Source organism: Candidatus Pseudomonas phytovorans, assembly GCA_029202525.1.
Taxonomy (GTDB): domain Bacteria; phylum Pseudomonadota; class Gammaproteobacteria; order Pseudomonadales; family Pseudomonadaceae; genus Aquipseudomonas; species Aquipseudomonas phytovorans.
In genome coordinates this window covers 2,548,000-2,605,670 of the sequence record CP119325.1, presented here as the reverse complement: position 1 = coordinate 2,605,670, position 57,671 = coordinate 2,548,000, and the positions used below count along the sequence as shown (strand labels likewise).

Annotated in this window: 50 protein-coding genes, 1 tRNA gene and 1 pseudogene; 22 read left to right on the top strand and 30 right to left on the bottom strand. The window is 56.8% G+C overall.

Annotated elements, in window-relative coordinates; translation table 11 throughout:
- Positions 1-26: 26 nt before the first annotated feature.
- Positions 27-134 (top strand): annotated as a pseudogene (locus P0Y58_11460) (LysR family transcriptional regulator).
- 61 nt (positions 135-195) lie between these two features.
- Here the strand turns inward: P0Y58_11460 and P0Y58_11455 are convergent.
- The 3 genes from P0Y58_11455 to iolD all read right to left on the bottom strand — a co-directional run bounded on the left by P0Y58_11455 (position 196) and on the right by iolD (position 4,596).
- Positions 196-1,557, bottom strand: a complete 1,362-nt coding sequence (locus P0Y58_11455; GenBank protein ID WEK32775.1) for a carbohydrate porin — start codon at positions 1,555-1,557, stop codon at positions 196-198.
- A gap of 271 nt (positions 1,558-1,828) precedes the next feature.
- On the bottom strand, positions 1,829-2,722 hold the full coding sequence (gene iolE, locus P0Y58_11450; GenBank protein ID WEK32774.1) for a myo-inosose-2 dehydratase: 894 nt from the start codon (positions 2,720-2,722) through the stop codon (positions 1,829-1,831).
- Positions 2,723-2,724: 2 nt separating this feature from the next.
- Positions 2,725-4,596, bottom strand: coding sequence for a 3D-(3,5/4)-trihydroxycyclohexane-1,2-dione acylhydrolase (decyclizing) (gene iolD, locus P0Y58_11445; GenBank protein ID WEK32773.1), 1,872 nt, complete (start codon positions 4,594-4,596; stop codon positions 2,725-2,727).
- Between the two features lie 259 nt (positions 4,597-4,855).
- Here iolD and P0Y58_11440 point away from each other — a divergent pair, with 259 nt between their 5' ends.
- The 4 genes from P0Y58_11440 to P0Y58_11425 all read left to right on the top strand — a co-directional run bounded on the left by P0Y58_11440 (position 4,856) and on the right by P0Y58_11425 (position 9,291).
- A complete protein-coding gene (locus P0Y58_11440) occupies positions 4,856-6,286 on the top strand; it encodes an NAD-dependent succinate-semialdehyde dehydrogenase (protein WEK32772.1) in 1,431 nt (476 codons plus the stop codon).
- A gap of 12 nt (positions 6,287-6,298) precedes the next feature.
- Positions 6,299-7,111 carry an aldolase/citrate lyase family protein gene (locus P0Y58_11435; protein ID WEK32771.1) on the top strand — a complete coding sequence of 271 codons (813 nt, stop codon included), beginning with the start codon at positions 6,299-6,301 and terminating at the stop codon, positions 7,109-7,111.
- The gene (locus tag P0Y58_11430; protein WEK32770.1) at positions 7,111-8,100 is read left to right on the top strand and encodes a hydroxyacid dehydrogenase; all 990 of its coding nucleotides are present in this window, start codon (positions 7,111-7,113) and stop codon (positions 8,098-8,100) included. The genes P0Y58_11435 and P0Y58_11430 overlap by 1 nt, the downstream gene beginning before the upstream one ends.
- Before the next feature lie 321 nt (positions 8,101-8,421).
- Entirely contained in the window at positions 8,422-9,291 is an 870-nt protein-coding gene (locus tag P0Y58_11425; GenBank protein ID WEK32769.1) for a MurR/RpiR family transcriptional regulator, read from the top strand.
- 244 nt (positions 9,292-9,535) lie between these two features.
- Here P0Y58_11425 and P0Y58_11420 read toward each other — a convergent pair whose 3' ends face one another.
- From P0Y58_11420 to iolG, 5 genes are all read right to left on the bottom strand, one after another.
- Complete coding sequence (locus P0Y58_11420) at positions 9,536-10,480, bottom strand: ABC transporter permease (protein ID WEK32768.1); 945 nt, start codon at positions 10,478-10,480, stop codon at positions 9,536-9,538.
- Positions 10,481-10,578: 98 nt separating this feature from the next.
- Positions 10,579-12,078, bottom strand: a complete 1,500-nt coding sequence (locus P0Y58_11415) for a sugar ABC transporter ATP-binding protein (GenBank protein WEK32767.1) — start codon at positions 12,076-12,078, stop codon at positions 10,579-10,581.
- A 22-nt stretch (positions 12,079-12,100) separates the two neighbouring features.
- Positions 12,101-13,153 carry a sugar ABC transporter substrate-binding protein gene (locus P0Y58_11410; protein WEK32766.1) on the bottom strand — a complete coding sequence of 351 codons (1,053 nt, stop codon included), beginning with the start codon at positions 13,151-13,153 and terminating at the stop codon, positions 12,101-12,103.
- A gap of 160 nt (positions 13,154-13,313) precedes the next feature.
- Positions 13,314-13,496, bottom strand: coding sequence for a hypothetical protein (locus tag P0Y58_11405; protein WEK32765.1), 183 nt, complete (start codon positions 13,494-13,496; stop codon positions 13,314-13,316).
- Positions 13,497-13,663: 167 nt separating this feature from the next.
- The gene (gene iolG, locus P0Y58_11400) at positions 13,664-14,794 is read right to left on the bottom strand and encodes an inositol 2-dehydrogenase (protein WEK32764.1); all 1,131 of its coding nucleotides are present in this window, start codon (positions 14,792-14,794) and stop codon (positions 13,664-13,666) included.
- A 20-nt stretch (positions 14,795-14,814) separates the two neighbouring features.
- On the opposite strand from iolG, the gene P0Y58_11395 reads away from it, so the two are divergent.
- Complete coding sequence (locus tag P0Y58_11395; protein WEK32763.1) at positions 14,815-15,633, top strand: SDR family oxidoreductase; 819 nt, start codon at positions 14,815-14,817, stop codon at positions 15,631-15,633.
- Positions 15,634-15,867: 234 nt separating this feature from the next.
- On the opposite strand, the gene P0Y58_11390 is transcribed toward P0Y58_11395, so the two are convergent.
- Together P0Y58_11390 and P0Y58_11385 are read right to left on the bottom strand one after the other, a co-directional pair.
- Positions 15,868-17,139 carry a D-arabinono-1,4-lactone oxidase gene (locus P0Y58_11390; GenBank protein ID WEK32762.1) on the bottom strand — a complete coding sequence of 424 codons (1,272 nt, stop codon included), beginning with the start codon at positions 17,137-17,139 and terminating at the stop codon, positions 15,868-15,870.
- 30 nt (positions 17,140-17,169) lie between these two features.
- Positions 17,170-17,937, bottom strand: coding sequence for an SDR family NAD(P)-dependent oxidoreductase (locus tag P0Y58_11385; GenBank protein WEK32761.1), 768 nt, complete (start codon positions 17,935-17,937; stop codon positions 17,170-17,172).
- Positions 17,938-18,435: 498 nt separating this feature from the next.
- Here P0Y58_11385 and P0Y58_11380 point away from each other — a divergent pair, with 498 nt between their 5' ends.
- Positions 18,436-19,467: a helix-turn-helix domain-containing protein gene (locus P0Y58_11380; protein ID WEK32760.1), complete on the top strand. Its 1,032-nt coding sequence runs from the start codon at positions 18,436-18,438 to the stop codon at positions 19,465-19,467.
- Positions 19,468-19,528: 61 nt separating this feature from the next.
- Here P0Y58_11380 and P0Y58_11375 read toward each other — a convergent pair whose 3' ends face one another.
- From P0Y58_11375 to eutH, 4 genes are all read right to left on the bottom strand, one after another.
- Positions 19,529-20,305, bottom strand: coding sequence for a PAS domain-containing protein (locus P0Y58_11375; GenBank protein WEK33313.1), 777 nt, complete (start codon positions 20,303-20,305; stop codon positions 19,529-19,531).
- 5 nt (positions 20,306-20,310) lie between these two features.
- On the bottom strand, positions 20,311-20,943 hold the full coding sequence (locus P0Y58_11370; protein WEK33312.1) for a response regulator: 633 nt from the start codon (positions 20,941-20,943) through the stop codon (positions 20,311-20,313).
- Between the two features lie 14 nt (positions 20,944-20,957).
- Entirely contained in the window at positions 20,958-22,046 is a 1,089-nt protein-coding gene (locus P0Y58_11365; GenBank protein ID WEK32759.1) for a histidine kinase, read from the bottom strand.
- 96 nt (positions 22,047-22,142) lie between these two features.
- Positions 22,143-23,387 carry an ethanolamine utilization protein EutH gene (eutH, locus tag P0Y58_11360; protein ID WEK32758.1) on the bottom strand — a complete coding sequence of 415 codons (1,245 nt, stop codon included), beginning with the start codon at positions 23,385-23,387 and terminating at the stop codon, positions 22,143-22,145.
- Positions 23,388-23,957: 570 nt separating this feature from the next.
- On the opposite strand from eutH, the gene P0Y58_11355 reads away from it, so the two are divergent.
- Both P0Y58_11355 and P0Y58_11350 read left to right on the top strand, forming a co-directional pair.
- Positions 23,958-26,342 (top strand): FAD-dependent oxidoreductase, encoded by a 2,385-nt coding sequence (locus P0Y58_11355; protein WEK32757.1) that lies wholly within the window; start codon positions 23,958-23,960, stop codon positions 26,340-26,342.
- 4 nt (positions 26,343-26,346) lie between these two features.
- Positions 26,347-27,276 (top strand): choline kinase family protein, encoded by a 930-nt coding sequence (locus tag P0Y58_11350; GenBank protein ID WEK32756.1) that lies wholly within the window; start codon positions 26,347-26,349, stop codon positions 27,274-27,276.
- Between the two features lie 452 nt (positions 27,277-27,728).
- On the opposite strand, the gene folK is transcribed toward P0Y58_11350, so the two are convergent.
- From folK to P0Y58_11325, 5 genes are all read right to left on the bottom strand, one after another.
- The gene (gene folK, locus P0Y58_11345; GenBank protein WEK32755.1) at positions 27,729-28,274 is read right to left on the bottom strand and encodes a 2-amino-4-hydroxy-6-hydroxymethyldihydropteridine diphosphokinase; all 546 of its coding nucleotides are present in this window, start codon (positions 28,272-28,274) and stop codon (positions 27,729-27,731) included.
- Positions 28,271-28,927, bottom strand: coding sequence for an HAD-IB family hydrolase (locus tag P0Y58_11340; protein ID WEK32754.1), 657 nt, complete (start codon positions 28,925-28,927; stop codon positions 28,271-28,273). The genes folK and P0Y58_11340 overlap by 4 nt, the downstream gene beginning before the upstream one ends.
- Before the next feature lie 24 nt (positions 28,928-28,951).
- On the bottom strand, positions 28,952-30,604 hold the full coding sequence (locus P0Y58_11335; GenBank protein WEK32753.1) for an electron transfer flavoprotein-ubiquinone oxidoreductase: 1,653 nt from the start codon (positions 30,602-30,604) through the stop codon (positions 28,952-28,954).
- 41 nt (positions 30,605-30,645) lie between these two features.
- Positions 30,646-31,434 carry a histidinol-phosphatase gene (hisN, locus tag P0Y58_11330; GenBank protein ID WEK32752.1) on the bottom strand — a complete coding sequence of 263 codons (789 nt, stop codon included), beginning with the start codon at positions 31,432-31,434 and terminating at the stop codon, positions 30,646-30,648.
- Positions 31,435-31,797: 363 nt separating this feature from the next.
- On the bottom strand, positions 31,798-32,667 hold the full coding sequence (locus P0Y58_11325) for a DeoR/GlpR family DNA-binding transcription regulator (GenBank protein ID WEK32751.1): 870 nt from the start codon (positions 32,665-32,667) through the stop codon (positions 31,798-31,800).
- A 527-nt stretch (positions 32,668-33,194) separates the two neighbouring features.
- Here P0Y58_11325 and purU point away from each other — a divergent pair.
- The 4 genes from purU to P0Y58_11305 are packed head-to-tail and all read left to right on the top strand — an operon-like array spanning position 33,195 to position 36,678.
- Positions 33,195-34,061, top strand: a complete 867-nt coding sequence (gene purU / locus P0Y58_11320) for a formyltetrahydrofolate deformylase (protein WEK32750.1) — start codon at positions 33,195-33,197, stop codon at positions 34,059-34,061.
- Complete coding sequence (gene folD / locus P0Y58_11315) at positions 34,058-34,987, top strand: bifunctional methylenetetrahydrofolate dehydrogenase/methenyltetrahydrofolate cyclohydrolase FolD (GenBank protein WEK32749.1); 930 nt, start codon at positions 34,058-34,060, stop codon at positions 34,985-34,987. Before purU ends, folD begins: the two co-directional genes overlap by 4 nt.
- Before the next feature lie 9 nt (positions 34,988-34,996).
- Positions 34,997-35,746 (top strand): electron transfer flavoprotein subunit beta/FixA family protein, encoded by a 750-nt coding sequence (locus P0Y58_11310; GenBank protein WEK32748.1) that lies wholly within the window; start codon positions 34,997-34,999, stop codon positions 35,744-35,746.
- On the top strand, positions 35,746-36,678 hold the full coding sequence (locus P0Y58_11305; GenBank protein ID WEK32747.1) for an FAD-binding protein: 933 nt from the start codon (positions 35,746-35,748) through the stop codon (positions 36,676-36,678). Before P0Y58_11310 ends, P0Y58_11305 begins: the two co-directional genes overlap by 1 nt.
- 290 nt (positions 36,679-36,968) lie before the next feature.
- Here P0Y58_11305 and P0Y58_11300 read toward each other — a convergent pair.
- The 6 genes from P0Y58_11300 to P0Y58_11275 form a co-directional block, all read right to left on the bottom strand.
- Positions 36,969-37,044, bottom strand: a tRNA-Gly gene (locus P0Y58_11300).
- 64 nt (positions 37,045-37,108) lie between these two features.
- Positions 37,109-37,669 carry a CDP-diacylglycerol--glycerol-3-phosphate 3-phosphatidyltransferase gene (pgsA, locus tag P0Y58_11295; GenBank protein ID WEK32746.1) on the bottom strand — a complete coding sequence of 187 codons (561 nt, stop codon included), beginning with the start codon at positions 37,667-37,669 and terminating at the stop codon, positions 37,109-37,111.
- A gap of 33 nt (positions 37,670-37,702) precedes the next feature.
- On the bottom strand, positions 37,703-39,526 hold the full coding sequence (gene uvrC, locus P0Y58_11290) for an excinuclease ABC subunit UvrC (protein ID WEK32745.1): 1,824 nt from the start codon (positions 39,524-39,526) through the stop codon (positions 37,703-37,705).
- Positions 39,527-39,532: 6 nt separating this feature from the next.
- On the bottom strand, positions 39,533-40,171 hold the full coding sequence (uvrY, locus tag P0Y58_11285; protein ID WEK32744.1) for a UvrY/SirA/GacA family response regulator transcription factor: 639 nt from the start codon (positions 40,169-40,171) through the stop codon (positions 39,533-39,535).
- 63 nt (positions 40,172-40,234) lie between these two features.
- Positions 40,235-40,624 (bottom strand): helix-turn-helix transcriptional regulator, encoded by a 390-nt coding sequence (locus P0Y58_11280; GenBank protein WEK32743.1) that lies wholly within the window; start codon positions 40,622-40,624, stop codon positions 40,235-40,237.
- A 120-nt stretch (positions 40,625-40,744) separates the two neighbouring features.
- Positions 40,745-41,176 (bottom strand): GNAT family N-acetyltransferase, encoded by a 432-nt coding sequence (locus tag P0Y58_11275; GenBank protein WEK32742.1) that lies wholly within the window; start codon positions 41,174-41,176, stop codon positions 40,745-40,747.
- A gap of 192 nt (positions 41,177-41,368) precedes the next feature.
- Between P0Y58_11275 and P0Y58_11270 the strand changes: the two genes are divergently transcribed.
- The gene (locus P0Y58_11270) at positions 41,369-42,985 is read left to right on the top strand and encodes an inorganic phosphate transporter (GenBank protein WEK32741.1); all 1,617 of its coding nucleotides are present in this window, start codon (positions 41,369-41,371) and stop codon (positions 42,983-42,985) included.
- A gap of 37 nt (positions 42,986-43,022) precedes the next feature.
- Here P0Y58_11270 and P0Y58_11265 read toward each other — a convergent pair whose 3' ends face one another.
- The 3 genes from P0Y58_11265 to P0Y58_11255 all read right to left on the bottom strand — a co-directional run bounded on the left by P0Y58_11265 (position 43,023) and on the right by P0Y58_11255 (position 45,730).
- Entirely contained in the window at positions 43,023-43,718 is a 696-nt protein-coding gene (locus P0Y58_11265) for a glutathione S-transferase N-terminal domain-containing protein (GenBank protein WEK32740.1), read from the bottom strand.
- Positions 43,719-43,791: 73 nt separating this feature from the next.
- Positions 43,792-44,289 carry a PaaI family thioesterase gene (locus tag P0Y58_11260; protein ID WEK32739.1) on the bottom strand — a complete coding sequence of 166 codons (498 nt, stop codon included), beginning with the start codon at positions 44,287-44,289 and terminating at the stop codon, positions 43,792-43,794.
- Positions 44,290-44,347: 58 nt separating this feature from the next.
- Positions 44,348-45,730, bottom strand: coding sequence for an amino acid permease (locus tag P0Y58_11255; protein WEK32738.1), 1,383 nt, complete (start codon positions 45,728-45,730; stop codon positions 44,348-44,350).
- Between the two features lie 255 nt (positions 45,731-45,985).
- Between P0Y58_11255 and P0Y58_11250 the strand changes: the two genes are divergently transcribed.
- Together P0Y58_11250 and P0Y58_11245 are read left to right on the top strand one after the other, a co-directional pair.
- Complete coding sequence (locus tag P0Y58_11250) at positions 45,986-46,882, top strand: LysR substrate-binding domain-containing protein (protein WEK32737.1); 897 nt, start codon at positions 45,986-45,988, stop codon at positions 46,880-46,882.
- 236 nt (positions 46,883-47,118) lie between these two features.
- Entirely contained in the window at positions 47,119-48,372 is a 1,254-nt protein-coding gene (locus tag P0Y58_11245; protein WEK32736.1) for an aspartate aminotransferase family protein, read from the top strand.
- 12 nt (positions 48,373-48,384) lie between these two features.
- Here the strand turns inward: P0Y58_11245 and P0Y58_11240 are convergent, their stop codons facing one another.
- Positions 48,385-48,687 (bottom strand): hypothetical protein, encoded by a 303-nt coding sequence (locus P0Y58_11240; protein WEK32735.1) that lies wholly within the window; start codon positions 48,685-48,687, stop codon positions 48,385-48,387.
- Between the two features lie 246 nt (positions 48,688-48,933).
- Between P0Y58_11240 and P0Y58_11235 the strand changes: the two genes are divergently transcribed.
- Positions 48,934-49,359: a hypothetical protein gene (locus P0Y58_11235; GenBank protein WEK32734.1), complete on the top strand. Its 426-nt coding sequence runs from the start codon at positions 48,934-48,936 to the stop codon at positions 49,357-49,359.
- 73 nt (positions 49,360-49,432) lie between these two features.
- A complete protein-coding gene (fusA, locus tag P0Y58_11230; protein WEK32733.1) occupies positions 49,433-51,544 on the top strand; it encodes an elongation factor G in 2,112 nt (703 codons plus the stop codon).
- A 68-nt stretch (positions 51,545-51,612) separates the two neighbouring features.
- Here fusA and P0Y58_11225 read toward each other — a convergent pair whose 3' ends face one another.
- Positions 51,613-53,055, bottom strand: a complete 1,443-nt coding sequence (locus P0Y58_11225; GenBank protein WEK32732.1) for a SulP family inorganic anion transporter — start codon at positions 53,053-53,055, stop codon at positions 51,613-51,615.
- Between the two features lie 268 nt (positions 53,056-53,323).
- On the opposite strand from P0Y58_11225, the gene P0Y58_11220 reads away from it, so the two are divergent.
- From P0Y58_11220 to P0Y58_11205, 4 genes are all read left to right on the top strand, one after another.
- A complete protein-coding gene (locus P0Y58_11220) occupies positions 53,324-54,088 on the top strand; it encodes a secretin N-terminal domain-containing protein (protein ID WEK32731.1) in 765 nt (254 codons plus the stop codon).
- A 492-nt stretch (positions 54,089-54,580) separates the two neighbouring features.
- Positions 54,581-55,906 carry an isocitrate lyase gene (gene aceA, locus P0Y58_11215; protein WEK32730.1) on the top strand — a complete coding sequence of 442 codons (1,326 nt, stop codon included), beginning with the start codon at positions 54,581-54,583 and terminating at the stop codon, positions 55,904-55,906.
- A gap of 601 nt (positions 55,907-56,507) precedes the next feature.
- Entirely contained in the window at positions 56,508-56,921 is a 414-nt protein-coding gene (locus tag P0Y58_11210; GenBank protein WEK32729.1) for an NADH-quinone oxidoreductase subunit A, read from the top strand.
- A gap of 10 nt (positions 56,922-56,931) precedes the next feature.
- Complete coding sequence (locus P0Y58_11205; GenBank protein WEK32728.1) at positions 56,932-57,609, top strand: NADH-quinone oxidoreductase subunit B; 678 nt, start codon at positions 56,932-56,934, stop codon at positions 57,607-57,609.
- Positions 57,610-57,671: the final 62 nt, after the last annotated feature.

Here is a 57,671-nt window from a genome sequence, read left to right as displayed (position 1 = left end):
CATCATGGAAAAATCCGAGATCGATTTTCGCGGACGAGATCCACCTCATACGCCCCTACTCTCCTCATGTTCCTCGCTCCGTTACAACGCTTGTCAGTTTCTTGAGGGAATCCTTAGCGACTGGATTCCGATAGAACTTCAGCGCTGTCTAATGCCCACTCAAGCGTGGGCATCTACCCCTGAGTCAAATTCACCCTAAAACTTGGTAATGAATTTAACACCGGCCACAAATGCATCATCCACTTCACTGACGCCGCCTGGATGCGCGATATACTGCAGGTTCGGCCTTACAGTCAGCCAGTTGGTAACAGCGAAGCCATAGTGAATCTCGGCGTCGTACTCTGTGTCACGAACAGGCAAGAACGCAGGATTATCGTAATCATCGATCCCGGACACCTGGTTCACCAGTTTGGCATGACGTGCAACGTCGTCATTGACATGGATCCTCGCGACACCCATACCAAAATCATCATTTGGCCGAGAATCAAATATTCCCTTATAGGTAAACCCCAGCTGAACGAAGTTATCCACGAGGCTTGTAGCACCATCCATAACGGTGGCGTTGAAGAAAACACTCAGTCCCCGATCAAGACTCCCCGGGCGCGTTGTCAGTTGTTGTTGAGCAACAAACCATGACCCGTGTTTGGAACCATGCGACTTGAAGTCGCCACCCGTCACCGCTTGAGGCTGGCCAGTATCGCCTTCGTACACGTCCTGAGATTTCGCGGAGCTGTAGAAGTAGCCAATTCGATACTCACCAGGCAGACCTGCAACCTTTGGAGACCATACCAGCTCAGCGGGCAGCAACATTCCTTTCCCACCACTACCGCTGAGTTTGAACCCATTACCTGTTTCCAGGTAACTAGGATTTACCTCAAACGCACCAACTTGTGCAAAGAACGATGGCGTCAGGTTATATTTAACGCGCATACCCCACTGGCTCACAGGCCAGTTAAACCAAACATCTCCGGCCCAGTTCGCCATTTGCGGGCCGCAGAAAGCGTTATTCTGGAACTGGCAGGGGAAGGAGTTAAAGTCCTCACCTTCGCCGAAGCGTCCAAACTTAACGTTAAGGGTGTCGTCAAAGAAACCCTTGCTAAGCCACATCTGGGTCAAACGCCAGGTTTGCCCCCTACCGTAGACTTCTTGAGGAGTGCTTAGCATTCCTGCCCTAGGATCGCTAATTCGATCATTAGACAGATTTCGCCCGCTTCGCTCGGTGACGGTGAGCTGAAAAATAGCGTCATCCCAACCTGCTATTTTGCTCAGGTCTAGCCTAGTGCCCAATGCAAGCTGATCAGCGTAGCGTGCAGTGGTATCAGTATTATATCCACCACTGAGATTCGAGGCCGCTTCACCCACGTATTCAATGGTGAAATCGTAACCCTTGTCATACAAATCCTTGCGAAGACCACCCCAATCTCCCAGCGCGTAGTGAGAAGCGTCGAAGGTGTCTACAGCGCAAGCATGCTGCGAGACTACAGCAGCCAGGCCAAGAACGGCAACGCTAAAGCCCGGGCGTGCAACAGCCACCCGCTTAAAAGCAGAATACAACATAGATAGCACTCCTATTTTTTTTATTTTTACACTTTACGAGATCGTATCAATTGAATGAAACGCCCCTTGGCATCACCCCGCTAACGCAGGACAGCCAAAACAAGTCAGGTGCAGTTAAAACTATGTCACGCTTCTAACTGAGAAGAATCAAAACTCAGAACAGCCCAAACTCACCACTGACGAATATCCAAGCCAATCCCTTGCCAGTCGCAACAGGGTCAAACTGATGCGACTGCCTCGACGCTTGCCAGGTTGAAGTATTACCTGATAATTATTTAGCTACTTCATAACCAGCAGCAGCCATCACGCGCAGCAGTTCCGCGTGACCTTTGATCGCCATCTCAAGGGGCGGATTGGTACGAGGATCTTGTTCAGCCTCTACGACAAACCAACCCTGGTACCCTTTGGCGGCCAGGGCTTTTACTATAGTTTCGAAATTCAGGCTACCGTCGCCTGGAACGGTGAAAGCCCCTTTCATTACTGCATCCAAGAAGCTTTCTCGCGAGCGGTTCAAACCGTCGACTACCGAGCTGCGAATATCCTTGGTATGGACGTGCAAGATCCGAGCGTGGTGATTTTCAATTACCCGCATCAGATCACCGCCGGCGAAGAACATATGACCAGCGTCGAAGAGTAGCGGAATCGAGGAATGCTTCATGAAACGGTCGAGCTCAGGTTCAGTCTCGACCACAGCACCCATATGGTGGTGGTAAGCCAACGGCATGCCTTGCTGCGCGCACCAATCGGAGAAATCGGACACCTTACGCCCATAAACCTCCATCTCAGCCTCGGTAATCGTAGGCTTGGAAGCAAGGGGTGCAAACCTTACGCCCTGGATTGACCGCGCTGTCTCACCATAAACCAAACATGGCGCCCCGGCGGCTACGAAAAACTCGAGCTGCTGGGATATTCGATCCTTCTCCGCCTCAAGGTCACCCTCCAGGAGTAAACCAGAGAACCACCCGCCACAAACGGAGATCCCGTGCCGCGAGAGCACAGGCCCCAGCTCGGCCATATTCATAGGGAAACGCCGTCCCGTCTCCATGCCTGTAAATCCAGCTACGGATGCTTGACGCAAGCATTCATCGAGGCTGACATCATCCGAGAGCTCTTCAAGATCGTCGTTCCACCAAGCGATCGGAGCAATTCCAAGTCTGGCTTTCATTTTCAAACACCCAGTCGTTGAGCTGTGCGGATTTTTTCCTGAGCAGCACGTGCTGCCCGGACACTTTGAAACGACGAAATCTCTGGGACACCTACATCCCAATCCGCATCACCAGGCACCCACTTCCACGCATCGGATACGATAGAGATCAGGGTCACACCATTGTTCTGCTGCGCCCACTTCATCGCCTCTTCCAGGCCAGCCAGGTCATCGACATGACGAGCCTTAGCTCCCATGGACTCTGCATGCTTAACGAAATCGACATGCAGCGGGTTTTCGCGGTTTTGAATACGGCAATCCGCTAGGAGGTTGTTGAAGCCCGGAACCCCCTTCGCCTGCTGCAGTCGGTTGATCACGGCGTAACCGCCGTTGTCACAGACGATCACGATCATCTTGTGGCCGGTCAATGCGGCCGAATAGATGTCGGAGTTCATCATCATGTAGGTACCGTCACCGATCATCACAATTGGTGTACCGCCCACGCCACCCGGGCCCTCTTGCGCCATAGCGCAGCCCCAGCCAGCTGCGATTTCATAACCCATGCAAGAGAAGCCAAACTCACAGTCAAACGTGTGAGGGTTTTTCACTCTCCAGCCTTTAGTGACTTCGCCCGGTGTACCGCCAGCGGCTGAGATCAACGTATCTCCCGGGCCAGCTACTTTGTTCAGCACACCCACTACCTGAGCGTAGGAGGGTACTGGAGCATCTGAAATTCGCTGATATTGGTCGAGAAGCGCATTCCACTCGACGAAGAGTGTCTTGGCCTCATCCAGGAGCGCGCTGTCTGCTCGGTACCCACCCAATGCCTCATCGAGATCACCGATACCTTCCAAGGCGTCACCGACTACTGCGTGCGAGCGGTGTTTAATCGCATCGTAGCGAGCTGCGTTGATGGAGATGAATTGCGCATCCTCAGAGAAAGCCGTCCACGATCCGGTAGTGAAATCCTGTAGACGGGTACCGATGGCCAAAATCACATCGGCATCTTTAGCCAAAGCATTTGCTGAAGTAGAACCGACAATACCGATCGGGCCGGCATGCACAGGATGCTCATGAGTAAGCCCACCTTTACCGGCGATCGTTTCCACCACTGGAATCCCACGCTTGAGCGCGAACTCTGCCAGCGCTTCCTCTGCCAGCGAATAGCGCACACCGCCGCCAGATATGATGAGAGGCCGCTTAGCTTTCTTCAGAATTTCTGCTGCAACTGCGATCGACTCACGATCAGCACGGGGCCGAGGGATCTTCCAGACTGTTGGCTCAAAGAATACTTCTGGGTAGTCGTAGGCAATTTCCTGAGTGTCCTGCGCAAGCCCGATAAATGCAGGGCCGCAATTTCCTGGATCAAGCATTGCTGAAACAGCTTGTGGAAGGGACTGCAGGATTTGCTCAGGCAGCACGATCCGGTCCCAATAGCGAACGACCGATTTGAACGCGTCATTTGCAGTTAGCGACGGATCACCGAAATGCTCAACTTGCTGAAGCACTGGATCCGGCAAACGGTTAGCAAAGGTATCCCCCGCCAGAAGAAGAACCGGCAGGCGGTTCGCCATGGCAACACCTGCCGCGGTCACCATGTTCAACGCGCCGGGGCCGATGGAAGTAGCAGCCACCATGATCTGGCGACGTCGCTTGGCTTTCGCAAACCCGATAGCTGCGAGAGCCATCGACTGCTCATTCTGACCGCGCCAAGTGGGCAGCTGATCCTGAACCGTTTCTAGCGCTTCCGACAGGCAGGTCACGTTCCCGTGACCAAAGATGCCAAACAAGCCCGCGAACAGCGGAACCCTCTGCCCTTCGATCTCGGTGTACTGGTTGCAGAGGTAGCGCACCAAGGCCTGGGCAGTGGTCAAGCGCACAGTTTTGCGGGTCATTTGAATTCCTCCATTGGGCCCTGCGTTTGTTGTTATTGGAACACATATTGACAATATGAGCATTTCGCAACGAATATTGCAATCGTATCTTCAAGCGAAAAACGCGAATGCTCGGTTGCTGCCTATGACGAGCCTCAAGACGCATGGAGAGCGTGGTCAGCCACCGGCCCCACGGGTAGGCGACTGATCACTATCCGGTAGCAAGAGGGGTTCCTCGACGAGGAACACACCATCGAAACCAGCGAAGTCGAATAAGAATATGTACGAACAATACGGTCTTTTCATCAGCGGGCGCTGGGTCTCCGGCACCCACTCAGCCGAGGTCATTTCACCTGTTACTGAGCAGCCGCTCGGCAGGGTGCCAATGGCGACCATCAACGAAACCAATTCAGCCCTGGACGCTGCTTACGCTGCACTATTGCCAATGCGAGAAATGGGAGGCTTCGCGCGAGCCGAGGCACTACATAAAGTCGCCAGCGAGATGGCGAGCCGCAGTGAAGAAGCTGCACGAGTTATCACCCTTGAGACTGGCAAACCACTGGCTCAGGCAGCACGTGAATGGGTATTGGCTACTGAGCAATTCCGCTGGTATGCCGAGGAGGCACGCCGCATCTACGGACGCATCGTGGAAAGCCGCGTACCAGGTGGCCGTTTTGAAATTACGCGTGAGCCTGTGGGCATCGTAGGTGCGTTCACGGCATGGAATTTTCCTGCCGCATTGCCTGCTCGAAAGCTCGCCCCTGCACTTGCTGCAGGATGTTCCGTAGTACTTCGGCCCTCCTCCCAAACACCGGGTGTAGCAATGGTAATGGTCGACTGCCTGCGAGCGGCTGGCCTTCCCTCAGGCGCGGTCAACCTACTGGTCGGATCAACTTCAAATACCTACGTACCGATCATGGCTGACACCCGGGTGCGCAAGGTGTCGTTGACAGGATCGACCCGCATTGGGCAGCAGATGATCCGTGACTCCGCCGAAACCGTTAAGAAGGTATCGATGGAACTGGGTGGTAATGCGCCGTTGATCATCTATGACGATGCTGACCTTGAAAGCGCCCTGGATATGACTGTCGCCGCCAAATTCGCCAACTGTGGCCAGGTCTGCGTAACTGCTGACCGAATCTTCGTTCACGATAGCCTCTACGAGGCATTTGTAGACGGTTTTGTGGCTCGTACAGCAAAGATCAAGCTCGGGGACGGCCTGAACTCGGCGTCGACCATGGGCCCTCTTATCAACCGAAACCGCCTGGATGAGATCGAGTCGATCGTCGCTGCCGCCATTGCAGATGGAGCCACTGTCGCTCTGGGCGGTAAACGCCCAGCCAATCTGGATCGCGGCTTCTTTTTCGAACCCACTGTGCTCGTGGACGTGCGCGATGACATGAGAGTTTTCGCGGATGAGAACTTCGGGCCGGTTGCTGCCATTACCCGCTTTACCACCGAGCAAGAAGTGTTGGCCCGGGCCAATGCCTCAAATATGGGCCTGGCGGCATACGCCTTTACCAAATCCCCTGATCGAGCCCGTCGCACAGTGGCTGCACTGAAGGCCGGGATGGTTGGCATCAATAGTTTTGCTTTGGCTGCCGCAGAAGCGCCATTTGGCGGCACCAACTGGTCTGGCATGGGGCGGGAGGGAGGTACAGAGGGGATTGATGACTTCCTGGACACCAAGCTCGCCCAAATCGTCTTCTAAGAGAGGCCTCACATGAAAAAGAATAAATTGCGCCAAATCTGGGCTGATGGTCGGCCAGTACTCCACGGGTGGCTCTCCATGCCATGCAGCTTCAGTGCTGAAATCATGGCTGCGCAGGGTTATGACGCCATTTCAATTGATATCCAGCATGGCGCGGTGGACTACAAAGATGTGCTAGGAATGTTCCAAGCAATGAGGGCATCGGATGCCGTGATAATGGCCCGTGTCCCGTGGCTAGACCCAAGCTGGATCATGAAAGTCCTCGATGCCGGCGCTTACGGGATCATCTGCCCGATGATCAATACCCGTGAGCAGGCAGAACAGTTCGTGCGCTTCATGCGATATCCCCCATTGGGCGAGCGGAGCTTTGGCCCCACTCGAGCCGCCTATCCAGCAGGTGCCAATTATGCGGCAGAAGCGAACGACGAGATCCTCGCTTTCGCGATGATTGAAACCGCAGAAGCCATGGCGAATCTGGAAGAAATCGCATCCACGCCAGGGTTGGACGGTATCTATGTCGGCCCTGCTGACCTCGCCTTCTCACTCTCGAAAGGGGGGCTGACCCCTGCGTTTGATCGTGAGGAGCCGGAAGTCATCGCCGCCATCAAGACGATCCTCGAGGCATGCAAACGCAATGGCAAGAAAGCTGCGCTGCATTGCGGAACTGCTGAATACGCCGCCCGAGCAATTGAATGGGGTTTCGACATGACCACAGTCTCTGGTGACACCCGTCTGCTAGCGGCAGCATCGGCGCAATCCGTATCAACCTGGCGAAATCTGACCGCCGGTGCCACCGAGCAAAAAGCTACGAAGGAGGGATACTGATGCCTCGTCTATTAGTCGCAGGAAAACTCCATCCGTCTGGTGTAGCGCTTCTCAAGGACTATGAAAGCCGTGGAGTTGAAGTTGACTACGTTGAGGAGGTTTCTGAGGCCTCCTACGAGCACTTGATTGCCGAAGCTGACGCTTTGGTCATTAGAACCCAGCCGCTGTCTGCGGCAACCATTGCGAAAGCAAAAAAGCTGAAAGTGGTGTCTCGACACGGCGTAGGCTACGACTCCGTTGATCTTCAGGCGCTCAACGCCAGAGGCATTGGGTTGACGATCGTTGGCGATGTCAACTCTGTTTCTGTTGCAGAACACGCCATTACTCAAATGCTTGCTGCAGCAAAACGTACCATGCTGGCTGACCGCTCTGTTCGACAAATCGGTGAATGGGGTTGGCGGAACGGGTTGGAACAACAGGAAATCTCTCGCAAGAATCTGTTGATCCTCGGCTTCGGCAGGATTGGGCGCCACTTGGCCCGAATGGCATCAGGCTTTGAGATGCAAGTTAAAGCATTTGACCCATACCTTGAGAAGGCCGGGTGGCCAGACGGAGCAGTCACGCCGATTTCGCTGGAAGAGGGTCTTGCCTGGGCTGACTTCATCTCTGTCCATACGCCACGCGGCGATCGCCCAATCCTGGGCGCCAAAGAATTCGCGATCATGAAGCCCGGTGTGATCATTTCGAATACAGCCCGTGGCGGAGTGGTGTGTGAGCGAGCGCTGGCCGAGGCCCTCACCTCTGGCCATGTAGGGGCTGCTGGTGTGGACGTTTTTGATGAGGAGCCACCTGTCAAACGGATACCGTTGTTCAGCCATCAAAACGTAGTCCTGTCGCCGCACATCGCCGGTTTAACTGCGGAATGCGGTGAGCGTATGGCGATTGCCTCCATCAACAACGCAATGGCTTTCCTCTCAGGCACAGTCGATCCCACCCTGGTGGTAAATCGGGAATGCCTAGAGCCGACAAACCAACAGGTGTTAGGCTAAACAGATCTGAACGAGGCTCCCCCCAGGAGCCTCATTCACTTAATCTGATGGAAGAAATTGCAGCGAGCTGAGGAAATACCCTAGCGGCGAAATGGTTTTTCGAGCCCCAGCAGTCGCTGCTGAGCGCCTTTCGGATCGAACCGGATTTGGTGATTTCTATCTGGCGTGGAAGCACCGTAACCGCAAAAATGATAAAAATTTTTAATGGAGATCGACGGACCAGGTTGCATGAATAGCGAAGCGGGCATCGCTCTAGCGCTACTCAGTGAACTGAGCTTGATTCTCCCAGACTAGATACCGCGACCTCGTGAGTAAGCCAATATGCAAAATTTGGATCCACCCAGAGATTACGAAGAGCTGATTCGAGTAATCCATGAGCGCCATGATCAGATGAGCAAAACGTATCAGCTCATCTCCGTCTACCTCACACAGAACCCAAATGAGGTTGCTGTTCAGTCGGTTAACACGATTGCTGAACGCTGCAAGATTCACGCTTCCAACTTCGTACGTTTCGCCCAAGCACTTGGTTATAAAGGTTTCAAAGATCTGCAGACGCTATTCCAACGACGCTTGGAGACAGCTGCACCAGGCTTTGAAGCGAGGCTTAGAGTTCTAAGCAGTGAGCTACAAAACCGCCAAGACACCTCTGAATTTGGTTTCTTGCACGAGCTGGTTCTGAGGGACATGGCCTCGCTCCAGGATATGCTTGAGCGCACTAACCCTGATGACCTATCGAAAGCCGTCGACCTTATTGAGAAGGCGGATACCATCTATTTGATAGGCCAGCTTCGCTCCTCACCAGTTGTTGATTTGCTCAGGTACGTGCTAACCATGCTAGGCAAGCGCTGCTCGTTACTGGATGCAGGGGGTGGGCTTGCGACGCACATTGCCAGGACGATGCGAAAAGAGGACTTGCTCATCGCCGTCTCGTTCCGTTTTTACGCAACAGAGGTCGTGAATGTCGCAGAAGAGGCAAAGGCTGCCGGGGTACCGATCGTGGCAATCTCTGATAGTACGCTATCGCCAATAGCTAAGACAGCTACCGTATTGTTCTCTGTTCCTGAACATGATTATACGTTCTCACGCTCGCTTGCTGCGCCTATGTGCCTGGTGCAGGCCCTCACGATTGCTGTAGCGTCCCGCCTTCAGAAAGCTCCAGAACCAAGAATTCCAACCGTGACGAATGCTTGATTGTGCGTGCCAGGCCTTGCTCGGCCTGGCGCAGTCTCCGCTCCCCTCCTTCGCTATCATCAGCCTCTTTCCCTGTTCCCTCATCGGAAACGATGAAGTCCGCTTTCTGAACTGCCCCTTGTAGTAGGCAAACTCCGTTATCTTGGTCGGTGGTCGGTGGACGAACTTTCTAAACAACCAAAATAAAAAACCCCTACCAGAAAATGAGGCAGGGGTGCGCAATATATGCAAGGCATTCGAAAACTCAAGTTCTGGTTTTGACCCCGGAGGAGCGGCGGCTAGCCAACGTTGTCAGAATCGCTGCAATTATGATTACAGCGCCAGTCGATGCCTGAACATAGAATGAGGGAACCTGGGCAAGAGTAAGGAGGTTATTAATCACCCCGATAAGCAACACTCCGCTGACCACACCCACGATGGTTCCACGCCCTCCGCCGAGGCTCACGCCACCAATCACCGCCGCAGCAAACGCGGAGAAGATAATCCCTTGCCCCTGTGTCGTGACTGCTGAATCCAAGCGACCCGTCATGATGACACCAGCAAGACCGCCGAGCAGCGCCGCAAACACGAAGGCAGACCAGATCATCCTATCAACATTAATCCCCGCAGCCCGAGCGGCCTCTTCATTACCACCTATCGCATACAATGCGCGGCCATAGCGATGGTATTTGAAAATCAGACCAACAACCGTAGCTATGACAATGAATACGACCACTGAAAAGGGCACACCTGCGATTTTTTCTGACCCCAGGAAAGTAAACTCTTTACCGGGAGAGTATATCGATCGGCCGTTGGAAATGATTAATATCCCTCCTCGCAGCAACACCAGCAGCCCCAAGGTTGAGATGAAAGGATTCAATCCTACTTTCACCACCATAAAGCCGTTGAACCAGCCGATCAGCCCTGCAATGCCAAGGGCAACGAACAGCCCAGTCCAACCCGGCAGCTCAAGGCCTAAACCGCCCATCGCTGCGGGTACTAGCGCGACAGCTGCAACCATGGGAGCGAAGCCGACTACACCTTCAAGAGATAGATCAAGACGCCCGATCAGTACCACAAAGGTCAAACCGATCGTAGTGAGACCCAGAACGCTAATCTGCTCCAGAATGTTTACCAAATTCGTTGCGGTCGCAAACCGAGGCGCGACAATGGCACCCACGATTACGAGCAACAGGATCACTGGATACATCGTATATCCATCAGAAACAAATGAGCTCCCGAAAGACGCCCACTTAGAACGATGCGAAGTTGTTTTCGTAGCATCCGATTGGCCAACCATGTCTGTGCTCATATCACACCTTCCATCCGCAAAACCAAATCTTTAATAGTGTAATCGCCGCTTAACTCATCCATCACCTGCCCTTCAAAAACAATCACGACACGGTTGGCAAGCTGCGCGACCTCGTCTTCTTCATCCGATACAATAATTACGCCTAAGCCTTCTTTAGCTAGATTGCGTAGCAATGCATATAGCTGCTCTTTCGCACCTACATCCACGCCCCGCGTCGGGCTCATAGCGATAATGACTTCTGGGTTTCTGCACAAAGCTCTGGCGAAAACCACCTTCTGCTGATTGCCGCCACTCAACTGGCTTACTGGCTGCTCGAGCGAAGCAGCAACAACGTGTGTTTGCTGAGCCAGTTGTTCAACATGGGCAGCCTCTTTGCTCCGATCGATGAATCCAAATCGGTTCGATAGGATGTCCAGGCCCCCTATCACCACGTTCTCGCGGACACCAAGCAACCCGACGTAGCCGCTGACATGTCTGTCCGTCGGAACGAGACCGATTGTTGGCATTCCACCTCGAGGGGACAAAACCTGGCCGCTCGCCGGAATCTGTTGGCCCGCCAGGATCATAGCCAGAGCTTCTTTACCACCACCGACAGGGCCAGCAAGGGCTACAATCTCACCAGCCTTGACTTCAAAGTTAATATCATGAGCGGCACGCTGATCTATTCTAATCTGTTTGGCTTCCAGTAAAGATGGCATATGCGATTTCACATGATCTTCACGGATACTACGTACCGTCTTCTTGCCCATCATAAGATCAGCAATACTTTCAACATCCAGACCCGCAACCGGCTCTCTCGCCTTGACGACCTGCCCATCACGAAGGATAGTTACGGTATCGGCAATTTCGAATATCTCATCCAAATGGTGCGAGATGTAAATAAACGAGACACCTTGCGACTTCAGCGCCTTCACGTGCTCAAAAAGGATCCGTTTTTCAGCATGACTGAGGGCAGCTGTAGGCTCATCGAGAATCATCACAGGCACGCCACGACTGAGAGCCTTAATGATCTCCAAGAGCTGGCGAGTTCCGGCATCGAGTTCAGCCACGAGCGCATCTGCGCGAATATCAATATTCCAACTACTGAGCAATTCCTTCGCGCGTTTGACAGTCCGCTCCTGGCTGACCAAGCCAAACCTTCCACGAACCACCGGATTTTCTAAAAACAAATTCTCAGCCACTGAAAGCAAGTTAAATAGCTGAGGCGTTTGCTGCACATGACCAATCGCCTTACGAATGCTAGCTGAGTAGCACTGGCCATTGGCAGTTACTTTAGTTTCAGCAACTTGGATCGTACCTGTGTCTGCCGGCGTAAAGCCGCTCATGGTCGAGACAAGCGTACTTTTCCCAGCGCCATTTCGCCCCAGTAGCGCATGCACCTCACCGCGCATTACGGTAAAGTCGACACCTCGCAAAGCACGCGTTGAGCCAAAGGTCTTTGTAATGTTCCGCATTTCAACTATCGGACGCGAGGAATTATGAGTGCTCAGTTCCACGATATTAAGCCTCCGTTACGGTTTACTTAGCGAGCATGTTGGCCCACAACGTCGGAGAGTCGACGTTATCAGAAGTAACCAGGGTAGCCTTTAGTTGATACTGAGGCCCTACAGGCGTTTCAACAACCTGACCATCCTCGCGGGGGCCTATTTCGATTTTCCCACCTTTGGAAACCAATTCAATCAGGTCAGCGGTCTTCGTCGCATAAGCATTCAAAGGCTGAGAAATGGTTGCATCCAGAGCTTTGTTTCTAATCAACTGAAGCCCTTGGGGCGTTCCATCAACGGCAATGCGTATAATCGATTCCGGATCACCGACTGGAGCGCCTCTCCCGGAAGCACTTACTTGGGCATTAACAGCCGTGGCCATCAATTCAGAGGCCATAAAAATCCCATTGAGTGCTGGGACTTGAGTAATAACATTCTGTGCAGCATCAGCTGCCATGTCGGCAGTCCAGTCCGTGGGGCGCTGAATCAACTTCACATCAGGCCCAAGTTCCTGTAATTTTTCCGAGAAACCCTTTGACCGATCAAGACCGTTCGGAGTGGTCAGCCCACCTTGCAGCTCCAGGACGGTACAACTCTTCTTCTGCCAGCAGGCGTTTTTCTGCAAGCGACTGATCATTTCTGTGGCCGCCTGCGAACCGGCGTCTACATTATCTGCACGAATTGAGGATGTTACTTTCCCGCCCGAGGGGACATCATCGATAGAAAAGACCATTACATTTTGATTATTCGCCTGCCTTACAACTGGTACAATACCCGCTGCATCGATCGGAGCAAATACAATGGCATTCGCGCCATTCGCCATAAGGTTTTGGAGAGCATCTACCTGGGCCGCTACATCACCATTCGGATCAGGAGCACCCAACAGTGTGAAGCCCTTGGCTTTAAACGCTTTTTTGGAGAGATCCAGCATTAGCGTTTGAAAGTCATCTTTCAGAAATTTTGGTGTGAACCCGACCCGCACCTCCTGGGCTTCGTCTGCAGCGGCTGAGCCGGCGGCCACAGCGAAAAGCAAGGTACTCGCGAGAGCAAAACAATTAACCTTTTTCTTATAAATGGCGATTTTCATATATCCCACTCTTTATTTTTATTAACGGAACAGCTATGAATTGGCATACGCCGATCTTTAGAACAACAGCGCTTTGCTTTAGATGAACATAGTTACCGACGGTTGCAGAGGGCGTGATACCCCGCAGACTTGCGGCTCATTGACGCCAGGCCTTGGACTGTCAATTGCCGGGGCCGTGTACGTAAGTACCCGGCTTCATTCCCTGACCGGTAAGCAAGATAAGTGCCAACCAATCAAACTTCCGAGCGAGTTTTATACCAGGCTTTCTAATTTGTTGACCGCCAAGGGAGAGAGCACGAGTCGATTCACCGGATGATGGCTTCGCAAGCTTAATATTGCCCATTTGCCTACTCCTTATTTTTATTTGAAGCTAGCTTAATTGAGTGGTGCCAAAGCTGTACTCAATTCACTGCTATCGTTTCGGACAAGTCGTAACTGGGAAGAGGTCGTTGCACTGCGCAGACGATTGATCAATGCAACGCCCCCTTAGACTCTATTATGGCGCTTTAATCAGTCAACCTCATGCACGCGAACTAAGCGGCGCTCACGCATAGAGATGTAGGCTGCTTCGGCGAGACGCAGTGCTTGACGACCGTCTTCAAAACTCGCAAGAGGCTTAGCGCCCTTCTCAACACAATCGACGAAGCCATCGATCTCAGCCATGAACGCCTCGTTGTAGCGCTCCAGGAAGAAGAACTGATACGGCTGGCCAGTCTCAACGGTCGTGCTGGTGTAACGACGCAGCTCATGCGGCTTACGGTTGTCAGAGATGAGCATGCCTTTGTTACCCATCAACTCAACACGCTGGTCATAACCATAAACGGCTGCCCGCGAGTTGTTGATGATGCACTGCTTACCTGAGTCGGTACGCAGGATAAACATAGCGGTATCGACTTCATTCAACTCGGCACCGAGTGCTGGGTCGATCAGAGCGTCCGCCAACGCAAAGACTTCTGTCGGCTCCTCACCCAGCATGAAACGCGCCAGGTCAAAGTCGTGAATTGTCATATCACGGAAGAGACCGCCGGCAGCCTCCAGGTAGGCTCGTGGTGGCAGCGCTGGGTCACGTGAAGTGATGATGACCTGATGCAGTTCACCGATCTCACCGTTGAGCATCGCGTCACGAGCTGCGCTGTGGCCCGGGTCGTATCGACGGTTGAAGCCAATTTGAATAGGAAGCTTGGTGTCACCAATCTTAGCGGCGCAAGCGTTGACACGCTCCAAACTCAGATCGATAGGCTTCTCGCAGAGGACTGCCTTACCTGCAGCAATCGCCTGCTCGATGTAGTCCGCGTGAGTGGGGGTCGCCGTCGCGATCAAAACAGCATCAACTTGATCAGAAGAGAAGATCTCCTCTGCCGTGGCAGCCGCTGGTACCCCTTGAGCAAGGGCAACCTTTTCGGCCGACGGGCGATGGACATCGTACACAGCAACAAGCTGAGCACGTGGGTGTTTAGCGACGTTGTCGGCATGCATCTGGCCGATGCGGCCACAGCCCAAAACAGCAATGCGAAGCATAGGTACTCTCCTGCTGTGATGCATCTCTGCATCGTTTTTTTGTTCTTGGTTGCAGCGAAATATGTTGCATCCTTGGGCGGTTGTCAATATAAATTCCATGTCGACAAAAATCGCAATTTCCATTGCAAAAAGAGGACTTTTTGATGAAACGCTTCGAAGGCAAAATCGCGGTAGTGACCGGTGGTACTCAGGGGCTAGGCGCCGCTGTATCCATGCATCTGGCTAAGGAAGGCGCAGCAGGCATCGTGATCTGCGGCCGGGGCACTGAGAAAGGTGAAGCGGTTTCGCGCAAAATCCATGAAGCGACCGGTTGCCAGGTTCGCTTTGTACAGGCTGACCTCGGGAAGGTCGCTGACTGCCGCGCTGTCGTAGAAGCCGCAGACAATGAATTTGGCCGAGTCGACATCCTGGTCAACGCCGCAGGACTGACTGATCGGGGCGACATCCTCACCACAGATGAGGAGTTATTCGATCGTATGTTTGCGATCAACACACGTGCACCCTTCTTCCTGATGCAGGAGTCGATCCGCCGGATGATTCGCGATGGTGTGGAAGGCTCGATCATCAACATCGGTTCGACCTCCGCACTGGCCGGACAGCCCTTCATCTCCCCGTACTGCGCCTCCAAGGGCGCACTGGCGACGCTCACCCGCAACACTGCTTTTGCGGCAATGCGCAACAAAATCCGTGTCAATCAGCTGAACATTGGGTGGATGGCATCCGACGGTGAAGATCGCATACAACGTGAGTACCACGGTGCTGAAGAAAACTGGCTGGAAAAGGCCGCAGCAGCTCAACCGTTTGGCCGCCTCCTTGCTCCGGAAGAGGTAGCCAAAGCAGTAGCATTTTTGGCCTCAGACGAATCGGGCATGATGACCGGCTCTGTAATCAATTTTGATCAATCTGTTTGGGGTGCTTATCAATTCTCCCCACCAACCCCTGAGACAAAGCTCGAGCTGTAATTCTGGGCACTGAACGAACGCTTGGATTGATGCCGATCAGGAATAGGAGCAACGATGATTCGTTGTTCCTAATTCAGTAGCATGACTGCATACAGATATAGATCTCTCTCTGGGTATCGGAATGAGTGCAATCCATGAGCGGCTTGAAATTTAGCCCAGACGCAGAAAAGCCTGGAACCATTCAATGCCATACATGATAGGCACCCAATGGCTCCAGGCTTTTATCTACCGCGGTTACTTAAAGTATGGACTCAAGTGTTCGCTCAGGAAGATACCTTCTGGATCAAGTTCGCGACGAATTTTGCGGAAGTCGTTCACGCGCGGGTAAATGGCAGTGACGTCATCACCCGTCAGGAAGTGCATCTTGCCCCAGTGTGGACGACCGCCGTAGCTACGCAGGATCGCATCTACCCCGCGCAAGAAGTCCCAGTAGTCAGTGCCTGGCTCACCAGACACCGAGACGGTTACGCTGTCCTGCTCGAAGAACGGGCTGATCCATGCGCCATCACCTGCGGTAAAGCGGTACTCAATCGGGTAGATCGCTTCCGGGAACTCCTCAAGCATGAGCTTACGCACAGCCCGAACCGCTTCCTTGCCGAATCGAACGGGGATGGCATATTCCAGTTCATGGAAGTTTGGCAGGTACTCGATCGGGTAAACGTCCGAGCTGTAGGCGATCTTCTCGAACTCACTCTCGAAGTGAGGCTGGTCGGTGATGTCCATCACCTTGACCTCGCAGACGTCCGTCTTCTGCCCAGAAGGCAGAGTCGCTGCGGTGTCAGGAAGGCAATAGCAATGACGGCTCTTCTCGTAAGGGCAATAGAAGAAGCTGAAGTGGCGATGCTTCTGCGCCAGCTCATCGTGCCGCTCCATCAAGCTTTCGAAATCCTCCCGCCAGATGCGCTCGTGCAAGTTGAAGCTATCGGTCACTTGCAGAGTGATTTCCGAGGCGATGCCCAAGACGCCCATCGACACTCGCGATGCCTGGAGCATATCCGGCGTGCTTTCGTCGACCACAATGACCGAGCCGTCTGGTTGAACCAGCTTCAAGCCAACAATCGAGGACGCCAGGTTGCCCAGGTTGATGCCTGTGCCATGGGTACCGGTAGTCAGTGCCCCAGCGATCGACTGGCTGTCAATGTCGCCCTGGTTGATCATGGAAAGCCCAGCGGCCTTGAGGGCCTTACCGAACTCGTTCATGGTAGTGCCGGCGTAGGCGGTCACACGCTTCTTTTCATGATCGATGTGACGAACGCCAGTCATGTTGGCGAGGGTCAGATGAAGCCCGTTGGTAAGTGCAACAGCCGTGAACGAGTGGCCTGAGCCAGCCACACGGACATTCATGCCCTTATTAGCCGCCTCGCGCACCATGGCGCTCAGCTCATCTTCGCTGGCAGGAGCGCCACGTGCTGATCGGATACAGGACTGATTCCCTGCCCAGTTGCGCCAGTGCGCATGATCCATACCGAACTCGTTGATGTGCATGTTGTGCGATGAAGTGCTCATGACGGTCGTCTCCCGCTATTATTTTATAGATCAGATTGCTGTGTAGCCGTTGTCTGCAAACAGGTGAGCCCCGTTTACAAAACTGGCATCGTCACTGGCCAGGAACAAAGCAGCCGTGGCGACCTCCGATGGCTTGCACAGGCGCCCCTGCGCAGCAGCAATTGCGCTTTCGGTCACGTCCACGCCGTATTTATTGAGGGTGTCGATTTCGCGCAGCCCATGAGCGGTTGCAATAAATCCTGGGCAAATGGCGTTGGAACGGATACCTCTGTCTCGGAACTCGACAGCCAAGGCACGTGCGAACATGTGTGTCGCGCCCTTGCTGGTACAGTAGAGAACCTCCATTGGCGTACCGACCACTGCCGAAATGGAGGACGTGCAGACGATGCTGCCGCCACCCGCCGCAAGCATGCCAGGCAAGACAGCCCGGGTTACCAGGAACATGCTCTTCACGTTCACGGCCATGATGCGGTCCCATTCCTCCTCAGTGGTTTCAAGGAAGGGTCCAGCGGCGAGGATCCCCGCATGGTTCATCAGCACCGTGATTGAGCCGAAGGCCTTCTCTACAGCTTGAACAGCTGATTTGACCTGCTGTGCATCCGATACATCTGCTGGAGCGAAAATGGCGTCATACCCTTCGTCCCGCAGCTTCTGGGCAACCTGGGCGCCGTTGCTGCCTGGGAGGTCAACGATACCTACCTGAGCCCCTTCAGCCGCAAACAACTCAGAAGCGGCAAGGCCACAACCACCTGCCCCACCAGTAATCAGGGCGACTTTACCTTTCAAACGTCCACTCATAATTCACTCCGGTTCGCGATAAAAAATCGCAACAAGTAGGATTGTTTTTGTTGGACGGCTGCAGACCCGTGAGCTCAAGGGTGCAATACTTTTGGCGGGGTGACCATATATCAGAAGATATACATGCCTCTCTCATGTCGTCATTGGGCTTTTCGTAGCTGAATGCGACCATTACGGCAGCTGCCACTATGCCTTTAGACATATGTCACGGCGACGAGGTCGTGTTGTAGTGTACCTAAACACGACCTTCTCCTAGCGATACATCTCGAACCTGTGAAAATAATGGGTGGCGATCATCGACACATCATTCGAGGTCGATTAATAGCGAGGCGTGAAGGTTGACCCCGCAAACCACCAAACCACAATTATTTAAGGCATGCACCAAGTCTTTTTTCCGGAGCATTCCCCAAAATTTGTGATACACAATAACAATTAAAAGCTTTGGCAAGCGCTATACCCCGATTAAGTCCTTGCCATAGATAGCGAAGCGAGCCAGTCATGAGCCATTTCGAGAGCATTCTAAAAAACCTAAATCTGGCGCACTCAAACTTAAACTATAAGCCAGGGCTTAGCTTCAAATCCCAGCGAGTCACGTTTATTGTTCGGGAGCACTTCTCGATGATGGCTTTCACAGCGGCGATGGACGTTTTAGTTACCGCAAATCTGATGAGCCATGCACCGAATTTCATCATCCAGGTTGTAGGCGAGACAAACTTTGTGATGAGCGATTTGGGTATTCCTATCCCCGTCCACGAGACCCTCGCCCAGCTTGATGCGGCATCCCAAGACATCGTGCTCGTGTGTGGAGGTTTTCGGGTTCGCTTGAGTGGCGAGCCGTTGCTCCGAGCCAAGCTTCGCGAGGGTGATCAGCATGGCGCAATCCTGGGCGGGCTCTGGAATGGTGCTTACTTTCTTGCTGAAGCTGGGCTGCTGAACGGGTACAACTGCGCCTTCCACCCTGATGGTCGCGCCCTGATCAGTGAAATGTACCCAAAGGTTCGACTTAGCCAGCTGGCTCACGTTGTCGAAGGCCGTCGTATGACCTGCGCTGGCGCCAATAGCGCATTGGACATGATGCTCGATCTGCTTGAGCAGCGGGGAGATAACGCATTGCGCCGTGGGGTTGAGCAAACGCTCGCATGCGACAGATTACTATCTGGTGCCCCTGCCCTGGCATTTGATATCGACCCTAAGCTGCCACGAGGCCTACGCTCTGCAATGGAACTCATGCACTCCAATATCGAGGAGCCACTGAGCATCGAGTATATGGCACGACAAGCAGGTGTTTCGAGACGCCACCTGGAGAGGCTGTTCCGCCGCTATCTGGAAGCAACCCCACCGCGCTATTACCTGGAACTGAGGTTGACCTATGCACGCCAGCTGATCCAGCACACCAGCAAGTCTTTCATGGATGTGGCAGTTGCCAGCGGTTTCATTAGCTACCCGCACTTTTACCGCCGATTCAAGGAGATGTTCTCCGTAACACCGAAGCAGTTTCAAGACCACAGCCGAGGCTGGATCACATCGTGATGAAAGTCTGGCTCCAGGCGGTACTTGATGGCTAAGCCCGAGACTCTACCTGGTGACCGGCTCAATCCACATCCAGCATCACAACGCCTTCCATCCCCAAAACCCCACCCGAGTCGGAGTAGAAACCCTGGCCGCGCTCGACAACGCGACGGGTGAGGCCATCCACACCCACCAAGCGAAAGCGAAGCTCAAAGACTGCCCTAGACTGCAGCGCCTCCTGCACCTTCATCCAAACATTCTCTCGATCATCTGGGTGGATGAGCTCAGCGTAGTCACTGTTGTTCAGCAGCTCCTGGGCAGTCTTACCCGTCAAACCAAGGCACCCGGCACTCACATATTCCATAGTGAAGCGTCTGTCGTTCCGGCAGCGATAGACCATCGCCGGCAACCCGTTGAGCAGGTTCTCCAGGCTGCGATTGCTGGTTCTAAGCGTCAGATCATCCCGAACTGTCTGGCTTACATCAACAAGCGACATGCAGATGTACTCGTCAGACATGCTCGCCGTGATCTGCAGCCAGCGAACATCTCCCGCACTATTGATGAAGCGGAAGATTTCAGGGTCAGCCAGCTTTTGCGACCTTGGCGTTCGCTGCACGAAATATCGCCAAGCGTCGCTATCCTGGGGGTGCACCAGTGCCCCTAGATCTTTCCCGCGCAGCGCCGTTTCCAGCAGCTCCTCCGACCTGAGGTTGCAGACTTTAACGACGCCATTTCGAGTGACCTTCACCAATCCAGCCGGAAAGAGATTGATGCCAGACTCATCGCCATCCGGCGCTTGCGAGAGCGACGTATCACCCATCCGGATTGGAAGCCAGGGCGGGAGAATGCGATCGAGCATGCGCTTCACTTGTGCCCCTCCAGGTTGGAATGGCCATGCACCAGGGCTGCTATTTCTAGACGAGAGCTGACTTCAAGCTTACGCAGCAGATTACCAACATAGATCTTGACCGTTCCCTCGCTGAGTCCCATTTCTCGGGCGATCAACTTGTTGCTCATGCCCCTTGCTATGAGCTCGAGGGTCTGACGCTCTCGCTCTGTCAACGCCTTGAGACCATCCAACGTCAACGTTGCCGTGCTTTCGCTTTGGAAAACCCGTTGGAGATCATCATCAAGCATCAAATCCTTCTGATCTTCATTGCGGAGCAAAGCCAGCATTTTTTCTGCAGAGGTGTCCTTGAGGATGTAGCCGTCTGCCCCTCCTTTCAGGGCAGACAGAAACTCTTGGCGACTCACTGATGCTGTAAGGATTACGACGCTCTCAGCCAGGCCTTCTGCCTTGAGCACACCAAGCGTCTTCAGCCCGTCCATCATGGCCATGTGGAGATCTAGCAAAACGAGGTCAGGCTTGAGCCTACTGGCCATTGCCACACCTTCCACACCGTTCGCCGCCTCGCCTACCACAGTGAAATCGTCCTCATCCATCAGCAGGTTCATGAGCCCCCTGCGGAACAATGGATGATCATCTATCAATAACACTCGTTTCGGCTTGTTCACTTCTGAATTCCCATTGGCAAATTGACAGTCAATGTCGTGCCCTTTCCTGGCGTGGATGCAATGTCCAGTGTCGCACCAATCGTGCGGGCTCGCTCTTGCATGATCATCAGTCCGTAATGGTCATCCTCACCGGGCTGCTCACCGATACCCTTGCCATTGTCCTTGATGGTCACTTCAACACGGTCGTCCAGGCGCAGCAGCGAGACGCTCGCGAACTGGGCATGCGAATGCCTGACGATATTTGCCATGGCCTCGCGGGCGATCTGCAAAATCTGCATGGCAACCTCCTGCGACAGAATCGAGTCGGCAACCCGGTTGTCAAGCTCAAACAGGATCGAGCTACGACGACCATATTCACGCATGGAAGCTTCAAGTGCTTGGCTGAGTGAAGGAGCGTCGAGAGACAATCGCACCCCTGCGATGATTTCACGAACCTGGCGCTGCACCTGCTCAAGGCCTGAGCGAATCTCACGGATGCGTTGAGACTGGTTCAGGGGGTTACCGGCGATGTGCCGCTTCTCAAGGGTTGCAGCCGTAAGGCTCAGGTAGCCCAATTGCTGAGCCACTGAATCATGCAACTCACGGGTCACAGACTCATGATTTCGACGCGTCTCTGCGATTACCCGCAAACGCTCAGCGTATGCCCTGTCGAGGATTGCTACCAGCCGATCAACAATCAGCACGAGAGGTTCGTCTGGAGCCATGGGCGGCGTATGAACCTCCAACTCAAGTGACAAGCCACTTGCGCCGTGAAGCTCGAGCTGATGCCGACGTAAAGAGCCAGTCGAGAGGCCAGACTCTCCTTCAGTAGAAGAGGTAACTACGATGGGAACATCAGAGATGTCACGCGCGTGCAAGGTCAGATGGGCGTGTTCTATCGAGAAAAACAGCGGTAGATCCAAGACCATGGCGCCCAATGGAATGCGCCAATCCGTGTGGCTAAGCAGCTCGAATCCCAACGCTGCGAGCTTGGGGGAAGCAGCCCAGTCTTGAAAGGCCGTAGGTGCAGCACGCCTCTCTCTGGAGGAAGGCAGGAGAGCCTTGCAGTATTTCAGGAACACATTGGTTGTGACCGCTTTGCTCATGCCTAGAAATCCGTCATCTTCCAAGCCGATTTCCGCACATTCGGTACTCCAGCCAGGCTCCCCTGCCGGGGTGCGGGATCCCTCCCGCTGACGCCTCTAGACCGCTGGGGCTCCAAACGCACGCTCGACCGATTCGCTCTCGTTACGTTGATCTTGCTCACCTAGCTGAATGGCCTTGGGTACTGACAACCAGCGAGCCAAAAGAGCGCCGCTTATCCCACCACAGAACTTACCACACAGAATCGCCACGATGAGCGTCGGCTGAAAGTTCGCGGTAAAGGCCAGGTGGTCGCCGATCACCCAAGCGCCGCAGACTGCAAACGCAATACAGAGCACCTTATCCTTAGGGCGCATTATGGCTACCAGGCGGTACATCGCCAAGATGTTGGCCGCAGCAGCCAGCATGCCAGCAGCCCCCTTCGGATCCAGCCCCAAGCGCGCACCGATGGCGCCTATAGGCTTTTCAAGGTATTTGCCGATGGCATAAACCATCGGGAAGGCGCCTGCCAGCATAAGCGCACCGTACCCTGCGATCTCCAAAGCCCGGAACTGGTCTTTCTGGTCAGCGATGATCGGGTCAAATCCCCAATGGCCGAACAGGTAGGTAAAGAAGCCCGTGAAGTATTGAATGATCGACAAGGCCAAGACCATCGTAATGGCCGCGTACATGAGCTTGCCGAAGATGAGGAAGCCCTTGATCATACGATCAGGAAACATCCTAAGCCCCAATGCCAGCACGACGCAGAAGATGATCAGCGGAAACAGATTGCGCAGCACCGTCCCGAGATCCATTGCGAGCTGGTAATTTGCTTCGAAATTACTCCCTATCGTGTCGCGAACCATGGGCTCACCGAGCACCAGTACCAGGCAAGCCATGAGCACGCCGATGGGTATGCTCAACAGGCCTGACATGATGCCAAGCGCCATGTATTTGTGGTCTTTGGGCTGAAGCATCGACAGACCAACAGGGATCGAGAAAATGATGGTTGCCCCGGCCATATAGCCAACAATCATCGCCATGATCCAGTTTTCATGGGTAGCGGCGAGCGCTTGAGCTAACTGGTAGCCGCCCATGTCAACAGCGATGATGGTAGTCGCACCTATCGCCGGATCAGCACCGATCGAAGCGAATATCGGGCCAAAGCTGTTTTCCACAAAATGTGAAAGGTAGGGTTGTGCAGCCATGATACCGGCTACAGGGATGAACGTTGGGCCAATGCAGTGAATACCTTCAATGAACTCCTTGCCCATGCCACTCTGGCTGTCTCGTATAGCCGCTATCGCGCCTATAAAAACGAACGCCATTATCACGTAGGTTACATATATACCTATCTGACCCATTTCTGATTCTCCGCGCTTATAGGCCCCACTCAATGGAAGGCCACTGATTGTTAATTGGCAGATTCAAGAACACAGTAACGAAAGTTATATTTGCTCCCCCTCAGGAAACGCCGCGCCTTGAGGAATGTCAATCGAATACAACGAAAACACACAAAAAATTCCTCATACAAGCGTTCGATTGTTGTCCTGCGTGGATGGAAATGTGGTTTTCACAGTAAAGCCACAGCCTAAAAACATACAGCTGTGACCCCACCAACACGCCACTACGCCTTAAGGCATAGTCACTCGGCCGAGAGAGATATTGTTATCTATAGGGAGAGGATTAGTCTGGAGATCGACTCAAATACAAATAGAAACAGGGTCTTGTCATGAACAACAAAAATAAATGCAGCGTGCTTTCCCCCCACCGCGTTCGCTGGAAGTCAGCGCGCCGCTACGCCTTCCCTATCTAGTTATATGCAACATCCTGCCTACTGATTAGTACACCTCTTGACGGGGAGATGTACTGACTATCATTTATTGGTTCGGAGAATAATAATGTCGCAGTCTTTCGATTCATATGCACGAATCTTGATCATTGGTGGCGGAGCCATTGGATGCTCTCTGGCCTACCAATTGACCAAGCGTGGCGAGCGCGATGTGGTAGTGCTTGAAAAATCTCAATTGACCCACGGCTGCACCTGGCACGCCGCTGGTCTCGTCGGCCAGCTGCGTGGCAGCTTGAACCTCACTCGGATGATGCAAAACTCGGTTGCCGTGTTCGATGAGCTGGAAGCCGAGACGGGCCACGTCATTGATTGGCGCAAGGTTGGCTCACTGCGCCTGGCATCCTCTCAGGATCGCTGGAGCGAAATTCGCCGCTCGATGACGCTCGCGAAAAGCTTTGGGTTCGAATGCCACTCGCTGAATGCGAAGGAGGCTCAAGAACTTTTCCCTTACATGGATCCTGAGGGTGTTGTAGGTGCAGCCTTCATCCCTTCTGACGGCTACATTGACCCCTATGCCTTGACCCATGCCTATGCATCTGGAGCCAAAAAGCGCGGCGCGCAGATCCGCGAAGGCGTCCAGGTCAAAGAGATCATTCGCGAAGGACGCCGTGCCGTTGGTGTGGTTACGGATCATGGCACCATTGGCTGCGAAATCATGGTCAACTGTGCAGGCCTCTGGGCCAAGCGCATCGGCGAGATGGCCGGGGTTCACCTGGCAGCTGGCGTGGTCGAGCACCAATACTTCTTGACCGAAAAAACGCTGACCCTGCCGAAGAATCTTCCGACTCTTCGCGACCCTGACAAAAATTTCTACCTCAAGCCTGACGTCGGAGCTTTCGCTATCGGTGGCTGGGAGGACGGTACGAAAGGATGCTGGCGCTCTCGCCCACCATTCGAATTCGGGCGCGAGCTGTTCCCTGAGAACATGGATCGCCTCGAACTGTTCGCCCTCCCATGTTCTGAGCGGCTGCCAATCCTGAATGAGGTAGGTATCCAGACAGTCATCAACGGCCCTATCCCGGCATCGGCTGATGGCGAGCCAATCATGGGCCTGGCACCGGAACTGGACAACTTCTACGTGGCATGTGGCTTCACTGCCGGTATCGCAGCGTCTGGTGGTGCCGGCGTAGCCATGGCCAACTGGATTCTGGACGGTGATCCAGGCATGGATCTGTGGGCCTTCGACGTTCGCCGCTTCGGCGCCCCGCACAGTGTTGGCCGCTACCTGGAAGAGCGTGCAATCGAGGCCTACGGCAACTACTACAAGATCCACTGGCCAGGTGAAGAGACCAAGGTTGGCCGTGGGCTGCGTCGCTCCCCGTTCCACCAACATCTGAAAGACGCCAACGCAGTATTCGGTGCTCGTTTCGGTTGGGAGCGCGCCAACTGGTTCGCCCGCCCAGGTATCGACAGCCCCACCGAAATCTCGACCTTCGAGAAGAAGCCAAGCTATTTCGGCGCGGTTGCAGAAGAGTGCAAAGCGATTCGTGAACGTGCCGTCCTGATCGACCAGACGTCGTTCTCCAAATTCGAGATCACCGGCCCTGGTGCACTGGAAGCACTGCAGCACATTGCAGTGAATGACCTGAGCGAACCCGGTAAAGCGATCTACACCCAGCTCTGCAACGAAAAAGGCGGTATCGAGGCTGACCTGACCTTCGTACACCTGGACAGCGAACGCTTCATGATGGTGACCGGTTCCGGCTTCGGCGTGCGCGACAGCGATTGGATTCGCCGTCACTTGCCTGCCTCGGTTCAGATTCGCGAAGTCACCAACTCGCTGGCTACCCTCAACATCTGCGGCCCGCTGGCCCGTGACATCCTGCAATCGGTTACGGATGACGACGTATCCAACGAGGCCTTCCCTTACCTCAGCGCCAAGTACATCGAGGTTGGTTACGCACGTGTACTGGCCGTTCGTGTGGGTTACGTCGGCGAGCTGGGTTGGGAGCTGTACATCCCTCAGGAATACGCTGCAAGCGTTTACGAGACCCTGTGGAAAGCCGGTGAGCCACACGGCATCGCCAACGTTGGCTATCGCGCCATCGACTCCTGCCGTATGGAGAAAGGCTACCTGTACTGGTCGGGCGACATCACCCCGGACTACAACCCGTTCGAGGCTGGCCTGGGCTTCTGCGTCGCGTTCGACAAAGGCGATTTCATCGGCAAGGAAGCACTGCTCGCGATCAAGGAAGCTGGCGTCAAACGTCGCCTGTGCTCCTTTGTCGTCGAAGACTTCGCACCCTTCCACGGTGGCGAAACCATCATCAAGGACGGCAAAGTCGTTGGCCGCCTGACCAGCACCGCCTTCAGCCACATCCTTCAGAAAACGGTGGCATTCGGATATCTGCCAGTTGAGCTGACCAAGGAAAGCGACTTCATCATCGAAGCGCTTGGTAAACCCTATCAAGCTCAGCGTGGGGCTCGCTGCCTCTACGATCCGAAGTCCGATCGCCTGCGGGGTTAATGCCATGCAAACGATTGAGGAAACCATCCACGAAATGCGTTCGCTCAAGCGTTATGGAGCGATCAAGTCGATCACCCGCCTCGGCGGCCTGACTAACCGTGTGTTCCGTGTAGAAACGACATCCGGTGTGTTTTGCCTTCGCCTTCCTGGTGAGGGTACTGCAGAGTACATCGATCGAGGCCACGAATGCGTTGCCGCGAAAGAAGCAGCTCGCGTAGAGGTCAGTGCGCCAGTTGAGTTCTTCGACATTCGCACCGGGGTCAGCCTTACGCGCTTCATGGAGGAGGTTGTGACCATGACTCCTCAGTTGTTCCAGTCGAGGCAAGGTGCGATAGCTCGCGCCGGCCAGGCGCTTCGACAATTGCATACCAGCGATGCTCAGTTCGCGTCGCACTTTGACATGTTCAAGATGCTGGACGGCTACACCAAGATCCTCGCTCAGAAGTCAGCGAAAGTACCGGCTGGTTATGACGCGATCCTGGCGATACTGGAGAAGGCTCGAGCAGCATTGGAAGCCTTCCCGGTAGACTTGGCGCCGTGTCACTGCGATCCGCTGTGCGAGAACTTCCTGGACACCGGGGATCGGATGATCATCGTCGACTGGGAATACTCGGGCATGAACGATCCGATGTGGGACATTGCGGATCTAATCATCGAAGCAGAGCTTGGGCCGAAGGCTGAACAAGAGCTTCTGCAGGCCTACTTCAATGGCGAGCCCTCGCCCATTGAGTTTGGTCGGATCGTGATCTTCAAGGCGCTTTGCGATCTTCTGTGGTCGCTGTGGGGCCTGATTCAGCATGCCAATCACAACCCGGCCGATGACTTCTGGGCTTATGGGAACAAGCGCTTCCAACGTTGCCGTGAGCTCATGATGTCTGCATCGTTCCTGGATCATGTCAAAACGGTGCTGGAGGGCGCTGAAGAACTCGTGTAGCGCAGCACCACTTCTATCGCTTGTCGAACCTTCGCTTTGGGCGCCCTTTGGCGCCCTTTTTTAATTCCTGGCGCTGGTGCCTGGATTTAAGCAGCTTCTCATCTCGCCTCTCTGACCACCGGTTTCAGCACTCATATCCGATGGATCCCTCGTTTCAAGTTGTACGAGGTAGGCTTTTGTTGCCAGAGACGGTGCGTCTCCATGTCCTGCTCTATTCAAGGAGCAGAAATGGCTGATAGGGATATGCGTAGGACAATTACTATTCTTGAAGGCGAACCCACCCCTCTCAGCCTTGGAAAATTAATGAGGGCACGATTGTGTCCGAGGGGAAACGAAGGAAGGCAGCGTGGAAAGTCAGGAGGGAGAGAACTCAACGCGGCTGAGATGCCGCGTTGATGCAAGAGCTCACAAAAACTGTGGAGGCTGGGGGCAGTTTCCAGCGCTTGTAGAAGTCACCTCGGTACCCAGGATACGAAGTGGACACCATTCGACTTCATTTCGTCGAAAGGACAGATGCTGGAAAGCAGCAAGCCTGAACCAGGCAGTCGCAGGTCTGGCTCAAGTGCTAGTAGTGGCGCCAATACGTGCAGATGCTGCTCAACATCTGGATGCGGAATCTGCCGCCCATCCTCAACACCCATGAACTCACCATAGAGCAGCAAGTCGACGTCGAGTGTGATTAGCTTGCGCCCCTTCTTACGGTGCAGGCGCTGCTCGATGGCTTGCAGCTGAGACTTAACATCAGCGATCGAGCACTCTACGACACAGTTCACGACCAAATTCAGGAACGGCTCGTTCAAGCCGCCCACAGCCTTGCTTTCCACGACGGGTGAGACTCGCACTTGGCCGTACAGCATTCGTAAGCTATCCACAGCACATTGAAGAAAAAATTCGCGCCGCCCAGGGACGTTGCTCCCCAAACCAAGCCAGATACTCACAGACTGCTGATGCGCCAGGTCACCAACGACCGGGCGCTCACTCACTGCAGATTGACTCATTTTAGTTCCAGAATTTCCCAGCCCTGGAGGGACGCAAACTCACGCAGGCGCACATCCGGATCGACCGCCACCGGATGATCAACGTAGCTCAGCAGCGCAAGATCGTTGTACGAGTCACTGTAGAAGGTGGCAGCACTCAAAGAGAGCCCATGCTGAGATACCCACTGGACTAACCGAAGTATTTTTCCTTCCTGGTAGCAAGGGTCTCCGATAATTTTTCCGGTGTACCTCCCCTCCACAACCTCAGGGTCAGTACAGATGACATGCTCGATGCCAAAAACCTGCGCGATGGGCTCTGTGATGAAGCGGTTGGTTGCGCTGATCATCACAGGGCAATCGCCTCGATCACGATGAGCCTGGATGACCTCCAGGCCTTGGGCTTTAACTACTGGCTTGATTTTCTGATTGATGAAATCCTCTCGCCAAGCGAGCAGGTCACTCAAGGGGAACCTGACCAGGGGATCCAGCATGAAATCCAGAAACGATGAGTAGTTGAGCACCCCCTGGTGGTAGTCATCAGAAAATCGCTGTGCCCGGGTGAGGTGGGATTTTTCATCGCCCATGACTCCCAGCCGCCCCAGGTAGTGTTGCCACATGATCCCACTGTCGCCAGCAAGCAGCGTGTGGTCTAGATCAAACAAAGCTAGCGCCATGACCAGCTCCCTCTCTGACAAAAATTACATGCTTTGATAATTAGGGCCGCCACCGCCCTCAGGGGCAGTCCATACGATATTTTGGAAAGGATCCTTGATATCGCACGTCTTACAGTGAACACAGTTCTGAGCATTGATTTGCAGGCGCGGGCGCCCAGCCTCTGACTCGTCGATTTCGTAGACGCCAGCAGGGCAGTATCGTTGAGCAGGCTCAGCATAGAGCGGCAGGTTCGATCGGATGGGAAGCTCTGGATCCCTCAGTCTCAAGTGAACCGGCTGGTTTTCCTCATGGTTAGTATTCGAAAGGAAAACCGATGAGAGCTTGTCGAAGCTAAGGACACCGTCAGGCTTAGGGTACTCCATCGGTTTGCATTTTGAGGCTGGCTTCAGGCAGAGATGGTCAGGCGTGCGATCGTGCAAGGTAAAGGGCATTTTGCCCTTGAACCAATTCTGATCGATGTAATTGAACGCACCACCCAGGAGGCTGCCAAATTTGTGAATCGCCGGGCCGAAATTCCGACTGCGATAGAGCTCATCGTAGACCCAGCTTTCCTTGAACTTCTTCTCGTACCCTGTAAGGCAATCACCCCCTTGGCTGCCACGCCATATCGCTTCGATGATCGCCTCCGCCGCAAGCATCCCTGACTTCATCGCCGTATGGCTGCCTTTGATCTTGCTGAAGTTCAGCGTTCCTGCATCGCAACCGATGAGCGCTCCGCCTGGGAAGATCATTTTGGGCAGTGAGTTCAGGCCACCTTTGCAGATCGCACGGGCGCCATATGAGAGCCGCTTGCCGCCTTTCAAGTATTGCGCAATCACCGGATGGTGTTTGTATCGCTGAAACTCGTCGAACGGCGAGAGATAGGGGTTCTGATAGCTCAGATCCACGATCAGCCCCACCACCACTTGTTGATTCTCCAAGTGGTACAGGAATGATCCACCAGGGTTTTGATCGGTGAGTGGCCACCCCGCACTGTGCACCACCAGGCCAGTCTGGTGCTGTTCAGCAGGTATCTCCCACAGCTCTTTCAGGCCGATTCCATAATGCTGGGGATCCACGCCTTCGTTGAGCCCGAAATGCTCGATCAGTTGCTTGCCCAGATGGCCTCGGCAGCCTTCTGCAAAGAGCGTGTACTTTCCACGCAGCTCCATACCTGGCACATGAGTGTTCGCAATCGGCTCACCTTGACGATCTACACCCATGTCGCCAGTGACAATTCCCTTGATCACCCCGTCCTCGATAATGACGTCTTGTGCCGCAAATCCTGGGTAGATTTCTACCCCGAGGCTCTCAGCCCGTTGCGCCAACCACCGGCAGAGGTTCCCAAGAGAGATGATGTAGTTGCCTTCGTTGTGCATCGTTTTTGGGACTAACCCATCAGGCACTCGAGTCGACTCAGTCTCGCTCTGCAGCAGGTAAATATCATCGCGTAGTACGGGGGTGTGCAAAGGTGCACCCTCACTTTTCCAGTGAGGAAATAGCTCGGCCAGAGCGCGGGGCTCGAAGATCGCCCCGGAAAGCGTATGTGCTCCGACTTCAGAGCCCTTCTCGACGACACAGACAGAGAGTTCGAGATTAGTGTCCTGCGCTTGCTGCATCAGACGGCAAGCAGCCGACAGCCCTGCTGGCCCTGCGCCAACAATGACTACATCGAACTCCATAGATTCACGTTGCATGGTGATCCACCCAGGCTTGTTTTTGTAGTAGGTACCAGGCCTCAACGGCCAATGAGCTTCAGGGCTTCCTCGTGAAGAGCTGCAGATGCCGATGCCAGCAAGTGACCTGTCGACTCCAGCCCCAAGGGTTTGCCCAGCCAATCAGTAATGCGACCGCCCGCACCCTCGATGACAGGAATCACTGCCATGTAGTCATAGGGCTGGAGTTGCGCCTCCAACACGTAGTCAATGAATCCCGACGCCAGCAGACCGTGGAGGTAGCAATCACCACCAAAGCGGCGCAGTGCCGACGCTTGCGTCAGTGCTTCGTAGCCAGGGATGTCACATTCCAGGAATGAATCCGGAGAAGTTGTGTAACCCACGGATTCGGCAAGCCGTGCAGTTGGTCGCGTCGAAACAATTTCGCCGTTGTAACGAGTGGGCTGTCCAGCCACGCCTACCCAGCGCTCTTTCATCGCTGGCATGTCAATCACACCCACGACTGGCTTCCCATCTTCAAGCAGCGCGATGAGCGTTCCATACATGGGCATACCGGTGATGAAGCTCTTGGTGCCGTCGATGGGATCGACCACCCATGTGTAGCAGCCCGTCCCACTGGTGATGCCGTGCTCCTCACCGTAGATACCGTGATCGGGATAGACATCGCTGATCAGTGACCGCATCGCAGCCTCGGTTTCACGGTCTGCCACGGTTACCGGGGAATCATCTGCCTTGTGCTCGACATCGAGCGGACGACGGAAATATTTGAGAGACACCCGAGCAGCGGTATCCGCAAGCCTTTGGGCGAAGCGAGCATATTCATCATACGAATCGGTAGCGGGAACGTTCATGGATGCCTCCAGGGCTTCATGGGTGTGTGCCTCATGGCAATCAAAAAATAACCACGCCGAAGCAAAAAAACAACCTAAAACCACACATAATTACTATTTGTGTTGTTTTGCGTGGTTTGGCCCCTGAAAGACAACAGAAATCTGCACATCCAGCCCCGCATCCAGAAAGCTCTGGGATGGGCACCGCTGGGTAACAGGCCATGAAAATACGCCAGGCAGCCCTGGCGGACGGCTCGAAATGGAGAAAAATGGGCGAGAAGATGCGAAACCTCGCTTCACCCAGAGGGGTGGCGAGGCCGCAAAGCGGAGCGCGTTAGACAGCCGACCAGGGACCAATCTGGACGCCCTGATCGGCGATGAGGATCAGATGTCCTCGAGATCCAGCATGTCGACATCCCAAAAAACTTTAACGTCGTGCTGCTCACACAGGGCCAGGAATTCAGGCGCTGGTTTTTCATTGGTGAGAATGCAGTCAATCGCCCTCAGGTCACAGACCTTGATGGGGGCTCCTCGCCCAAGTTTGCTGCTATCAGCAACGACCCACACCTCTTCAGCCTGCTCCATCACGCCACGCGAAAATTCAGCTTCGCAGTAGTGAAAGTCCATGAGCTCACCACTCATTGATATACCGGCGATGGACAGCACGCCGTACTTGACCTTGAACTGACGAATGAACGTGAGTGCAGAGCTTCCGAAGGCTGCTGCATCATCCCCCCTTAGTTCTCCTCCCACCATGAACACTCGGTTTCCACCACGGGGAGCTAGCAACCAGGAGATCTGAGCACAGTTGGTAACCACAAAAAGGTTGCTGTGGTTTTCCAGCGCCTGGGCCACATAGGCCGTGGTGGCGCCAGTATCGAGCATGATGGAGTCACCGTTTTTGATCAGTTTGGCTGCGAGCTTGGCAGCCTGCTGCTTGGCCTCACGGTTCTCGTGCATACGACGCTGAAAGGGTGGCTCTTCAGTCCGCTGCGGCAGCATCACACCACCATGAAATTTGCTCACCAGGCCTTCGTCAATCAGCGGCTTGATGTTGCGGCGGATCGTTTCGGTGGTCACCTGCAACGCATCAGCGAGCTCGCCAATGCTTCGCGAGCCGTGGTCACGCACTACCTGCAGGATATCTGCCTGTCTCTTACTCAATGCTGTCATCACCTTGATCAATTGGTGGCCGCTACGCAGAGCGTGTGCCGTCACCAAAGATCGCTCATCGCACCGATTTTCGTCAAACATGATTGAGCTCCCGGTGTAAAAGACGCTACAAAACCACATTAAAGCACAGGCAAAGCACACATACCCACCTTCAATTGTTGTTTTGTGTTGACATTGCCGTTTGACGACTTCTAGAATCCTTCACAAGCCAACCGAAAATGTGGCTTTGTGCAAGCTGTGTGTGGTTTTACGCGGCGCTCAGCTGCCCCGCCTGGATTGCGCAAGCCTCTATCAACAGACCGTGGAGCCTGAAAGATGCTTGCCAATCAACTGTGGCTGTTCTACCTGGCCGGCGCTGCACTGATCACCACTGCAGTTGCCGTGAGTTCCGGCTTCAAACGCCCACCGCGAACGTGCCCTGAGGAATCGCGAAGCACCATGGCTGATGAGCTCTGTGCTTTCGAGGATGCAGAGACGATCGATATCTCCTCTGTCAGGCGGCATAGACGGTAGCGGGCGCCACCTCCCAGAAAGCACGCCCGGCTCAACGTAGAGCGCCGGCCTTTTGCGGTACCTCTGTTCCAACAACAAGACACGAAGGTATTAAAATGAGCACTCCCCACACCCCTTACGTCATCAAGGTCAGCTGCCCGGCTCGCTCGGGTATCGTCTCGGCTGTTTCCTCGTTGCTCGCTCATCGAAAGTGCTACATCACCGAACTGGCTCAGTACGACGACGAGAGCACTGGCAGGTTCTTCATGCGTGCAGTGTTCCGCCTGGAGGAAAGCGCCACCACCTCTATCGAAGAACTGCATGACGCAATGACTGATGTGGCGTGTGAATTCGACATGGAGTGGGAGCTCCATAGCACCGCCAAACCAATGCGCGTGCTGTTGATGGTCAGCAAATACGACCATTGCCTCTCCGATCTTCTCTATCGCCATCAGAAGGGCGAGATGCACATGGAGATTTCGGCCATCGTGTCCAACCACCTGGATCTGAGGCCAATGGCTGAGCGCGAAGGCATCCGCTTCATCTACCTTCCGGTGAACAAAGAGAACAAGGCCCAGCAAGAAAAAGCGCTGCTGGACATCATCAGTGACACCAACACAGACCTGGTTGTCCTTGCTCGCTACATGCAGATCCTGTCCGATGAGCTCTGCAAGAAACTGTCCGGGCGCGCGATCAACATTCACCATTCCTTCCTGCCTGGTTTCAAAGGCGCCAAGCCTTATCACCAAGCATTCTCCAGGGGTGTGAAGGTAATCGGAGCTACCGCCCACTACGTAACCGCTGACCTCGATGAGGGCCCAATCATCGAGCAGGAAGTACAGCGCGTGGATCACAGCTACGAGCCTGAAGACCTCGTTGCCATTGGCCGCGATACCGAGACCGTGGCGCTTTCAAAAGCAGTGAAATTCCACATCGAACACCGTGTTTTCCTCAACGAAGATAAAACGGTGATCTTCCAATGAACACAGCCTCAACCCAGTTGTTACTCATTGATGGCAAATCTGCCGCAGAGCGGGTTATCGAAGAGTCCGCTCGGGACGTTGCTGAACTATCGCGTCAAGGATACACACCAGGGTTGGCTGTGGTGCTGGTGGGGGATGACCCTGCCAGCCACGTCTACGTGCGCAACAAGGTCAAGACAGCTCACCGCATTGGCATGAAGTCTTTCCAGCACCAGCTGAGCGCCGAGTCGACCCAGCAGCAGGTACTGCAGACCATCCACGAGCTGAATGACAACCCTGAGGTGCATGGCATCCTGGTGCAGTTGCCCCTTCCCGACCACATTGATGAAGCAGCAATCATCAATGCAATTGACCCTGACAAGGATGTTGATGGCTTCCATCGCATCAACGTGGGCCGCCTGGTATTGGCCGAAGAAGGTGTTTTAGCCCCCTGCACTCCTTCCGGGTGCATGCGTCTACTCAGGGACACGTGCCCCGACCTGTCGGGCAAGCACGCGGTAGTGATCGGGCGTTCGAACATCGTAGGTAAGCCTATGGCCTCGCTGCTCCTGCAAGCGAACTGCTCGGTGACGATCCTCCACTCGAGAAGCCATAACGCGAAAGAGATCTGCCGCCAGGCAGACATCGTGATCGTCGCGGTGGGACGCCCGCAGATGGTCGATGCCTCTTGGCTGAAGAAAGGCGCAATCGTCATCGACGTAGGGATCAACCGGATTGAGGACAAGGTGGATGGCCGACCAAGGCTGGTCGGTGATGTCGACTTCGCCAGCGCGTCTGATGTTGCAGCTGCCATCACCCCTGTACCTGGCGGCGTAGGCCCAATGACCATCGCGTTCCTCATGAGCAACACCATCGCAGCGGCGAAACGCAAGCACGCAGCCGCCTCGCATCACCCATCGACTTCTCAAGCTCCAGCTTTTCTGTAAGGGGTCATCATGAAAGTTATCGTTGCTGTTAAACGTGTCGTCGACTTCAACGTGAAGGTCAGGGTGAAACCTGACGGATCAGGCGTCGACCTCTCCAACATCAAAATGGCGGTCAATCCGTTCTGTGAGATTGCCATTGAAGAGGCTGTCCGACTGAAGGAAAGAGGGATTGCTAGCGAGGTGATCGCGGTCTCGATTGGCCCACAGTCTGCACAAGAGCAGCTCCGGACTGCCTTGGCGCTGGGTGCAGATCGGGCGATCCTGGTAGAAACCGAAGAAAGCCTTGGCTCACTCGCAGTCGCGAAAATCCTCAACGCCGTGGTGAAGAGGGAACAGCCCGATCTCATTCTTCTGGGCAAGCAATCGGTAGATACCGACAACAACCAGACTGGCCAGATGTTGGCCGCATTGTCCAGCTATCCGCAAGGCACCTTCGCCTCCAAGCTCGAAGTCCAGGACGGCAACCTGGTGGTTACCCGCGAGGTAGACACTGGCATGCAAACCCTCAAGCTTAACCTGCCGGCGATCGTCACCAGCGATCTGCGACTGAACGAGCCTCGCTACGCTTCGCTGCCAAGCATCATGAAAGCGAAGAAAAAGCCTCTGGAGACCATCACCCCGCAAGCGCTGGGCGTTTCCACCTTCGCCACCGCAAGAACGCTGAAGGTGGAAGAACCGCCTGTGCGTCAAGCAGGTATCAAGGTGGGCTCCGTTGCCGAGCTGGTTGAAAAACTGAAGAATGAAGCGAAGGTGATCTGATGAAAGCCCTGATTCTTGCCGACTACACCCATGACTTCGCGCTGTCCCCTGCCACACTCAGCACCGTCACTGCTGCTAAACAGATTGGTGCAGAAATTGACATTCTCGTCGCCGGCTCTTCAGCCCAGAATGTGGCTGAAGCCGCATCGCAGGTGCCAGGCGTAGCGAACGTACTCTTCGCCAACGAGAGCGCCTACGATAACCTCATCGCAGAAAGCGTGGCACCATTAGTAGCTGAACTGGCGAAACAGTATTCGTATGTACTCAGCGGTGCGACAACCAACGGGAAGAACATTCTTCCTCGTGTCGCAGCGCTTCTGGACGTCGATCAAATCTCCGAGATCACCTCAGTCGAATCCCCTGATACCTTCAAGCGGACTGTGTACGCAGGCAACGCAATCGCTACTGTCCAGTCATATGCTCCTATCCACGTATTGACGGTCAGGTCGACCAGTTTTGAGCCAGCCGCTTCGGAAGGTGGTAGCGCTCCGGTGACGACTATCAGCGTCGCCCATACGAGCACGATCTCGAAGTTCGTAGATGAAAGGGTCGCTAGCTCCGACCGTCCTGAGCTGGTTACAGCCAAGATCGTCATCTCGGGTGGTCGCGGCATGCAGAACGGCGACAACTTCAAAATTCTCTACAGCGTCGCGGACAAGCTGGGAGCTGCGGTAGGTGCTTCTCGCGCCGCCGTGGACTCGGGCTTTGTACCGAACGACATGCAGGTCGGCCAGACCGGCAAGATTGTGGCGCCCGACCTGTACCTGGCGGTCGGTATCTCGGGTGCTATTCAGCACTTGGCGGGTATGAAGGACTCTAAGGTCATCGTCGCAATCAACAGCGATCCTGATGCTCCAATTTTCCAGGTAGCCGATTACGGGCTCGTAGCAGACCTGTTCGAAGCAGTACCAGAACTGGAGCGGGCCCTCTGATATTTGCTGCAAGAAGCTACTTGCGCAATATATTCAGACTGCACACTGCCTGAGAATGCATGCGCTCGGCCTGACACTTTTTCCATAGGGCGAAAGAAGAAGGAGAGCGCATTGCCCGATAGACACTCAAGGGAGAAGGACTGCTCTAAACTGCTGTGGATAGCCCGAGCAGAGCAGAGGCGTACATTAATCGTTCAATTGATTAAGGGTACCGAGGGAAATTTCAGGCAAAAAAAAGAGGCCTTAAAGGCCTCTTTTTTTGATCCCGGCGACGCACCGAGGATCGAATTTGGAGCGGGAAACGAGACTCGAACTCGCGACCCCGACCTTGGCAAGGTCGTGCTCTACCAACTGAGCTATTCCCGCGTCGTGATGGGTGCCATTCTAGCGATTTCTAAAACAGCGTCAACCCCTTGATTCAAAAAAACTTTTATTTCTGCTCAGAGCCTTCGCGCAGGTGCGGCCAGGCGGCCAGCAGGTAGTGCACCATCGACCACAGCGTCAGCCCCGCCGCCACCAGCAACAGCCCGTAGCCGAGAATAACCCAGAAGGTCATGCCGGGCGGGTTGGCCAGCAAAATCACCAGCGCCAACATCTGTGCCGCGGTTTTCCATTTACCGAGGTTGGACACAGCCACATGCGCCCGCGCGCCCAGTTCGGCCATCCACTCTCGCAGTGCCGACACCACGATCTCGCGGCCGATGATCACCGCAGCTGGCAGGGTCAGCCAGAAGTTGGCATGCACCTGCACCAGCAGCACCAAGGCCACTGCCACCATCAGCTTGTCGGCCACCGGATCGAGGAAGGCACCGAACGGGGTGCTCTGCTGCAGGCGACGCGCCAGGTAGCCGTCCAGCCAGTCGGTGGCGGCAGCAACCGCAAACACGCTGCTTGCGGCCATGTAGCTCCAGTGATAGGGCACATAGAACAGCAGAATGAAGATCGGGATGAGCAGGACGCGTAGAACGGTGAGCAGGTTTGGAATATTCATCGGTACGACTGGCCGCAAGTTGAGCCCGGCATTCTACTCGCTATGCAGGCTGGCATAAATTGATTCGGCAAGCTTTTTACTGATGCCGGGGGCTTTGGCGATTTCATCGATACTGGCGCGGTTGAGCTCCTGCAGGCCGCCGAAATGTTTCAGCAGGTCGCGCCGGCGTTTGGGCCCTACCCCGGCCACATCTTCCAGGCTGGACACCCGGCGGGCCTTGCCGCGGCGGGCGCGGTGGCCGGTAATGGCAAAACGGTGGGCTTCGTCGCGGATCTGCTGAATCAGGTGCAGGGCCGGTGAATCACCTTTCAGTGTGAACTCGTGGTGCACGTCATTCAGGTACAGGGTTTCAAAACCGGCCTTGCGGGTAACACCTTTGGCCACACCGAGCAGGGCCAGGTCAGTGAAGCCCAGCTCCTGCATCACGTCGCGGGCCATGTTCAACTGCCCTTTGCCGCCGTCTACCAATAACACGTCGGGCAGCTTGCCCTCACCGTCCTTGATGCGCCCGTAACGCCGGGTCAGGGCCTGGTGCATGGCGGCGTAGTCATCGCCGGCAGTGACGCCTTCGATGTTGAAGCGCCGGTAATCGGACTTCAGCGCGCCTTCGGGGCCGAATACCACGCAACTGGCCACGGTGGCTTCGCCGCTGGAATGGCTGATGTCGTAGCACTCCAGCCGCTGCGGCACCTCGTCCAGGCCCAGCACTTCGGCCAGGGCTTCGAAACGGGCGGCCATGTGCTGGCGGTTGGCCAGGCGGGCATTCAGCGCCTGCTCGGCATTGGTCACTGCCAACTGCTGCCATCGGGCGCGCGTGCCGCGTACCCGGTGGCTGATGGTCAGCTCGCGGCCACGCAGCGTGTGCAGCGCTTCGGTGATGGCAGCGAAGTCTTCGTGCACAACGTTGACGATCAACTCGCCAGGCAGTTCGCGCTCTGCGTTGCCCAGGTAGTACTGGGACAGGAATGCGGCCATGACCTCGGCCACCTCCTCCTCGATGCCTACCTGCGGGAAAAAGTTCTTGCTGCCCAGCACCCGGCCACCGCGCACGCTGATCAGGTGCACGCAGGCACCACCGGGGTTGACGAAGGCGGCGATGACATCGACGTCGCCACTGCCGCCCTCGATGTACTGCTGGTCCTGCACGCGGCGCAGCAAGGCGATCTGGTCGCGCAACTCGGCAGCTTTCTCGAAATTGAGGGCCATGGCGGCCTTCTCCATCTCGGCATTCAGCTCGTTGCCCAGTTGCTGGCTACGGCCCTCAAGAAACATCACCGAGTGGCGTACATCGTCGGCGTATTCCTCGGCGCTCACCAGGTCGGTGCAGGGCCCTTTGCAACGTTTGATCTGATACTGCAGGCACGGCCGGGTGCGGTTGGCGTAGTAGCTGTCTTCGCACTGGCGCACCGAAAAGGCCTTTTGCAGCAGGCTGAGGCTTTCGCGGATGGCCCCGGCGCTGGGGTATGGGCCAAAGTAGCGGCCCTTGGCCTTCTTCGCCCCACGGTGAATGCCCAACCGCGGGAACTCGCCGTCGGACAGGAACACGTAGGGGTAGGATTTGTCGTCGCGCAGCAGGATGTTGTACGGCGGCCGCCATTCCTTGATCAGGTTCTGCTCCAGCAGCAACGCCTCGGTTTCGTTGGCGGTGATGGTGGTTTCGACCTGGGCGATACGGGCTACCAGCGCAGCGGTCTTGGGCGCCAGGCCGGTTTTGCGGAAATAGCTGGCCAGGCGTTTTTTGAGGTTCTTGGCCTTGCCCACGTAAAGCAGCCGGGCTTCGGCGTCGAACATTCGGTAAACGCCCGGGCGACCGCTGCAGGTCGCCAGGAATGCGCTGGCATCAAACACTTGGGACATGAGGTTTTACAGGCTTGCGTCGACCATACCGTGGCGAACGGCCAGCAAGGTCAGTTCGACGTCGCTGGTGACCGAGAGTTTTTCAAAGATCCGATAACGGTAAGTATTGACGGTCTTGGGCGAGAGGCACAACTTGTCCGAGATGATCTGCACTTTCTGGCAGCCGACAATCATCAGGGCAATCTGGATTTCCCGCTCCGACAGTGAGTCGAACGGTGAGCCTTGTGGCTGAAACGGCTTCAGCGCCAGCTGTTGGGCAATTTGCGGGCTGATGTAGCGCTGGCCGGCAAATGCCAGGCGGATGGCCTGGACCATTTCGTCAAGGCCTGCACCCTTGGTCAGGTAACCGGCGGCACCGGCTTGCAACAGGCGCGTGGGGAACGGGTCTTCCTCGCACACAGTCACGGCCACGACCTTGATGTCCGGGTGGCTGCGCAGCAGTTTGCGGGTGGCCTCAAGGCCGCCGATGCCAGGCATTTTCACGTCCATCAGCACTACATCCGGCTTCAGCTCACGGGCCAGCTTGAGCGCGGATTCACCCGAATCACCCTCACCCACCACCTGCAGGCCATCGATATCGGCCAGCATGCGGGTAATACCGGTTCGTACCAGATCGTGATCGTCGACCACTAAGACCCTAATCAAGCACACACCTCGTCAGCAGGGCGATTGGATCCCGCCACCTTAACAAAATTTTTCCAAACGGGTCTAACGCATTGCTTCTGTAAGAAACGCCTGACGCTCAACAGTGACAGGCCTCACTGTTTGCCTGGGCTTTCTATCGCTGCTCAAGCGCCCAAGCAGGTGCCAGATGGCCGCCTGGTCGTCGACCGGCAATTGCCGAAAGGCACCCAGCAGCCCCGACTCATCCGTACTCAGGCCCTCTAGCGGGGCCGGCGTGCGGATACCGCCAATTACGTACAGTGCATCCACCCCCCTGGCCGCCAAGGCTGCCAGGTAATCGACCCGCGGCGTACGCTCGCCGCTTTCGTACTTGCCCTGGGCATTGGGTTCAACCCCACCGATATCGCCAAACACGCGCTGGGTCATGCCCAGGCGCTCACGCTCTTCCCGCAGTCGCGGACCAATTCCGTTCATTGTGGGCTTCTCCTTATCCCGGATCACGTTCATCCTCTGCCGCCCTCTTCTGCGGGCGACCGTGAACACCTGGCTCACTATGCCCCTGCGCTTCGATCGCGACAAGCCATCATTGCGCTACTAGCCAATCGTGCGTTGCATGCGCACAAAGCACGCGTCCTCACCCATTTTGACAAAGCCGTGGCGCTGGTACAGCAGGCGCGCCGGGTTGCTGTGAAACACCATCAGCCTCAGCAACGGCAGGCGCCGCTGCCCGGCCCACTGCGCCAACGCCTCCAGCACCCAACTGCCGACACCGCGCCCACGATGCTCGGGCAACAGGTGCAACTCGCGGATAAACAGCGCCTGGCGGTCCTGGCTGAGGCTGCAGTAACCCAACAGGTTATCGCCTTCACAGACCAGCCACTGCTCGCGCCAGCCCCAGGCCTGGTCGAAGGCATCCTCGATCCACAGCAGGTCATATTCACGGTAGTACGGCAGCATGGCGCGCCGCGTGAGGTCGCGGGCAAACGAACGGTGGCTGTCGTTGCCGGCAATCAGTTGCAGGGGCATTACCCCATCACTCGCTGGCCATCGTCTCCGTTGACCGCATCATAGAAACGCTTGCAGCGGATCATGGGTGTCTCCTGTATTTACCGTCCGTCTTGAGCCTAGATAATTCATTGATCGAGGTCACGGTCGGGTTACGAATTGTTTCTATGCTCAAGGCCTTCGGCAACCTGCCCTACGCCAACCGGAGCCACCATGGCAACCCCGTCACTGGCCAGCCAGCCGCAACTGGCCCAACGCGACGCCCACCCGCAACTTGCCCACAAGCCTGGGCGTGCCACGCTCGTGTTGTTCTTCGGCCTGCTGCTGGCCGGTATCGCCTACACCGCCTGGAGCCTGAAACAGGATGTCAGCGCCAGCGGCACGGTGATCACCACGGTCACGCCGTTTCTGCTACTGGGCCTGGCATTGTTGATTGCCCTGGGCTTCGAGTTCGTCAATGGCTTCCACGACACCGCCAACGCGGTGGCCACGGTGATCTACACCAACGCGCTGCCGGCACCGGTCGCGGTGGTGTGGTCCGGGCTGTGCAACTTCCTGGGCGTGCTGCTCTCCAGTGGGGCGGTGGCATTCGGCATCATCGCCCTGCTGCCGGTGGAACTGATTCTACAGGTCGGCTCCTCGGCTGGCTTCTCGATGGTGTTTGCCCTGCTGTTGGCTGCAATCATCTGGAACCTCGGCACCTGGTGGCTGGGCCTTCCGGCCTCGTCCTCGCACACGCTGATCGGCTCGATCATCGGTGTGGGCGTGGCCAATGCGCTGATGCATGGGCGTGACGGCACCAGCGGCGTGGACTGGGCCCAGGCCAGCAAGGTGGGTTACGCCCTGCTGTTCTCCCCGCTTATCGGCTTTGCCTGCGCCGCCTTGTTGTTGCTCGCCCTGCGTGCACTGGTCAAGCGTCAAGCGCTGTACCAGGCGCCGGAAGGCAATACACCGCCGCCGTGGTGGATTCGTGGCGTACTGATCCTGACGTGCACCGGGGTGTCTTTCGCCCACGGTTCCAACGACGGCCAGAAAGGCATGGGCCTGATCATGTTGATTCTGGTCGGCACCCTGCCAATGGCGTACGCGCTGAACAAGACCATGCCCAATGAGCAGGCCCTGCAGTTTTCCGCCGTCGCCGAAGTGACCCGCCAGGCGCTGGTGCGCAGCGACCCGCAAACGGCCCCGGCCGACCCGCGCCAGACGCTGACCGCGTTCATTGGCGAACCCAAGGCCAGCCCGCACCTGGTACCGGCGCTGGCAGCACTGACCGGAATGATCGGTGAAGAGGTCAAAGGCTACGGCTCGCTCAAGCGCATACCCGCCGAGGCCATGGCCAACGTGCGCAATGACATGTACCTGACCAGCGAAGCCATTCGCCTGATCGAGAAAAACCGCTTGGTGGCATTCGATGCCGACACCCGCAGCCATGTGCAACTGTTCAAGACCCAACTGGACGACGCCACCCGCTACATTCCGCTGTGGGTAAAAGTGGCCGTGGCCATCGCACTGGGGCTCGGCACCATGGTTGGCTGGCGGCGCATCGTGGTGACCGTGGGCGAGAAGATTGGCAAGACCCACCTGAGCTATGCCCAGGGCGCCTCGGCAGAGGTCGTTGCCATGTGCACCATTGGCGCAGCAGACATGTTCGGATTACCCGTTTCGACCACCCACGTGCTGAGCTCGGGGGTGGCCGGGACCATGGTGGCCAATGGCTCGGGGATTCAGAAGCGCACGCTGTTCAACTTGTTGATGGCCTGGGTGCTCACCCTGCCAGCGGCGATGCTGTTGGCCGGTAGCCTGTACTGGCTGCTGAACCAGATTTTCTAGCAGGCTGGGCTACCGGGGCTGCTGGCGCGCAGTCGGATCAGCCGGGGATTTTCAGGCCACGCTGCACGGCCGGCCGCTCAAGGAACTTGGCCAGCACCCGCTGCACTTCCATGAACTGGTCGAAGCCGACCAAGTCACGGGCGTTGTAGCGCTCCACCAGGTTACGCACCCAAGGGAAGATGGCAATGTCGGCGATGCTGTATTCGTCAACCATCCACTCCCGGCCTTTCAAGTGCCGATCCAGCACACCCAGCAACCGCTTGGACTCGTTGACATAGCGGTCACGCGGACGCTTGTCTTCATATTCCTTGCCAGCAAAGAAATGGAAGAACCCGACCTGACCAAACATCGGCCCGATGCCGCCCATCTGGAACATCAGCCACTGCAGCGTCTGGTAACGCTGGGCAGGATCCTGGCTGAGCAACTGTCCACTTTTCTCCGCCAGGTACTGCAAGATCGCCCCTGACTCAAACAACGGCAACGGCTGGCCGCCTGGGCCATTAGGGTCCAGGATGGCCGGGATCTTGTTGTTGGCGCTGAGCGAGATGAACTCAGGGCTTAACTGGTCATCGGTGTCGAAGCTGACCTTGTGCGGCTCATAGCCCAGGCCGATCTCTTCAAGCATGATCGATACCTTGACACCGTTAGGCGTCGGCAGCGAGTACAGCTGCAGCAGTTCGGGGTGTTTGGCGGGCCACTTGCGGGTGATGGAGAAAGCACTGAGATCGGTCATGATCAACCTTGCCTGGGGAATGAACCTGTCACTCTAGAGGCATCTCTGGCCGCTGACCATCACCGACCGCTCATCAGCCCTGGCCGTGGGCCTTGAGCTTGAGTTTTTCGGTATCGACACGGACAAACACCGAGTCGGCTGTCACGGTCAGCACATCGCCGGCCCACACTTCGCAAAGTACCCGGCTCTTGCGCCCTGGTTCGCCTTCCACTCGCGCCTTGAGCAACAATTCGACGCCCATCGGCGTGGGTTTCAGATAGGTCAGGTTGAGCGTACCCGTCACGCAGTCGATACGCGGCAGGCTTCCCGGTTCGCGGCCCTCGTTGCGGTAGTGGTAGGCCATGGCTGTCCAGTTGGAGTGGCAATCGACCAGCATTGCCAGCAGGCCGCCGTAGACAAGGCCGGGCCAGCCGATGAACGTGCTGTCAGGCGCATGACGGCATAACAGGTGAATGCCGTCGGTATCCCAATGGCTTTGCAGGTGCAGCCCGCTGGGGTGGGAACAGCCGCAGCCGTAGCAGGTACCTTCTGGTGCCGCGAGGGCCTGGAGGGAAAGGGAGTGGTCGTTCATACGCTTCCTGTGCTTATAGATATGGGGGCGCGCAACGCCCCCAATTAAAGCAGATACATCAAGCCGTCTGGGCAACCACCTTGGCACGCCGCTGGGTCAGCGAAACCAGCAGGATGAACGCGGTTACCCCAGCGGTCATCAGGGTTTCATAGCGGTAGGCATCGCTGAACAGCATGTAGCCCAGCACCATGACGATGGTGCCGATCACCAGCCAGGTCAGGTACGGGAACAGCCACATCTTCAGCTCCAGCGGGCGCCCTTCGCGGTCGGCGCGGGCACGCATGCGCAGCTGCGACACGGCAATCACCAGGTACACCAGCAAGGCGATGGCACCGGTGGTCGACAGCAAGAAGCCGAAGACCTTGCCCGGGAACACATAGTTGACCAGGCACCCGGCAAAACCGGCCAGCGTCGAGAAGATGACAGCCACGGTCGGCACGCCCGATCCGGAGATACGCTTGGTCACGCTCAGTGCCTGGCCGCGGGCGCCCAGCGAATAGAGCATGCGCGACGCCGTGTACAGGCCCGAGTTCATGCAACTGGTCACCGCCACCAGTACCACCAGGTCGACCAGCAGCTTGGCGCCCGGCACATTCAGCACTTCCAGCACGCGCTGGAACGAACCGACCGCTTTCAGCGCAGGGTCATTCCAGGCCACCAGCGACACCACCAGGAAAATCGACGCCAGGTAGAAGATGGCGATGCGGTACACCACCAGGTTGGTGGCACGGCGGATCTTGTCTTTCGGGTTGGCGGTTTCGTCAGCGGCAATGGTGACGATTTCCGCGCCGAAGAACGAGAAAATGGTGATCAGCACACCACCCAGCACGGTGCCGAAGCCGTTGGGCATGAAGCCGCCGTTGTCCCACAACCGGCTGACCCCGGACACCTCGGCCAGCGGCCAGAAGCCGAACACTGCCAGGCTGCAGACCACGATGAAGGCGATGATCGCCACCACCTTGACCAAGGCAAACCAATACTCGAAGGCACCAAAGTTCTTCACGCTGATCAGGTTGGTACACGACAGCAGCAGCATGATCAGGAAGGCGAACAGCCAGGACGGCACGCCGGGGAAGTAGCTATGCAGGATGTCGGCACCGGCAATGGCTTCAACCGGAATGATCAGTACCCAGAACCACCAGTACAGCCAGCCGATGGTAAAGCCCGCCCAGGGCCCGATGGCTTCGGAGGCATAGGTGGAGAACGAGCCACTGGTGGGGTTGGCGATGGCCATCTCGCCGAGCATGCGCATCACCAGCAAGACCAGCAGGCCGGTCATGGCATAGGAAATGAGAATGGCCGGGCCGGCGGTGGCGATGGCGTTGGAGGAACCGATGAACAGGCCAGCGCCAATGATGCCGGCGATGGAGATCATGGACACCTGACGCGAGGTCAGGCCGTGCTGCAGGGAACGCTGTTTCTTGTTGTCTTGCGAAGCCATGAAGAACCCTCGAATGGGTCGGCCGCTTTGAGGCGGCTGAAGGTCGGAGCAGAATTCTTGTAAATTTCTGATAGTCGTTGTTGTTGTTTTGCAGATGCCGGAAGCGGGTACTGACCTCCTCTTCGCATGACCGGTTGTAATCGTTGATCCAGGTCAGTATTAATCTATAGGCCGGGGTCAACAAACGACCTTTTTGAACCACATAATTCCGTTTTGGAATGAACTCTTTCCTTTTTTGCTCGGTATTTGCCTGTCATGTCCAAACGCCTGATGCCTTCGACCACCGCCCTTCAGTGCTTCGAAGCGGCCGCCCGCCACCTCAGCTTCACCCGTGCGGCGCAGGAACTGCACCTGACCCAGAGCGCCGTCAGCAAGCAGGTGGCGCAGCTTGAGGACATGCTTTCGCACTCGCTGTTCCAGCGCATTCGCCGGCGCCTGCACCTGACCCCGGCCGGCGCGCTGTACCTCACCGAAGTGAACAAGATCCTCACCCAGATCGACATTTCCAGCCGCTACATCCTCAGCTACGGCGACGAAACCGAAGTGCTGCGTATCGCCACCCAGCCCACCTTCGGCGCGCGCTGGCTGGTGCCCAAACTCAAGGGTTTCGGCGACCGCTACCCACGCATTCACCTGGATGTACGCAACGAACTGGAGCCATTCGACCTGGTGCAGGCCAAGGCCGACGTTGCCTTTTTCTTCGGCCAGGGCACCTGGCCTGGGGCAACCTGCATCGAGTTGTTCAGCGAAGAGGTGGTGCCGGTGTGCAGCCCGCATTTGCTGGCCAACCACGCTTTCGACAGTGCCCAGGCGCTGACCGAGCACCGCCTGCTGCAGTGCGTGTCGCGGCCGGAGGCCTGGCATGAATGGTTTCTGGGATTGGGGCTGCATAGCCAGAACAGCTACCACGGGCCGCGTTTCGACACGTTCTACCTGTGCATTCGCGCGGCGATTGCAGGCTGTGGAATTGCCCTGATTCCGCGCTATCTGGTGGCCGAGGAGCTGAGCGAGGGCAAGCTGGTGGTGGCCTGGGACCACCCGGTGGCGAGCAACGGCCGGCACTTCATTGCCCATGCCGAGCATGCCGCCGAAGTGCCCAAGATCAGGGCTTTTGTGCAGTGGATTCGCGAGCGGGTGGCCGAGGGGGATTGAGTTAACCTGTACCGGCCTCTTCGCGGGTGAACCCGCTCCCACAGGGATCGCACAATGCCAGGGCCTGTGGCGAAACCTGTGGGAGCGGGTTCACCCGCGAAGAGGCCGGCACAGGCAACACAGATCAATGGCCAGATCACGAATCCATGGAATGACCGCAATACAATAATTCGTTTGCGGAATAGCCCCTCGGCACGCTTGGATAATAAGAAACTCGAACAAGGTCCGCGTGCCCCATGAACCAGGAAAGTATCAGCCAATCCATTGCCATCGTTCACCCGATTACACTTTCACATGGCCGCAATGCCGAAGTCTGGGACACGGACGGCAAACGTTATATCGATTTCGTCGGCGGTATCGGCGTGCTCAACCTGGGCCATTGCAACCCGGCCGTTGTCGAGGCCATCCAGGCACAGGCTGCCCGCCTCACCCACTACGCCTTCAACGCAGCCCCCCACGGCCCGTATCTGGCACTGATGGAACAACTGAGCCAGTTCGTACCGGTGAGCTACCCCGTGGCCGGGATGCTCACCAACAGCGGCGCGGAAGCCGCGGAAAACGCCCTGAAAGTGGCCCGCGGCGCCACCGGCAAGCGCGCCATCATCGCCTTCGACGGCGCCTTCCATGGCCGCACGCTGGCCACCCTGAACCTCAACGGCAAGGTTGCCCCTTACAAGCAACGGGTCGGCGAACTGCCGGGGCCGGTGTACCACCTGCCCTACCCCAGTGCCGACACCGGGGTTACCTGCGAGCAGGCGCTCAAGGCCATGGACCGACTGTTCAGCGTCGAGCTCGCCGTGGAAGACGTGGCAGCTTTCATCCTGGAGCCGGTGCAGGGCGAAGGTGGCTTCCTGGCCCTTGACCCGGCCTTCGCCCAGGCCCTTCGCCGTTTTTGCGACGAACACGGCATCCTGATCATCATTGACGAGATCCAGTCAGGCTTCGGCCGCACCGGCCAGCGCTTTGCCTTCCCGCGCCTGGGCATCGAGCCCGACCTGCTGTTGCTGGCTAAAAGCATTGCGGGCGGCATGCCGCTAGGTGCGGTGGTTGGGCGCAAGGAATTGATGGCGTCGCTGCCCAAGGGTGGCCTCGGCGGCACCTACTCGGGCAACCCGATTGCCTGCGCGGCGGCGCTTGCCAGCCTGGCGCAGATGACCGACGAGAACGTCGCCACCTGGGGTGAGCGCCAGGAGCAGGCCATCGTCAGCCGCCACCAACGCTGGACGGCCTCGGGCCTGAGCCCGTTCATCGGTCGCCTGACCGGCGTGGGCGCCATGCGTGGCATCGAGTTCGTCAATGCCGATGGCAGCCCGGCGCCAGCGCAACTGGCCAAGGTGATGGAAGCAGCGCGGGCCAAGGGCCTGCTGCTGATGCCAAGCGGCAAGGCACGGCACATTATCCGCCTGCTGGCACCGCTGACCATCGAGGCCGAGGTGCTTGAAGAAGGCCTGGATATCCTTGAGCAGTGCCTGGCCGAACTGGGCACTTGATAGGCGCGGGGCTTACAGGCCCAGTTCTTGCGGGGTAAGCATGTCGGACTCGAAGGCAATCCAGCCGCCTTCGAGTTCGGCATGACCATTGACCATCGGGCCGTAGTAGGTCAGGCCGTTTTCCAAGGTCACGCAGATGTGCGTGGCGTTCTTTTCGGGCGCCGCGAGCGTACCGACGAAATGCACCTTCTTGAGGGTTTCGGTGACCGCCTCCAGGCCTACGCGCACCTTGGGGTTTTCCGAGGCCTCGGTGTCGCCCCCACGGTCTTCGGCGCTGATGGTGACGGTGGCGATGTAGGGGTACTGGCTGCTCAAACGGGGTTTCCTCTAAAGATGTGTAGGCGTGTGGGCGCGTAGAGTACGGCAGCCGCACCGTGTTGTCTCTACTGGCCTCTTCGCGGGCACGCCCGCTCCCACAGGGAGCGCATGTTGCTCAGCGTGTGTACAGCACCTGTGGGAGCGGGCGTGCCCGCGAAGAGGCCGGGCCTGCAAAAGGTGATCTGAAGGGCCTGATCTGTTAGGGTGCCCGCCGATGCACGCCACACCACACGAGGATCCCGAGTGAGCGCCGAAGAACCCCTGATCGCCGACCTGTTCGATGTCGACAAACGCCTGTCCCTCAAGCCCGTCGTGGACTTCAACAGCTACCTGAGCAGCGCCTTCGGCGAAGGCCCGTGCCGCTGCCACCGCTGCACCGAAGGTGGCGACGAAAGCACCTACAGCCACGCCCACGCCTTCATCTTTGAAGGCCGCCAGTGGCACCGTCGCTTCGCCAGCACCTCGGGCAGCGATGTCGCCCAGGCGCTGAAAAAGGCCTGGCTGTCGTACACCAAGGCCGAGCTCAACCTGGTCGGCACACTGGACCTGGCCACCCTCAAGACCTTCACCGAAGCCGCACTGCACCCACGCCTGCTGGCGCTTCTGACGGCCAGCGGTCTGGCCCGCGAAATCGACGGCCAATGGATGCTGCAAGCCCAGGCCGACTGACGGCCCGGCGGCAGGGCAGGATTCCACCGGTCTGCTAACGTGGTGGAATCCGCCCACCCGCAGGTAGTCCGCCATGGCCCGTACAACGCCCATCGAGCTGTACCGCAATATCGGCATCGTCGCCCACGTGGACGCCGGCAAGACTACGACTACCGAGCGGATCCTGTTCTACACCGGGGTCAACCACAAGATGGGCGAGGTGCATGATGGTGCCGCGACCATGGACTGGATGGCCCAGGAGCAGGAACGCGGCATTACCATCACTTCGGCGGCGACCACGGCATTCTGGCAAGGCTCGACCAAACAGTTCGAGCACAAGTATCGCTTCAACATCATCGACACCCCCGGCCACGTCGACTTCACTATTGAGGTGGAGCGTTCTTTGCGCGTACTCGATGGCGCGGTGGTGGTGTTCAGCGGGGCCGACGGCGTCGAACCACAGTCCGAGACGGTCTGGCGCCAGGCCAACAAATATCATGTGCCACGCTTGGCCTACATCAACAAGATGGACCGCCAGGGCGCCGACTTTTTGCGCGTGGTCAAACAGATCGATCAGCGCCTGGGGCACCACCCGGTGCCCATCCAGTTGGCCATCGGCAGTGAAGAGCACTTCATCGGCCAGATCGACCTGGTGAAAATGAAGGCCATCTACTGGAACGATGCCGATAACGGCACCACCTATCGCGAAGAAGACATCCCCGCCGAACTTCAGGCGCTGGCCGACGAATGGCGTGCGCACATGATCGAGGCGGCGGCAGAAGCCAATGACGAGCTGACCCTGAAGTTTCTCGAAGGCGAGGAACTGAGCGTCGACGAGATCAAGGCCGCGTTGCGCCAGCGCACCATCGCCAACGAAATCGTGCCGACCATTCTCGGCTCCTCGTTCAAGAACAAGGGCGTCCCGCTGATGCTCGATGCGGTGATCGACTACCTGCCCGCCCCCTCGGAAATCCCGGCGATCAAAGGCACCGACCCCGACGACGAAGACAAGCACCTGGAACGCCACGCCGACGACAAGGAACCGTTCTCGGCGCTGGCCTTCAAGATCGCCACCGACCCCTTCGTCGGCACCCTCACCTTCGCCCGGGTGTATTCGGGCGTGCTCAGTTCCGGCAACGCGGTGCTCAACTCGGTCAAGGGCAAGAAGGAACGCATCGGCCGCATGGTGCAGATGCACGCCAACCAGCGCGCGGAGATCAAAGACGTGTGCGCCGGCGACATCGCCGCGCTGATCGGCATGAAAGACGTGACCACCGGCGACACCCTGTGCGACATGGACAAGCCGATCATCCTCGAACGCATGGACTTCCCCGACCCGGTAATTTCCGTGGCGGTGGAGCCGAAAACCAAGGCCGACCAGGAAAAGATGGGCATTGCCTTGGGCAAACTGGCCCAGGAAGACCCGTCATTCCGTGTGCGTACCGACGAAGAAACCGGCCAGACCATCATCTCCGGCATGGGCGAGTTGCACCTGGACATCATCGTCGACCGCATGCGCCGCGAGTTCAACGTCGAGGCCAATATCGGCAAGCCGCAGGTGGCCTACCGCGAGAAAATCCGCAATACCTGCGAAATCGAAGGCCGCTTCGTCCGCCAGTCCGGCGGCCGTGGCCAATACGGCCATTGCTGGATCCGCTTCGCCCCCGGCGATGAAGGCAAGGAAGGCCTGGAATTCATCAACGAGATTGTCGGCGGAGTGGTCCCGCGCGAGTACATCCCGGCGATCCAGAAGGGTATCGAGGAGCAGATGAAGAACGGCGTGCTCGCCGGCTACCCGCTGATCAACCTCAAGGCGGCAGTCTTCGACGGCTCGTACCATGATGTCGACTCCAACGAGATGGCCTACAAGATCGCTGCGTCGATGGCCACCAAGCAGCTGTCGCAGAAAGGTGGCGCGGTGTTGCTGGAGCCGGTGATGAAGGTGGAGGTGGTGACGCCGGAGGAATACCAGGGCGATATCCTCGGCGACCTGAGTCGGCGCCGGGGCATGATCCAGGACGGTGACGAAACGCCGGCCGGCAAAGTGATCCGTGCCGAGGTGCCGCTGGGCGAGATGTTTGGCTATGCCACCTCAATGCGCTCGATGACCCAGGGCCGGGCCAGCTTCTCGATGGAGTTCACGCGCTATGCCGAAGCCCCGGCAAGCATTGCCGATGGCATCGTGAAGAAAAACCGCGGCGAGTAATGCAGTCACCTGTGCCGGCCTCTTCGCGGGTTCACCCGCGAAGAGGCCGGCACAGGTGACGACTACCTTCAGTGCTGCTCACCCGCCCGCTTCAACAGCTTCTTGCACCGCTCCGACAAATGCACCACACGCAGATGCTTGCCCGCCTTGGCATAGCGCTCACGCAAGGTCTTCAATGCCGCAACCGCCGAATAATCTACAAAGCTCAAATGCTGGCAATCCAGCGTGACCTGGGCCGGGTCGGTGGCGGCATCAAACTGGTTGAGAAACGAGGCAGTCGAGGCAAAGAATAGCGTGCCATGAACCTGATATCGCTTGCCGCCCTCGGGATCCTCATGGCTGTCGGCATACAGTTCCCGCGCATGCTGCCAGGCAAAGTTGAGCGCCGCGATGATGATGCCGAACAGCACCGCCATGGCCAGGTCGGTAAGCACTGTCACAACGGTCACCGCAATGATCGCCAGCACATCGTTCAGCGGCACCTTGTGCAGCACTCGCAGCGAGGCCCAGGCAAAGGTCTGCTGGGCCACCACGAACATCACCCCGACCAGCGCCGCCAACGGAATACGTTCGATCAGTGGCGACAGGAACAACACGAACAGCAAGATCATCACCCCGGCCACCACCCCCGACAGCCGGCCACGGCCGTTGGAGCTGAGGTTGATCACTGTCTGGCCGATCATTGCGCAACCGCCCATGCCACCGCACAGGCCCGAGACCATGTTCGCCGCGCCCAGCGCCACGCACTCTCTGTCCGGGAAGCCACGGCTCTCGGTGACTTCATCCGTCAGGTTGAGGGTGAGCAAGGTTTCCAGCAGGCCGACCATGGCCATCAGCACCGCGTAGGGGGCGATAATTCTCAGGGTTTCCAGGTTCCAGGGCACATCCGGCAGCGCCAGCGCCGGCAGGCCACCTGCGATGTGCGCCATGTCACCCAGGGTGCGGGTGGGCAGCCCCAGCGCGTAAACCAGCAGGCCAACGCCGAGGATCGCCACCAGGGCCGGTGGCACCGCGCGGGTCAGTTTCGGCAGCAGGTAGACCACCGCCATAGTCAGCGTCACCAGGCCGATCATCAGGTACAGCGGCGCGCCACTTAGCCAGTGTTCACCCTCCTTGAAATGCTCAAGCTGGGCCATGGCAATGACAATAGCCAGACCGTTGACGAAACCCAGCATCACCGGGTACGGCACCAGGCGCACGAGTTTGCCCAGGCGCAGCAGGCCAAACAGGATCATCACCACCCCGCCCAAGAGCACCGTCGCCAACAAGTATTGCGCGCCGTGCTGTACCACCAGCGCAACGATCACCACCGCCATCGAGCCGGCAGCGCCGGAGATCATCCCGGGCCGCCCACCGAACAGCGCTGTCAGGGTACAAATGATGAACGCGCCGTACAGGCCCATCAGCGGGTTGAGGTGGGCAACCAGGGCGAAGGCGATGCACTCGGGCACCAGGGCGAACGAGGTGGTCAGGCCGGCGAGCAGGTCGGCACGTAGTCGGGCGGGTTTCATGAGCATCCTGTTTTTAGCCGTACAACAGCCTGGGGCACCTGTACGGCCTTTAGAGCGAGCAAAAATCGAGGGCGCGATGTTACGGAATTTGTCTGACAGCAGCCACCGCGCAATGTAGCCGAACAGCTCACAAGCCGCCTGACAGGGCCTGAGGAGTGGGATTATCTGTAATTATCTGGCTGACTATAATTTATAGTTGCCTGGATAAAGTCAGTATAAAAGGCAGTTTTTGATGTGCTTCCAGCACAGGCAGGACGCCTTTGCCATCATGGCAACCCCACCTGCGGAGATCATGGACATGCCGCTACGCCCTCTTCTCGCCTCCCTGCTGCTCATCGCCAGCCTCACCGCCCAAGCCGGCACCGAGGTAGTGCCGCTACAGCACCGCAGCAGCGCCGAACTGCTGCCTGCCGCACAGGCATTCATCGGAAAAGACGGCACCGTCAGCGCTTTCGAGAACAAGCTGATCGTCAACGCCAGCCCCGAACGCATCGACGACCTGCGCGCTTTGCTGCAACAGCTGGACACCGCGCCCAAACGCCTGCTCATCAGCGTCGACAACAACGACAGCAACTTCCAGGACAACCGCGGCAATGCGCGCGTCATCCACTACGGCACCAGCAACCGCGACGGTGGCATGCAGCAGGTGCAGGCCAGCGAAGGCCAGCCTGCGCTCATTCAGGTAGGCCAGAGCATCCCGATCACCAGCACCAGCACCGACGGCTACGGGCGCCTGCAGAGCAACACCGAATACCGTAACGTGACCCAGGGTTTCTACGTTACACCCAGCTTGAGCGGCGATACGGTTCGTCTGCAAATAAGCACTAATAACGACCGCATCAGCCAGGAACGTGCAGATGTAGTGAAAGTGCAAAGTACCGACACGACTGTCACCGGCCGGCTCGGCGAATGGATCACCCTGGCAGGCTATAACCAGCAGAGCCAAGCCGACCGCAGCGCGTCAAGCCGTAGTTACAGCACCCAGCGCGGTGAAAACATGACTTTGCGTGTAAAAGTCGACCTTCTCGACTGATTCCAGGCAATTCAAGGCCTCGACCAAAGGCCTTGAAACTGACTGACAAGTCGTATCAGACCAAAGATGTAGTAAGTAGAAAAATTCACTACAAAACATTTGACAGGGTCTTTTTCCCAAGGGCATGATGGCCTCGCTCCCGCTAATCAGGGGCCCTGGCAAGGGCCTTCGAGGCGTACTCCTCCCACCCCTGGAGGCGCCTCATGTCTATACGGCCCACAAGGCGGTTCGACAGGATTGTGACTGCAACGAAGAAGTTGTCCCGAGGGACGGAAGCGCATCATCGCAGTACTGGCAATCCGCGTAGCACCGCAGCAAGGCAACCACGAGCCGACCTGCCGGAGCACACCATCGCCTGGCCTGCCTCCCTTCCCCTTCGAGCCTTCGCGTTCGCCGTCGCACTCCTGCGAACAGGACAGCCGCCAGGCGCCCTGATCTGCACCCGAGCATCAGCACAATTAACCCAAGATCGATGCGACGAGGTTTATTTCCATGGCACTGACACGCGAACAGCAAATTGCAGCCCTCGAGAAAGACTGGGCCGAGAACCCGCGCTGGAAAGGCGTGACCCGTACCTACACCGCCGCTGATGTCGTTCGCCTGCGTGGCTCCGTGCAACCTGAGCACACCTTTGCCCGCCAAGGTGCAGAAAAACTGTGGAAGCTGGTCACCCAAGGTGCCCACCCGTCCTTCCGCCCGGAAAAAGATTTCGTCAACTGCATGGGCGCCCTGACCGGCGGCCAGGCAGTGCAGCAGGTAAAAGCGGGCATCCAGGCCATTTACCTGTCCGGCTGGCAGGTTGCTGCCGACAACAACTCGGCCGAATCGATGTACCCTGACCAGTCGCTGTACCCGGTTGACTCGGTACCGACCGTGGTCAAGCGCATCAATAACTCGTTCCGCCGCGCCGACCAGATCCAGTGGAAAGCCGGCAAGAACCCGGGCGACGAAGGCTACATCGACTACTTCGCGCCAATCGTGGCTGACGCCGAAGCCGGTTTCGGTGGCGTACTGAACGCCTACGAGCTGATGAAGAACATGATCGAGGCAGGCGCCGCCGGCGTGCACTTCGAAGACCAGCTGGCTTCGGTGAAAAAATGCGGCCACATGGGTGGCAAGGTACTGGTACCGACCCAGGAAGCCGTACAGAAGCTGGTGGCCGCGCGCCTGGCTGCTGACGTATCGGGCGTGCCGACCATCATCCTGGCCCGTACCGACGCCAACGCCGCCGACCTGCTGACCAGCGACTGCGACCCGTACGACCAGCCGTTCGTGATTGGCGAGCGTACTCGTGAAGGCTTCTACAAGGTCCGCGCCGGCCTCGACCAGGCCATCTCCCGCGGCCTGGCCTATGCGCCATACGCCGACCTGATCTGGTGCGAAACTGCCAAGCCAGACCTGGACGAAGCCCGCCGCTTCGCTGAAGCGATCAAGAAGGAGTACCCGGACCAGATCCTGTCGTACAACTGCTCGCCTTCCTTCAACTGGAAGAAGAACCTGGACGACGCCACCATCGCCAAGTTCCAGCGCGAGCTGTCGGCCATGGGCTACAAACACCAGTTCATCACCCTGGCCGGCATCCACAACATGTGGCACGGCATGTTCAACCTGGCACACGACTACGCCCGTAACGACATGACCGCCTACGTGAAGCTGCAAGAGCAGGAATTCGCTGACGCCAGCAAAGGCTACACCTTCGTGGCGCACCAGCAGGAAGTGGGCACTGGCTACTTCGACGACATGACCACCGTGATTCAGGGTGGGGCATCGTCGGTGACTGCACTGACTGGTTCGACTGAGGAAGAGCAGTTCCACTGATTTTTGGGTGGTGAATGAGGCCCGGGGCTTGTGAGAGCCTCGGGCCTTTTTTATGGAGCTTGGCTTCGATCTCACAGGCGCTGAATCTGTCGTGGCGAGCACCTTGCAGCCCAACACGATCCCCCTCTCCCAACCAACCCGCCATATCAGGTCTATGCTTCACCCCAACCACCAAAGCATTGACCCAGAGCGGTACGCGCCCCTCCAAAACCTGCCATAACAAGAGTCTTTCGCATTTGCAAGTAGGGGGAATCGCCAGATGAACTTTACAAGGCACAGAAGAGCCAAATTACATGGCACCAGGTCAAATGATATTAATTATCATTCCGGAGCTTGTAATTCGTTACCAGTCGCAAGAAACATAATTAACAGAACCGCACGCAATGCCCGAATTTCAAGGCTTTCAGCCAGTTAGAAAGCGGTTTTGTACTAAATCCTACGAATAAAAGTGCTACAGAAATTTTACTTGCATCAGGTTTACCCATAAAATCAGCGCGATTGATTCAGCTGCGACATTTGGTCACTGCACGTGCGACACCAAGTCGCCGCTCTACACTTATTTCAGACTGCAGAGCTGGGTCTCTGTATAAGGATCTCTAGCATGTCCGATTCGGCAGGACTCATCGCCCACAACTGGGGCTTTGCCATCTTCCTCCTGGGTGTCGTCGGCCTGTGCGCCTTCATGCTCGGCCTGTCCAGCCTGCTCGGTAGCAAGGCTTGGGGCCGCGCCAAGAACGAACCCTTCGAATCCGGCATGCTGCCTACCGGCAGCGCGCGCCTGCGCCTGTCCGCCAAATTCTATCTGGTCGCGATGCTGTTCGTGATCTTCGATATCGAAGCCCTCTTTCTCTTTGCATGGTCTGTGTCCGTCCGCGAAAGCGGCTGGACCGGGTTCGTCGAAGCTCTCGTTTTCATAGCAATTCTGTTGGCAGGTCTTGTCTACCTATGGCGCGTCGGTGCTCTTGATTGGGCTCCCGAAGGTCGCCGCAAGCGGCAAGCGAAGCTGAAACAATGAGGCTTTGGCAATGCAATACAATCTCACCAGAATCGATCCGGATGCGCCCAACGAGCAGTACCCGGTAGGTGAACGGGAAACCGTCACCGATCAACTGCTAGAGGACCAGGTCCACAAGAACATCTACATGGGGAAACTCGAAGATGTGCTGCGTGGCGCGGTCAACTGGGGTCGCAAGAACTCCCTCTGGCCGTACAACTTCGGCCTGTCCTGCTGCTACGTGGAAATGACCACGGCGTTCACGGCACCCCACGACATCGCCCGCTTCGGCGCCGAAGTCATCCGGGCCTCGCCGCGTCAGGCCGACTTCATGGTCATCGCCGGCACCTGCTTCATCAAGATGGCGCCTATCATTCAGCGTCTCTATGAGCAGATGCTCGAACCGAAGTGGGTCATCTCCATGGGTTCGTGCGCCAACTCCGGTGGCATGTACGACATCTACTCGGTCGTTCAGGGGGTCGACAAGTTCCTCCCCGTGGACGTCTATGTGCCCGGCTGCCCGCCACGCCCTGAGGCTTTCCTGCAAGGCTTGATGCTGTTGCAGGAGTCGATCGGCCAAGAACGACGCCCGCTTTCCTGGGTTGTTGGTGATCAAGGTATTTACCGTGCCGAGATGCCAGCCCAGAAAGATCTGCGTCGTGAGCAGCGCATTGCAGTAACCAACCTGCGCAGCCCCGACGAAGTCTGATCCAGCGACCTGCCGCCCGCTCCCCTGGAGCCGGCGGCCTGGCTTCATTCTTAACGTTGACC

What these genes read in the sequence shown, in the direction of transcription:
- P0Y58_11385 (WEK32761.1), bottom strand. Translation starts at nt 17,937, where the DNA reads ATGAGTGGACGTTTGAAAGGTAAAGTCGCCCTGATTACTGGTGGGGCA.
- P0Y58_11260 (WEK32739.1), bottom strand. Translation starts at nt 44,289, where the DNA reads ATGAACGACCACTCCCTTTCCCTCCAGGCCCTCGCGGCACCAGAAGGT.
- P0Y58_11225 (WEK32732.1), bottom strand. Translation starts at nt 53,055, where the DNA reads ATGAAACCCGCCCGACTACGTGCCGACCTGCTCGCCGGCCTGACCACC.
- P0Y58_11405 (WEK32765.1), bottom strand. Translation starts at nt 13,496, where the DNA reads ATGGGCAATATTAAGCTTGCGAAGCCATCATCCGGTGAATCGACTCGT.
- P0Y58_11420 (WEK32768.1), bottom strand. Translation starts at nt 10,480, where the DNA reads ATGTATCCAGTGATCCTGTTGCTCGTAATCGTGGGTGCCATTGTCGCG.
- P0Y58_11255 (WEK32738.1), bottom strand. Translation starts at nt 45,730, where the DNA reads ATGGCTTCGCAAGACAACAAGAAACAGCGTTCCCTGCAGCACGGCCTG.
- P0Y58_11390 (WEK32762.1), bottom strand. Translation starts at nt 17,139, where the DNA reads ATGAGCACTTCATCGCACAACATGCACATCAACGAGTTCGGTATGGAT.
- P0Y58_11375 (WEK33313.1), bottom strand. Translation starts at nt 20,305, where the DNA reads ATGCTCGATCGCATTCTCCCGCCCTGGCTTCCAATCCGGATGGGTGAT.
- hisN (WEK32752.1), bottom strand. Translation starts at nt 31,434, where the DNA reads ATGAACGTTCCCGCTACCGATTCGTATGATGAATATGCTCGCTTCGCC.
- P0Y58_11440 (WEK32772.1), top strand. Translation starts at nt 4,856, where the DNA reads ATGTACGAACAATACGGTCTTTTCATCAGCGGGCGCTGGGTCTCCGGC.
- P0Y58_11205 (WEK32728.1), top strand. Translation starts at nt 56,932, where the DNA reads ATGCAATACAATCTCACCAGAATCGATCCGGATGCGCCCAACGAGCAG.
- purU (WEK32750.1), top strand. Translation starts at nt 33,195, where the DNA reads ATGAGCACTCCCCACACCCCTTACGTCATCAAGGTCAGCTGCCCGGCT.
- iolD (WEK32773.1), bottom strand. Translation starts at nt 4,596, where the DNA reads ATGACCCGCAAAACTGTGCGCTTGACCACTGCCCAGGCCTTGGTGCGC.
- P0Y58_11210 (WEK32729.1), top strand. Translation starts at nt 56,508, where the DNA reads ATGTCCGATTCGGCAGGACTCATCGCCCACAACTGGGGCTTTGCCATC.
- P0Y58_11335 (WEK32753.1), bottom strand. Translation starts at nt 30,604, where the DNA reads ATGCAACGTGAATCTATGGAGTTCGATGTAGTCATTGTTGGCGCAGGG.
- eutH (WEK32758.1), bottom strand. Translation starts at nt 23,387, where the DNA reads ATGGGTCAGATAGGTATATATGTAACCTACGTGATAATGGCGTTCGTT.
- P0Y58_11455 (WEK32775.1), bottom strand. Translation starts at nt 1,557, where the DNA reads ATGTTGTATTCTGCTTTTAAGCGGGTGGCTGTTGCACGCCCGGGCTTT.
- P0Y58_11340 (WEK32754.1), bottom strand. Translation starts at nt 28,927, where the DNA reads ATGGCGCTAGCTTTGTTTGATCTAGACCACACGCTGCTTGCTGGCGAC.
- folK (WEK32755.1), bottom strand. Translation starts at nt 28,274, where the DNA reads ATGAGTCAATCTGCAGTGAGTGAGCGCCCGGTCGTTGGTGACCTGGCG.
- P0Y58_11435 (WEK32771.1), top strand. Translation starts at nt 6,299, where the DNA reads ATGAAAAAGAATAAATTGCGCCAAATCTGGGCTGATGGTCGGCCAGTA.
- P0Y58_11380 (WEK32760.1), top strand. Translation starts at nt 18,436, where the DNA reads ATGAGCCATTTCGAGAGCATTCTAAAAAACCTAAATCTGGCGCACTCA.
- P0Y58_11270 (WEK32741.1), top strand. Translation starts at nt 41,369, where the DNA reads ATGGCAACCCCGTCACTGGCCAGCCAGCCGCAACTGGCCCAACGCGAC.
- P0Y58_11280 (WEK32743.1), bottom strand. Translation starts at nt 40,624, where the DNA reads ATGAACGGAATTGGTCCGCGACTGCGGGAAGAGCGTGAGCGCCTGGGC.
- P0Y58_11245 (WEK32736.1), top strand. Translation starts at nt 47,119, where the DNA reads ATGAACCAGGAAAGTATCAGCCAATCCATTGCCATCGTTCACCCGATT.
- P0Y58_11250 (WEK32737.1), top strand. Translation starts at nt 45,986, where the DNA reads ATGTCCAAACGCCTGATGCCTTCGACCACCGCCCTTCAGTGCTTCGAA.
- P0Y58_11325 (WEK32751.1), bottom strand. Translation starts at nt 32,667, where the DNA reads ATGTTTGACGAAAATCGGTGCGATGAGCGATCTTTGGTGACGGCACAC.
- folD (WEK32749.1), top strand. Translation starts at nt 34,058, where the DNA reads ATGAACACAGCCTCAACCCAGTTGTTACTCATTGATGGCAAATCTGCC.
- P0Y58_11425 (WEK32769.1), top strand. Translation starts at nt 8,422, where the DNA reads ATGCAAAATTTGGATCCACCCAGAGATTACGAAGAGCTGATTCGAGTA.
- P0Y58_11350 (WEK32756.1), top strand. Translation starts at nt 26,347, where the DNA reads ATGCAAACGATTGAGGAAACCATCCACGAAATGCGTTCGCTCAAGCGT.
- P0Y58_11410 (WEK32766.1), bottom strand. Translation starts at nt 13,153, where the DNA reads ATGAAAATCGCCATTTATAAGAAAAAGGTTAATTGTTTTGCTCTCGCG.
- pgsA (WEK32746.1), bottom strand. Translation starts at nt 37,669, where the DNA reads ATGAATATTCCAAACCTGCTCACCGTTCTACGCGTCCTGCTCATCCCG.
- fusA (WEK32733.1), top strand. Translation starts at nt 49,433, where the DNA reads ATGGCCCGTACAACGCCCATCGAGCTGTACCGCAATATCGGCATCGTC.
- aceA (WEK32730.1), top strand. Translation starts at nt 54,581, where the DNA reads ATGGCACTGACACGCGAACAGCAAATTGCAGCCCTCGAGAAAGACTGG.
- P0Y58_11395 (WEK32763.1), top strand. Translation starts at nt 14,815, where the DNA reads ATGAAACGCTTCGAAGGCAAAATCGCGGTAGTGACCGGTGGTACTCAG.
- P0Y58_11305 (WEK32747.1), top strand. Translation starts at nt 35,746, where the DNA reads ATGAAAGCCCTGATTCTTGCCGACTACACCCATGACTTCGCGCTGTCC.
- P0Y58_11365 (WEK32759.1), bottom strand. Translation starts at nt 22,046, where the DNA reads ATGAGCAAAGCGGTCACAACCAATGTGTTCCTGAAATACTGCAAGGCT.
- P0Y58_11310 (WEK32748.1), top strand. Translation starts at nt 34,997, where the DNA reads ATGAAAGTTATCGTTGCTGTTAAACGTGTCGTCGACTTCAACGTGAAG.
- P0Y58_11220 (WEK32731.1), top strand. Translation starts at nt 53,324, where the DNA reads ATGGCAACCCCACCTGCGGAGATCATGGACATGCCGCTACGCCCTCTT.
- P0Y58_11265 (WEK32740.1), bottom strand. Translation starts at nt 43,718, where the DNA reads ATGACCGATCTCAGTGCTTTCTCCATCACCCGCAAGTGGCCCGCCAAA.
- iolE (WEK32774.1), bottom strand. Translation starts at nt 2,722, where the DNA reads ATGAAAGCCAGACTTGGAATTGCTCCGATCGCTTGGTGGAACGACGAT.
- iolG (WEK32764.1), bottom strand. Translation starts at nt 14,794, where the DNA reads ATGGAAATTGCGATTTTTGTCGACATGGAATTTATATTGACAACCGCC.
- P0Y58_11430 (WEK32770.1), top strand. Translation starts at nt 7,111, where the DNA reads ATGCCTCGTCTATTAGTCGCAGGAAAACTCCATCCGTCTGGTGTAGCG.
- P0Y58_11275 (WEK32742.1), bottom strand. Translation starts at nt 41,176, where the DNA reads ATGCCCCTGCAACTGATTGCCGGCAACGACAGCCACCGTTCGTTTGCC.
- uvrC (WEK32745.1), bottom strand. Translation starts at nt 39,526, where the DNA reads ATGTCCCAAGTGTTTGATGCCAGCGCATTCCTGGCGACCTGCAGCGGT.